Below are 56,076 nucleotides of genomic sequence, written 5' to 3' on the forward strand. Positions count from 1 at the left end.
TCGACCGGACATGCCGCACCGCGGCAGCGGTGCGACCCGGTCGGATGATCGCGACCGGCCGGGTCGGCGAGCCCCTCCGCAGCGTTCCGGCCCCACCACATGGCGCACCGGTGTGTGGGTGCCGGCGCGAAGCGCGCCCTCGGTGAGCAGCGGTCGCCAGCCCTCCACGGTGTGGGTGCGCCACCCGGTGTGCTCGTCGGGCTGGAGGGTGATGGCGGCGAGCTGGGTGTCGGTGAGGGTGCCGCCGTCGAAGATCTCGCATCCGGCCCTCATGGACCGTGTACGAGCTCGAATCGGGGACAAGCGTGTCCTGGCCCTGGTGAAGGCATTCCTGAAGTCCGGCATCCTCGGCGAGGACCGGTCCTTGAGGAAGACCGACACCGGAACCCCGCAAGGGTCGATCCTCTCCCCGTTGCTGAGCAACGTGGCCCTCTCCGTCCTGGACGAGCACATCGCCCACGGACCGGGAGGACCGTCGAGCACCTTCCACGAGCGGCAGAGACGCCGCCGACGCGGACTGCCGAACTACCGGCTCATCCGCTACGCGGACGATTGGTGCCTGGTCGTCTCAGGCACCCAGGCCGACGCGGAAATGCTGAGGGAAGAGGCCGCAGAGGTGCTCTCCACGATGGGCCTGCGCCTGTCACCGGAGAAGACCCTGATCACCCACATCGACAAGGGCCCCGACTTCCTCGGCTGGCGCATCCAGCGCCACCGGAAGCGAGGTACGAGCAAGCACTACATCTACGCTTACCCGTCCCGCAAGGCCCTCGCGGCCGTGATGGCGAAGGTGAAGACACAGTGCCGCAAGACAGGCACCGGCCTGCCGTTCGATGCCCTGATCATCTGTCTCAATCAGATGCTGCGCGGCTGGTGCGCCTACTTCCGGCCGGGCGTGTCCAGCTCGACCTTCCAGTACCTCAGCTCCTATCTCTGGGGCAGAGTGATCGGATGGCTGAGGCGACAGCACGCCCGGATGACCTGGAAGGATCTCCGCCGGCGATTCTGCGGCGGGGGCTGGTGGCCGGCTGGCGAAGGAACGTGAACTGTTCAGCCCTGCGAAGGTACCGACCACGCGATATCGGTACCGGGGGACAGTGATCCCTTCGCCATGGCCGACCACGGGATGAGATAAGTCCACACATGACCAGGGGACTTGTGGAGCGCCCGTTGCGTTGAGAGGCACATGGCGGGTGCGGGAAGCGGTCCGGAGAAACGGCCCGACCGAAAGGCGGGACCGCGCTCCGGACCGACTTCACCGCTCGCCCTGGCGGGACCTGCCGGACGAGCTGGGGCCGTTCCAGACCGCTCACAAACGGCTGTTGCGGTGGGCGGTCGACGGCACGTGGCAGCGGATCTTCGCCGCGGTGCTGGCCGCGGCGGACGCCGAGGACGACATCGACTGGACCGCCTCGGTGGACTCCACCGTGTGCCAGGCCCACCAGCATGCCGCGGGTGCCCGCAAAGGGTGACGGCGGCCTGGGCGAACCCTCCGACCACGCCATCGGGCGCTCGTGTGGAGGCCTGAGCACCAAGATCCATCTGGCCAGTGATGCCCGCGCCCGCCCGCTGGCGCTCGTAGTGACGGCCGGGCAGGCCGGCGACGCGCCCGCGTTCACGACCGTCATGGCCGGGATCCGCGTTCCCCGCACGGGCCCCGGGCGACCGCGAACCAGACCCGACACAGTGATCGCGGATCGCGCGTACTCCGCCCGCGCGATCCGCTCCCACCTGCGCGACCGGCACATCCGTGCGGTCATCCCGCAGCCGGTGGACCAGGTCCGCAACCGACTGCGGCGCGGCTCGCGAGGCGGTCGCCCACCCGGCTTCGACGCCGAGGCCTACAAAGAGCGGAACACGGTCGAGCGGTGCATCGGCCGTCTGAAGCAGTGGCGCGGTCTGGCCATGCGAACCGACAAGCTCGCCGTTGCCTTTCAGGCCGCGCTCCACCTTGCCGCCATCCTCATCTGGGCCCGGCGGTAGGCAGCTGTCAGCGATCGGCAGCCCAGCGCGCGCCGGCAGGCCACGAACCCGTGCCGAGGATGTGTTCTATGAGCTCGAATGCCTCACGGATGGGCACCGTGTCCTGGTCCGGGTACTCGTCGTACTGCCCGTTGGACAGGACGAACCCGCTGCTCGTCCCCTCGGCCCCGGTGTCCGTGGCATGCCCGCCCGGATCGCCCTCCTCTTCGAGCAGAATCACCATCGCACGCTCAGTGTTCGTCACGAATGCCAGCGAGCGTCCAGACGAACTGGCCAGCCACGTCTCACGGAGCCCACTGTCGATCCTCGACCGCAGAACCCCCTGCACGGTCTCGGAGGACACAGGGACAAGGTTGTCGCCATTGATCACCCAGGACTCGATCACGAGCAAGACGATCTCACGGATCGATCCAAGAGACAGGCCCTAACGGCGGGGCACGGGTGAGACGATCTCTTTCGTGTCGTCCGTGTGCTCCGACCACTGACAATGCCCACAGCGGCCTAAACCCGCCCATCTGGACCTACCCGGTCGGGTGGCGACCGGCGGGGCCTGGCGGTGCTGAGATTTCCGGAAGAAAGCGGCTGGCCCCGGGCGGGCGGCGAAGGCCCGGCCGACGCCGGGGTAGCGAAAAGGTTGGTATGCGGGGCCGGCGGAACCAGGTAACGTCTTTGCCATGTTCTTCCAGACGCCGATTTACGAGTGAGCGCGTGACGGGCCCCCGCTGACATCCCTCGACGTCGCCGCCCGTCCCCCACCGATGAATCCGTAGATCACTTCACATCATTAACCGGAGACCCGTGACCGTGAGCAAGAACATCAACAACCCCGTGGGCATGGGCGGCGGCCAGCGCAAGAAGCTGTCCCGCGCCGAACGACAGAACAACGGTCCGCACCGCAACCTCGACCGCCAGGGTGCAGCCGACCAGAAGGCGGAGCTGGTGCGCAAGATGCGCGAGAAGGCAGGCACGACTGAAGGCGCCGGGCAAGCGGGCGACGACACCGCACAGAGCTGACGCACCGCCGCCGCCGGGAGGCACGGGGCACGGCTCGGACCGCGACGCGCGGTCCGAGCCCTGCTGCCATATGTGGGCTCTGCTGCCGTACCGGGCGCGGCCGGTCCCGTTCAGCTCTCGGCCGCGACCCCGGCCGCCACCCCGGTCGCCGCCGCCATCGCCCGCCAGAAGCTGAGTATCCTCAGCCGCCGCGAACCCGAGAACCAGCTCGTCCAGGCCCTCGCCGAACGCCGTTCCCACCACGACAAGGCCATCCGCGCCGGTGTCATCCCGCTGCGCCTTGCTCGCCTGCAGACGGCTGGCGATCATCGGCTGGCCCCCGCCTGCGCGGGGGAGGGCAGCGGATGGTCCTGCCCGGCGCCGGATGTCCCGACCGGGCGGGCGCTCCCTCGGTGCCGTGACTTCGGTCCGGTCCGTGCCGGGCGGGCTGCCTTACGCCTTCGGGATGGTGAAGCCGAAGGGCAGTTGGCGCATGAGGTGGTGGTAGCCAGTGGCGTCGCGGGCCAGGGATTCCAGGTGGAGGACGGCGTGGATCGTCGCGAGCTCGCTGTCGGTGGGGCTCATGGTGTGCCGGCGGGAGCCGGGGACCGGGCGGGAGCCGGCCAGAGCGTTGTGCAGGGCCGCGGCGTCGATTCCGGGCAGGGTGCCGGCTTCGGCGGCGGCGAGGACAGTCTGCAGGGTGTCCATGCTGGTGCCGCGGACCTGGATCCGGGTCGGGCCCGGTGGTGGTTCCGGCTGGGGTTCCGGCTTTGTCTGGAGGGTCCGGAAGGCCAGGGCGGTCCGGCCGAACTGGGTGATCCGTGCAGCCCAGTTCGGCCGGGCGCTGTCGGTGGCGAGGGTGTCGAGGATGTCGTCGTCGGCGAGTTCGCACAGGCCGTGCCCGGCCAGACCGCGCGTGATGCTTTTGGCACGGGACTGCTTCCCGAGCAGCTGTGTTCCGGTCGTCCAGTTGTCCACGTCGTGGCCTGCCAGGTCCTCCAGCACGGCCCACTCGTCCTGACGGAGCGTCACAATTCCCTCCCGCAGAGTTGCGTCCGCGCGTCATCCTGCCAGGAGCTCCGCTGCGTTGTACGGCGAAGTTCACAGGTCACACTGGGCTGGCCGGTGACGGGCGCATTCGTCTGCGATGGCCTTCGAGCGGCCGCGTCGGCACGCGGCGCGGTCCCGGTCCCCCTGCTTCGTCGACCGCGCTCACCCTCATGACCTGGTGCGCGTAGCCGGGGTCACCACTTGCCGGTCCTCGCCCTCGAACTCGGTCTCCATCGGTAGCGCGGACCAGTCCACTTGGCCATCCGACTCCAGCCACCACTGCCGGGCTACCGCGCAGGAGCGCTGCCAGGTGACCGGCCGGCGCGGCGCCCACCACGGGTCGCTCCCCTCCGGCTCAGCCCAGCACTCCGGTCAGCGCTTGACACGGCCGCGGACGGCGAGGGCGGCCAGACCGAGCAGGACGGGTTCGCCGATCCGGGAGGCCGTCTCGATGACGGTGCCGGCCAGGGTGAGGTGCTGCCCGCTGGAGCGGAACACCATCGAGTCGACCACCACCAACGCCGCCTTCTCCGCCCGCTTCGCGGTCACCCGCTTGCTCCACGGCAGGGACAGCACCGGATCCGGGGCCTTCGTCGTCGCCACCACCCCGGCCCCGTACGCGCCCTCCGTCCGTGGGTTCGGCGTGTCGTCCGGGAGCCCGAACAACACCAGCAGCAGCAGGGCCGCACCCATCGCCGCCAACAGCCACGAAAGCGCCCGCGACGCCCGCAGACCGTACCCGGACGCCAGCCAGTACACCCCCAGCAGCCGCCGCTCCGCCCGCGGCCGCAGCACATCACGCCGGCGCATCTCCATCTCGCCGTAGTAGAAATCCGCCGCGCCCGGCTCGTTCCCCGCCTCCTCGAACGCCTTCCGCAACTGCTGATACACCCCCACCAGATCATCCGGACCCGCCCCCAGCCCCGGCTCCCCGTGATGCTGACCCGCCGGCCACCCCCGCCCAGCCACCCCACCCACCTGGGCACGCCAGTGTCGCTCCTCGGCGAGGACCTTGCGCCGCGACCACCTCACGGGCAGCGCACCCCGGCGCCGCCAGCCGGCCGGCGGCGCCGCGAACCGGCACCCGAACCCGATCTGGATCTGGTTCAGGTGGAACGCACCCGTGAACTGGCACCGGCTCAGATCCACATCGGTGAGGACCAGCCGCGCGGCGTCCACCCCGCGGAGGGAGGTCAACCGGATACCGGGATCGGCGCCGTCACCGACGAGGATGCTCTCGTCCAGCGCACTGCCGTCCAACAGGGTGAACGGCACCGGCCAAGCCTGCAGCGACACAGGGGCGGACAACGTCGCACTGCTCAGGAGCACCGTGGCGTACCGAAGACGCAGCACCGCCGACCCCTCGAACACAGCCCGCTCGAACGTGATGTCCGAGGCTGCTCCCTCGATGGTGACCTGTGGCCCCGCGAACCGGGCACTGTCGAAACCGATCCCGCCCACACCGACCATCGGGCCCAGCTGCTGCGACCCCTCGAAAGTGGCCGAGTGGAACCGGGCCTCGCCCTCGAAGGTGGCCGAGTGGAACCGGGCCTCGCCATTGAACGTGGACGAGTCGAACACGGCCTCGCCGGTGAACGTGGCCGAGTCGAACAAGGCGGCGCTGGTGAACGTGGCGGAATGGAACCAGGCCCTGCCGTTGAAGGCGGCCGAGTCGAACACGGCCGTGTCGGTGAAGGCGGCCGAGTCGAACAAGGCGGCGCCGTTGAAGGCGGCCGAGTCGAACCAGGCGTCGCCCTCGAAGGTGGCCGAGTGGAAGCGGGCGTCGCGGGTGAAGGTGGCCGAGTCGAACACGGCCTTGCCGGCGAAGGTGGCCAAGCCGAACCAGGCCGCGCGGGTGAACGTGGCCGAGTCGAACACGGCGTTGCCGGTGAACGTGGCTGAGTCGAACCGGACGTCGCCCTCGAACGTGGCCGAGTCGAACACGGCGGCGCGGGTGAAGGTGGCCGAGTCGAACCGGGCGTTGCCGTTGAAGATGGCCGAGTCGAACCAGGCGGCGCCGGTGAAGGTGACCAGCGTGAAGTCGGTCTCGCCGAAGCGAGGCTTGCCTGACGAGAGGTCCGTGCAGGCAGCGAGGAGGGCGTTCAGCAGATGCTCGTCGATGCTGGTGCCCCGGAAGTCGAGATCACTGCCGGCCGCGAGAGTACCCAGGTAGGCAGCGCAGTCCGCGGACGACATGTGCCGAAGGCACTGCCCACCAGCGACTACCTGTATGCCCCGGCAGCCCACCGGATCATCGGCGGACACACCCTCCCCGCAATGCGGCCAAGCAGGAGCGGCTATGTTGGATCCAACGGTCATGACGACGATCTAACGACCTTCCGACCTGGATGCGCCAGAAATCGGCAGGTTGTGACAGAGCCCAGAATAGGCCACCACCGGACGTACCCCTGAACGCCGCCGGCCGCCCCCGCAAGGCCGTCCGGACCGTCCATACCCCCTCTAGCGGAAGCCGGAAGCATGCCGGAGAAGTCGGACGCCGGGCCCGTCCCTTACCACGCCCAATGGGTGTCGGCGGACCTGGTGGAGTCCATCGTCCTGGGCACCACGAGCGCACGGGACGACCCCCGCTGGAGGGAGTCCGGCGCGGAATCCCGGGATGACTACGACTTCTGGAGCTGGCGCAGTTGCGGTATGGCCTGCCTCAACATGGCGCTGGACCACTGGCTGGGCGTCACGCTGCCGACCGTCGTGCTCGCTAAACGGTGCATGGCCGCCGGAGGGTACGTCCCCAAAGGCGAAGGGTTGGTGGGCCTCATCTACCAGCCCTTCACCGAGTGGGTCTGGGAGGAGTTCCGACTTCCTGCAGAGGTGCACACGGAGCTGTCGGTGGAGAGCCTTCGCCATGCCGTCGTGCAGGGGCATCTCGTCATGGCATCGGTCCACCCCGACATCCGCAGGCCGGCGCGACGGGCACCGGGGCGTGGCGGGCATCTTGTCCTGGTCGTAGGCGCCGACGACACGCACCTCTACCTCAACAACCCGTCCGGCTTCGCTGGCGAGTCACAGAGTTACGCACCCGTTGCGTTCGATGACTTCACACGATTCTTCGCGGGGAGGGGCATCCTCCTCTCCCCGCCCGAAGGGAGCGCGTCGTCGTGAGGCTGGAACGACGATGGGCTGTGCGCCGGCTGCCGCCAGACCGATGCCGACCGGAAGGCGTCGGAGGCCGCCGTGCGGGAGCGGGCCGCCGCCGAAGCCGCGGCTGCCGAGGCGAAGGGCACCCGCTCCTGGTGGTGCCGCCCCTGACCCGGCCGCAGCCCTGGCGCAGGCGCTGACCTGCGCCGGGGAGTTTCGCCACCGCCTGTGACCTGCGCCGGTGAGCTTCGCCTCGGGCGGCTGAGCCCCGCCCCGGGGCCGCCGGCCCCGCACCCGGGGACCGGCCGTCAGAACCACCCGCACCGCGCGCCGTACGGCCGGTGAGTTCTCCGCCGCGTCGGGGAGTTCCGCCCCGTCGCCCCTACCGGCCCCCGCGGCCGGGTCCGGCCGGACCCCGGGCCCTGGTGCGAGGAATGTGTCCGTGCGGGCGGCGGAGTCGGCCGCTTCGCCCAGGGCGCCCTTGAGCCAGGGATTGCCCGGGCCGGCCGGGCCGGTGGTGTTCTTCGTTGCGGACTGGATGGTTCTCGGACACAGCTCGGCCTAGGAGACCAGGTGTTCCGGGCTGGGGAAGCGGCTCATGTCCAGGCCGATCTCGGCGAGGATGATCTGCGCGGTGGCCGCTCGGACTCCGGGGACGGCGTCGAGGCGCACGACCAGCTCGGGCCCGGGGCGTCCGGCGGCGGTCGGCGCGCCGTCGTGCCCGCCGGCGACGGCGGCCGGGCCGGCCAGCTCGCCGAGAGGCGCCGAGACGTGCCGGTCGAGTTCGGAGACCACGCTGGAGAGCTTGATCTGTGCGTCTTCGAGGGCCTTCTCGACGCGGTGTTTGTGGCGGGTGCGGTCCTGCGTGAACGCGATGCGGGTGCGGGTGAGGTCCCGCAGCGGGCGCACCGGATTCGGCGGGACGAACGAGGCGCGGACCTTGCCGCGCTCGGCGAGCTTGGCCAGCCGGACCGCGTCCAGCCTGTCGGTCTTGGGGCGTCCCGGGACGTTGTTCACCTCGCGGGCGTTGACCAGCCGGCACTCCGGGCCGAGGGCCTCCAAAGGGTGGAAGAACGGCTTCCAGTACTTGCCGGTCGCCTTCATCACCACCCGCTGCACGCCTTGGCAGAGCAGCCGGTCGCCCAGCTCCAGGACCGCGTTGGTGGTCGAGGCCACCGTCCAGACCTGTTGCACCCGCCGGCCCTCGCGTTCCTCGTGCGGCAGCGGCGTGCAGACCACTCAGGACGGCTTCGCGAGGTCGATCGCCGCGACCCGGGTCACCGTCCCGTTGGACAGGTCCTCCCTTGTCTCCTCCACGGTCGTCCTCCCTTTCGTACGCGTTGCCGGGACGGGGCCGTCCGGGAGGCGGGAGGGAGGGGGAGAAGCTGAACGGCGTGCTCAAGGTGACAGTGCGTGGTTCCTCGAGTGGCCCCCTCACCAGACTCCTCTGCGGACTCGAGGCCCGGACATCGTGCGGTGTCAGCAGACGGCCCCCGCACCGACCTGTGATGTCACAGCGCCCGTCCGGCCGCGTGCGGGGTGATGCCGCCGATGAGCCGACAAATCCGAAACAGGACAGCCGAAGCGTCAGCCAGTCGATGGGTCAGACCCACCGGTAACATCACCACGAACGTCATCACTGTCAGTCGATGCCTTCGATGATGCGGAAGTCGCGCTCGAAGCCGTCGGGGAGGGCCGCCAGCGCCTTCTGGTACGCCTCGCTCTCGTAGGCCGCGACGGCCTGTTCAAAGCTGTCGAACTCGATCAGAACGACGCGTTGCGTGATTCCGGCCTCGTGGGCGACGACTCGACCGCCACGGGACGGGAGGAGGGACAGGTTGCGCCCGCCCCCAGCCCGGACAGCCAGACCGGCCAGCTTGTCGTAGGCGGCCAGTCTCTCAGGGTCGGAAATGGAGGGGTAGACACTGACCCAGTAGCCCTTGGTCATGGAGACCTCCTGTGTTCGGCCGGACACGTCTGACTTCGAATCGGCACTCAGATCGATCGATCCCGGCATGCGCAGGTTAGGGCTTGATGTGTGGTCGAGGGAAAGACCGGTACGGGATAGACTCAGAACGGATCGTTATCAATCGGCAGGGAGAGCGCGTGGCGCCGGATACGGTGAGCCTGCGGTACTTCCTGGTGCTGGCACAGGAGTTGAACTTCACCCACGCGGCCGCACGGATCGGTATCGCACAGCCCGCACTCAGCGCCCGGATGCGCCGATTGGAGGCGGAACTCGGTACGGCTCTGCTGGTCCGCAACACGCGTAGCGTCATATTGACCACGGCCGGTGCGGCTTTGGCGGAGTCCGCACCGCGCTGGCGGCGCTGGACCGGGCATGGGACACCGCCCGGAGCGCGGCGGCCGGTGAACTGGGCACGCTGCGCATCGGATACAGCCTCAGCACCGGGGCCGAGACGGCACCGGCCCTGGTGGACAGACTGATTCGCGGCACCAGCGGACTCGAGGTCAGCGCGGTCCCGATGACGACACCGGAGATCTCCCCCGCAGTGGCCGACGGCCGCATCGATGCCGGGATCACCCGCGGTGAACAACCGGGCCGTGGCGTGCGCCGGTTCCTGCTGCGGCGTGCGCGCATCGGAGTCCAGCTGGCGCAGCACCATCCGCTGGCCGAACACCCTGAGATCGAGATCGCCGACGCGGCCGCGTATCCGCTGCGACTCCCGGACCGTGCGGCCAACCCCGTGATCCACGATCAGCTGTCCGCACTGTTCCGAGACACCCGACCACGCCCCCGATTCCACACGCCCGCAGTCTCTTTCGACATGTCGCAGCGCGACCTGCGCGACGGGGTCACCCTCGCCCCGGCCGGAGAAGCCGCGGCCACGGCACAACCGGCCGGTCTCACCTGGCGACCGCTGCGGGGCACGCCCAGCCTGACGATCCACCTGGTCCTCCCACGCGAGCAGTCGCCGCTACACCGCCGCATCCGTGCCGTCGCCGAAACCCTGGCGCACGAGCTGCACTGGCTGCCGGACTGACGCGCAAGAGGTCAAGCGAGACGGACGCCTGCGGCGGCGAGGCCGAAGACCCTGCGCCTGGCGGACTTCGCGGTGATGACGACGACGGCGGCGGTCTTGCTGAATGTCCGACACGACCTCGGTACGCCGGCGGATCAGCATCCGAAAGCCTGAGAGCACGAACTTGCCTAACAGATTCCTTGGATATCAGTCAGGCAGGTTTGCTCCGGAGTACTTGCCTGACGTGCCTGGTACCTGCTGGGCACCCTGGATAGCCTGCCGGCAGACGAATCCGTCACGGTGACCCAACACGCTCGACCCGGGACCATCCACCGGCTCAGCTGGAGCGCGATGCCTCCCTCGGCCTCTAACCTGCCGTTTGACCCGCAGGCCAAGTGATGTGGGGTTCTGGCGCGGTGAACTGCACCGTGGAGGAATCGTGATCCTTGATCACGTGATGATGCCGCGGAGGATACGTGTTGCAGGGGGTGGAAAGCGACGCTGCGTCAGCACACTCATCACGAGATTTGGTGCTCGCCTTCGTCAGCGATCTCGGCGCGGCCGGCACCGCGATGCGGGAGGCATTCCCTGCGCTGGAGCGGCTGGCTGACGTGCTGGTGTTCACCCGCTCGGGACGGATCAGCCGCAGGGGTGAGGCCGGCAGGTACTCATACCTGGTTCACGGTGCGGGTTGTCGAATGACGGGTCCGGGCGGGATCGACGTCGACGTGGACTTCGTCGGCGGGGCGGAGGCCTTCGACTTCTGGCGCCTGCGTTGCTACGGACAGAGCCTGCCTACGCCTGTCGACCCCACGGCGGAAGAACTACGGGCGGCGGTCGAGAACCTGAAGGACGTCCTGGCCGAGGTGAGGCCCGGGTGGTTCACGGTGTCCAGCAATCATGACGGACCTGCCGGGGCTGACGTGTCCGGCGCCTGACTCAACCGGCCCTCCCTTTCATTGCCGCTCAGGGCCCGTCCGCGGCCAGCCCCGACCGTCTGGGTTTGGTGCCCCCCTGGTGGTGGGCGGGGCGGGTGCACGCCTCGTCGGTGGCGAGGACTCTGCCGATGTCGTGACGCGTTGCCGAACGGCTGTTTCTCGAACCGAGCGGGCGCCCACGGTCAGGCCGGGAGAGTTTCGGTGCTCGCGCTGGCGTTGGGCTCTGCACGTAGAGGTTCCTGAACCCCCGCCGCACCCGGGCCGGGGTCAGCTTGTTCGACTCGGCCCGCTTCTCCCACGGCCGACGGAGGTCGGCGGCCAACGGGCGCGCGAGGCGGAGCTGCGTGTGGGCGGTGATCACCAGCCGTGTCGTTCTATCAACCATCACCATCAGTCACGCGGGCAGCTTGACATCCTCATTGGGAAGACTCTGTCGGGGAGCTTGGTCGCTTCCGCATCAGCTGACGGCTCGCCAGGAACGTAGGCGCGGGATGCCGTGCTGGTCGAGGTAGTCCTGGAAGATCGTCGGCCGTCGTGGAGGCGGGCTCTCGCCGGGAGACCGCCGGCTGAGGCGTTCGATGTTGACGGCGATAGCGGTGAGTACGTGTTGCAGGTGCGCCTTGGGCTGTCCGCGGTAGCGGCATCGGCGCATGCCGTGGCCGTGGGCGAATTCGCAGATGGTGCCCTCGATGCCGGAGCGGATCGCGTAGCGCTTGTGCCAGGCCGGGTCCTGCTGGTCGGCGCGGTTGCGCAACTGCGGTACGAGCAGCTCACGCGGAGGGAAGCCCACGGTGCGGTGGGAGTCGCGGGATGTGGTGCACTTTGCGCGTGCCGGGCATGGCTGGCACTGGCTCTTGGTGAAGCGGGCGACGATCAGCGGGGCGGCGGTCGGAGAGCAGGTCGGGTAGGGGCCGTGCCAGCCGGCGCTGGTCTGCCCCCGCGGGCAGGTGACCTCCTTCCGGTCGAAGTCGATCCGGAAGTCGTCGCGGGCGAAGCCCTCGCCGCGGCGGTGCTGGTGGGTGGGGTTGCCCGGCAGCGGTCCGACGACGGTGACACGGTGTTCGCGCGCCGCCTGTTCCAGGTGGGGCAGGGAGGTGTAGCCGCCGTCGACCAGGTGCTGGTCGGCCGCAGTTCCCGGCGTTCCAGCCGGGTGTGGATGCCTGTCAGGACCTCGGTGTCTGCGCTGGTCGCGGGCATGGTCGCCACGTCAGTGATCACATTGGGGCTCTCGCCGGAGCAGGTCTCGGTCATGTGCGCGAGGAAGCCCGTCCAGCGGGTGACCTGGCCTCGGCGTGCGTAGCGGGCCGTCGGATCGTAGGGCGAGACGATCCGGTGCGCCGAGGACGGCAGACCGCTGTGGTCGTCATCGTCGCGCCAGCGCAGGCGCCCGGCGCGGTCCCAGTAGTAGTTCTGCACCAGGATCTGCCGTAGGACCTGGACTTGGGGCATGCCGAGCAGGGACGGATGGTTGCGGCTGAGGTGTTCACGCAGGTGGCGGGCATCTTGACCGGTGTTGTTGATCCGGGTCCTGGGCCGGGTGGGGGTCTTGCCCAGTCGGACCGGGCGGCCGTAGCGGCGGCCCCAGTCCTCGCCGACCAGGTCGTCCAGCGCGTGGCCGGCGGTGCGGGCGAGTTCCTCCAGAGCCGCGCGCACGGCCTCGGTGACCAGCTCGAGGCGGGTCAGGTCGCGGACGGTGGCCAGGACGTGGGTGGAATCGGTGCGCCGGGTAGTGCGCTCCCGGACCAGACCGGCCTCCTTCAGACGGGCCAGGGCGAGATCGAGCAGGCGGTCCGCCCGGCCGTCCTGCAGCAGGCGGTCGCGGAAGTCGGTCAGCACGCTGTGGTGGAAGCCGGGATCGTCGAGGTCGAGGCGGAGCAAGTACTTGAAGTCGATGCGGCAGCGCACCGCCTCGGTGGCATCGCGGTCGGACAACCCGAGCAGGAATTGCAGCACGCTCACCGTGGCCAACTGGGCCGACGAGAGCTCAGGGCGCCCGTCGCGCGGGTACCAGTCGGCGAAGTCCTCGTCCCGCCACAGCCCGTCGAGTCGGTCCCGCACCCACATCGCCGTCGTACCGCCGGGATTGCTGGCCCTCGCCATCCGCGCGGTCAACACGGGGACCTCGCCACCCGGACGGGTACGGACCGATATCTGCACTCCTCGGGAGTCTCGCGGGCACCACGTACACACACGAGACTGGCGCACCACCACGATCCCCGGCAGCCGAACACCAAGATCCCCGACAGAGTCAAGCTGAGCTTGTGCTTTATGTTCCTTGGCCGTCATGCGGCGGCAGGGGGATGCTGTAGGCGGCGTCAAGCCTGTTGATGATCTTCCGGAGTTCGCGGGCGCCCCGAGGTGACATCGCGTTCATCACCGTGTCGAGGAGGTCGCGAGCCTCCAAGGGGTTGCCGCAGCAGTACCAGTGCACGTTGCCCAGCTCGTAGTCGTGCCAGTGCTGCCGCTTGGAGCGGCGAACGTGGTCCCGCCACAGGCACACAGCGACGGTGACATCCCCTGGTTGCAGATAGTTCCGGGTGCGTTCGAGGCGGGCTACCTCGGAGAGCGCCCGTGAGGAGACGCCGTCGATCGCGGGTCTCGAAGCCTGCGCCCGATGTGAGGGGAGGCTGGTCCGGACGTCCGTCGGCCGTCTACGCGGCATGGACCTTTCGGTTCGTCATCACGCGCTCCATGGTGCCACGATCACGCGCGCTTCTCGAACGAGTTCACTCATCTGGGAGTTCGCCGGACGTGAACACGGCCTTCGTCTGACCATGTGCTCCGACCAAGGACGCACCTGAACTCGACGAAGGCCGTGGGGATGAGTTTGCTGTACAGCGATGTCCAGCGAGAGCCGTTCGCTGAAGCGTCACACTTCCGGGAGGACTTCTACGGGTGCCTGGCCGCGCGGCGTGACGAACTGTTCGAGCTCGCGGGCGCGCTGCTGTGCGCGGACGGGCCTGTGACGTCGCCGGTGGAGCTCACGGTGGTGCCCGAGCACCGCCGGGGGCACGGCGCGCTGTACGACGCTCTGTCGCCGGCGGACAGTGGCGCGAGGGCGATCCGGACGTTCTGGTCGTCTTCGACGCCGGTTACGACGCCCCGCGCATGGCCCACCTTTTCGACGGACTGCCCGTCGAGATTCTGGGCCGGATGCGCTCGGACCGCGTCATGCGCCGGCCGACACCCACGCAGCTGGAGTACGCCCGGGCCTATCCCCAGGGCGGGCGGCCGCCGAAGCACGGCAAGGAGTTCCGCTTCGCCAAGCCCGAGACCTGGGGCGAACCCGACGCGGTAACCGTCCAGGTCACCGACCGCAATGGCACAGCGCAGGCGATGGCCTGGGACCGTCTCCATCCCCGGCTCACCACTCGCTCCGCGTGGATCGACCACGACGGCGGAGCTGCCCATTATCGAGGGGACGTTGATCCGCTTGGAGGTCGACCGGCTGCCCGGCGGCGGAGACCCGCTGCCGCTGTGGCTGTGGTCCTCCGCCACCGGCATGAGCGCCGCCGACGTCGATCTGCGCTGGCAGGTGTTCCTTCGGAGATTCGACCTGGAGTACACGTTCCGGATGATCAAGCAGACGCTCGGCTGGACCCGGCCGAAGCTCTGCACACCGCAAGCGGCGGACCGGTGGACGTGGCTGGTCGTCGTCGCGCACACCCAGCTCCGCCTCGTCCGGCCGCTCGCCGAGGACGTTCGCGGGCCCTGGGAGAGGCCAGTCGAACCGAACAGGCTTACCCAGGCCCGGGTCCGCCGGGGCTTCAGGAACCTCCGCCCGACCTTGCCGTGCCCGGCCCGTGTGCCCAAACCCACCCGACCTGGCCCCGGCAGGCCGCTCGGCTCGAAGAACCAGCGGCCCGCCACCCGCTACGACGTGGGCAAAACCGTCCGGCGCCCCGACACCATCGTCGAACGCGACCGGATCAGACCATAAAGAACAAGCTGAGTGGCTGTTGCTGTTCCGATCTTGGGCGGTATTGCTCGAGCGGGAGTCTCAATGTCGGGGGACCGCGGTGGTTGCCGGGCATGAGAAGGCGGCGTACGTGGTCGTTTCGGTGCAGGCTGTCATGTGAGGCTCGCCGTGGTCCCCAAGGAGGAATGTCGCCTCTACTCGGGCCGCCGACGCGCGAGATGGACGGTGATGTCGGCGGTGATCTCGACTTTCTCGGGCAGGACCTGGGCGATCGCGTCGTATGCCTGCTGCCGCCTCGGTTGCGGCAGGTGGAGATAGGCCGAGATGGTCGACAGGTGACCAATGTAGTCGGGAGCGCTCATGGTCAGGCGCCGCTCGATGACGGACTGCCGAACGTCAACGAACAGCTGAGACCGTTGCAGCTCCGTGCCCGGCCACTGCATCGCCTCATCCGGAGCAGTCCCGTCGGGAGATGGAACCTCGTCGCTCGCCAGGAACGGCGCCCGTGCCGCATGCACAGCTTCCTCGACAGCTGGATCAGCCAGTTCAAACGGGCCACCGAACGAGGAGAACACACCCTCCGGTTCCAGTAGCGCGGCCACTCTTGACCACCGACCCTCCGGGTGTGTCCAATGCAGGGCTGCCGCCGCATAGACCAACCCGTAGGTCTCACCTGGCCGCAGGTCCTCGAACGCGGCCCGGACGGTCGTCACGCTTGCGGGCACCGTTTTGCGTAGCTCGGTGAGCATGGCCGCGTCGGGCTCCGTGGCCGTGACCGCGACCCCGTGCGCGGCGAACAGACGGGTTGCCTTGCCTGTCCCCGCACCGATCTCCAGGGCAGTCGGGACCGGCCGACCCGCATACGCGAGCACCAGGTCGAAGAGCTCCTCGGGATACCCTGGCCGGAACCGTTCGTAGGCCTCCGCAATCGCGCCGAAGCTCAGTGCACGAGTAGACATGCCGAGCATCCTGGCACGACCGGGACAGACAGCGCTTGGCAATACTCGGTGGGCCCTTGGCCTTCCGATCTTGAGCGGTTCCCACGAACAGAGGTCTCGATCGGGTGAACGTGGCCGGCGCGGGCATGAGAACAGGGACTCTTGGTAGCTCAGAGGGTGTATACGCCAACAAGCTTTCCAGGAGGCCCTGTTGTCGCAGTTGTACGCCCTCGGTCCGGTCGGGTCCAGTCCGGTCACCCTGTCGTGTGACTGTCTCGCGCACCGGTTCGGGAATGCCGCGGACAACGGGACGCGGCAGCCGCGCTACCCCACGGGCATGACGGACGCGGAGTGGGCCGCCGTCCGCCCGCTGCTGCCGATGCCCGGCTGGTTGCAAGGGCGAGGCGGGCAGCCGGAGGCATACTGTCACCGGGCGATGCTGGACGCCATCCGCTACCTGGTCGACAACGGCATCAAGTGGCGGGCCACGCCCGGTGACTTCCCGCCGTGGGACCGCGTCTACGGGTTCTTCCGCCGCTGGCGCGACCACGGTCTGGTCCAGGAGTTCCACGACCGGCTGCGCGGAAAGGTCCGCGAGAGAGCGGGCCGGGACGCCGAGCCGAGCGCGGGAGTGATCGACTCGCAGTCGGTCAAGGCGGACGCCGTCGTCGGCGCGGACAGCCGTGGCTTCGACGGTGGCAAGCTGATCAACGGCCGCAAGCGGCACGTTGTAGTCGACACGCTCGGCCTGCTGCTCGCGGTGGTGGTCACCCCGGCGGACGTCGGCGACCGCGCCGCCGCCGAGATGCTGCTCGCCCAAGTAACCGACGCGCACCACCTGCTGGAGCTTGTCTGGGCCGACGGCGGCTACACCGGCGGACTCATCACCTTCTGCCTCGCCGCCTTGGCGCTGGTGCTGGCCATCGTCAAGCGCAGCGACGATCAGAAGGGGTTCGTGGTGCTGCCCAAGCGGTGGTTCGTCGAGCGGTTCTTCGCCCACCTGATGCGCACCCGCCGCCTGGTGCGCGACTTCGAGCGCCGCACCGGCAGCGCCGAGGCGATGGTCTACTGGTCGATGACCCTGCTCATGACCGGCCGCCTTGCCCGGCCACGCCCTTCGCGAGCGTGAACCGCCGCGGCGCCGGCTCGGCCAGCCAACCGCGGGGGATGTAGGCCGCCGGCTGACCCCCGCGCCTGCAGGGAGGACAAGGCCTTCACCGACCCGGCCAGCGCCCGCGACGGCTGACCCCCGCGGGTGCGGGGAGGAACTGGTTCGGTAGGAGTTCCAGGAGCCTTCAGCGGTGGTCGTTGAGCCAGTCGCCCGGAATCAGGTCACGCATGCGGTCGAGGGCTTCAGGTGTCCGGGCCCGAGCCAGGACGGCGGACCCGTCGTCGTCGCGCAGAAGGACGTCCTGGCCCAGGAACCAGCGATTCCCGTGCTCCTCCTCTCCGATGGGATAGGCCGGGAACGGCAGCTGCGCGCAGTTCTGCTCCAGCAGCTCGATACTCCCGTCATCAGGGTCAAGGAAGTCGCAGGTCTCTCCGTCTGCCTGCAGTGACTCGGACATCACGATCTCGATGAAGCAGGGGGAGAGACGCTCCAGCCAGCCCTCCCACCGCTCGGCGGTCTTGTCGGCCAGGTCGGCCCGGATGAACACGGCAGGGTCGTCGTCCCGGACGTTGTCGAGGAGGATGCCCCAGGAAGCGGCTCCCTGGTTCTCGTGCCGAAAGACCAGGGCCTCCTTCGCATCGTCCACATACAGTTCGGCCGGGCTGAGTAGCACATCGTGGTTGCTGGTGAGATCCCGGCGGCGTCCGAACAGCAGATACGCCTCGCGCAGCGCCGTCGGCAGCCGGACGCCCAGCCTCTCCTCCGCCACGGCCAGATCCGCTTCCGCCCAACCGTCGCCGGTCTTCAGGGCGCTGGTCCAATGGGCCGCGAAGTCCTGAATGAAGCTCCATGTACCGCTGCGGCCTTCGACGCCTCCGGCAAGAGACGCAGCAAGATCGAACTCTTGTGTCATGCCAGGACGATATCCGTCTGGCCGAGCCGATCTCATGGGAGGAAGAGGTCGGGCGCAGCCAGGTGTCCTGGCCTTGCGGCTGACCCCGACCCTGAGGGATGACAGGTACGCCCCGAACCGGACGGCTGACACCCGCGCCCACGGGAAGGTCGGCGTTCCGGGGCGTTGCCACCGAACTGACCCGGGCTGACCCCGCACCTGCCCGGGGAGAAGGTCGGGTCGATGTCGGCCAAGCCGGCGAGCAGCTGCTCGCCGACTGACCCCCGCGCAGGCGGGAGACGATGCGGGGTCACCCCCGCACGGGCGAGGCCGGCTGGAGGCAGAACGGGACGTTCGCGGCGAAGCGCGGGTCACCCTCGCGTGGGCGGGGTCGATGGCGCGGACGCCAGCGCCACCCAGCTCGCCAAGGGGTCACCCCCGCACGGGCGGGGCCGACCGGACAGTGTTGAACCGGGCCTGGCCGACGTAGGGGTCACCCCCACGCAGGCGGGGCCGATCGGATGGCCAGGGGCATAGCGCCGGCGCCGTAGGGGTCACCCCCGCACGGGCGGGGCCGATGACGAGGTTCCGAGGCCGGACGTGCAGCTCTGGGGGTCACCCCCGAACGGGCGGGGCCGGCCGATCGTCTCCACGGGCTGCGTCAGGGCGGCCCACCAGGGTCACCCCCGCGTGGGCGGGGCCAACCACCCCGAACCCGGCGGCGGCAAGACCGTCTGGGGGTCACCCTCGCACAGGCGGGGCCGATGGACCCTACTGGACGAGGGTGTCGGGGGTCACCCCGCGCAGGCGGGGCCAACCGACGCGTGCCCGTCTCGATCCGCGACAGGTAGGGGCCACCCCCGCGCAGGCGGGGCCAACGAGGAGGCTCTCGCTCGCCCCGCCGGGGCCCATGGGGCCACCCCCGCGCAGGCGGAGCCAACACCTGGGTGATCCGGGTCAGCGCGGACGTGCTGGGGCCACCCCCGCGCAGGCGGGGCCAACTGGTCCAGCTCCTCGGGGAGCTCCACCCGCAGCGGGCCACCCCCGCGCAGGCGGGGCCAACCTCCGCGCACTTCGCGGGGCGGATGGCTCGGACGGGCCACCCCCGCGCAGGCGGGGCCAACACTGGCACGCTCCACCCCCCGAGAGAGTGGAAGGGGCCACCCCCGCGCAGGCGGGGCCAACACTTCCTGACCTGCAGTTCTCCACGGCTGCGTACGCCGATTCATTCAGTTCGATTCCTGCAAGGCCCACCAGGCCACCTCCGCTTAGGTGGGGGGACGCCAACGTCTACGAGATGGAGCGTCCACCGCAGGTCACCTCCGCGCGGGCGGGGCCGACGACGGCGTCCCCGGCGAGGTCACCCTCCGGCTGGGGTCACCCCCGCACGGGCGGGGCCGACTTTCAGGACGAGCAGGGCCGACGGGTGTCCGCGAGGTCACCCCCGCGCAGGCGGGGTTGGCTGTTTTGGTGTCAAGGAGCGGGGGCTGATCCTACCGTCGGGGTTGCTGGGTGCGGGGCCTGATTGAGGTTCAGGACCGGATTGTCAGACCCTGGGTTTAGCGTCACCGAGTGGCTACTATCCGTGCCCGAGTAGTGGGGACCGCTCTGTGACGCGACCGTCGTTCGATGTGGTGGCGAGGCCGTGGATCACGGCCCGCGTACGTACCGACCTGGCTCCTGAGCAGGTCGCCGAGCTGCCGGTCCGGTGCCGGCCGGGGGAGGGCGTGGCCCTGGGCTTGGCCGAGGTCCTGACATGGGCTCATCTGCTGGAGCACGTTGACTGCCCTGATCCGGCGTCGGAGTCCGCGCTGCTGCGGGTCCTGATCGCGTTGACGGCGCGGGTGACGGGCCTGGACGTGGCGGAGGGCTGGGACGACACCCGGTGGGACGTTCTGGAGGCCGGCCGTCTGGACCCGGCTCGCGTCACGGCCTACCTCGGTCGGCACGCCGACCGGTTCGACCTGTTCGACGGGCGGCGGCCGTGGTTGCAGGAGCCGCGGCTGGCCGAGGAGTGCACGGGCAGCAGCGGGACCGGGCGGCTGATGATGACGCGTCCGTCGGGCAGGAACCATGTGTGGTGGCCGCTGGAGAAAGGCAGGCTCGGTGGCCCGGTGCCCACCGAGGATGCCGTGCTCGGGCTCCTTACGTGGCTGTTCTCGGGTCCGGCCGGGACGGCGGCGAACCGGCGCCGGTCGGACGGGAAGAACAGTCACTACACGGTGGCCGGCCCGATCCGGGCGCTGGTGTCGTGGTTCCCGGCGGGCCGCAGCCTCGCGGAGACGCTGGTCCTGGGGGTGCCGTCGCCGGACACCTGGCCGACGAACCCCGGCCGGGACGAGGCCCCGTGGGAGGCCGAGGAGCTGCCGGACCCGCGACTGCCCGCGGCCCCGGCGGGGCCGGTGTCGCTGCTGACGGCGCGCGCCTCCCATGCGCTGCTGCTGAAGCCCGACGCCGACGGCGGGCACGTGACGGACACGTGGGTGACGTGGGCGTGGGAGAACGAGCTGCCGGAGGCCGACGACCCGTACGTGATCCGGCGGGACGAGGGCGGTCCGGTGCGGGCGAACTCCGCGCGGGTGGCGTGGCGGGACCTGGACGCGCTGCTGCTGAAGACCGTGCCGGGTAAGACACCACGGCACCGGCCGGCCGCCCTGGCGTCGATCGCGCGTCTGCCGCGGGAGACCGCGGCCGGGCTGCGGCTGCGCGCGTACGGGCTGCACCAGGAGCGCCGGGACCCGGAGACCGCCTGGTTCACGGCTGTCACGCCGCCGGTCCTGGGCTTCCTGGAGGAGCTGGACGAGGACGGTGCGGCCGCGGTCTCGGTTGCCCGGTCGCGGGCCGAGGGTGTCGCTGCGGGCCTCGCGAAGGCGCTGCGGGCGGCGTGGCAGGGGTTCACCGGCGACACGAAGGTGTGTCCGTGGGTGGATTCGGCGCTGCCGGTGTACTGGTCGCAGGCCGAGGCCGAGTTCTGGAAGGCCGTCGTCCCGGACGGCGCGGGGGAGCGGCCGCAGCCCGGGTTCCAGAAGGTCTCCACCCGGGTGTTCGACGCCGTGACGGAGGCGGCCGCGCTCACGCCCCGCGGGATGCAGGCGGTGGAGCAGGCCCGCGCCGCGATGCTCAAACCGCCGAGGGGACCGCGGAAGAAGTCGGCGGCCCTGTCGGATGGCGGGCAGCGGCCCGGCTGAACGGGCTGCGGTCCGGTCCCGCCCGGCGCCCCGGTGGTACGGGTCGGGGCCGGCATGCCGTCCATGCGGCGCGGGTCCGATCCACGCCCTCGGCCGGGCCGGCCGTGCGCCCGGGTCGGCTGGGTGGTGCGAGACCACCCTCGTTCGTGATCTCTGCCCCGCCGCCGGCGGGAGCCCTCCCTCTCAACCCTCATCGAGGAGCCCATGTCCGTCGAATCACCGAACGCCGCGGAGCAGGATCCGCTCGAGCACCAGCGCGCGTTCATGCTGCATGTCCACCAGCAGTGCTCCACGCCCGGCGGCCGTGCCGCGGTCCGCTCCGCGCTGATCGACCCGCACCAGCCGTTCCGGGCCTACGAGTACCTGCTGGCCCGGATCCCGCGGTGGACGAACCGCGCCACCGAGCGCGCCTACGTCCTGACCGCTGGCATGTACGCCGAGCAGGCCCCCAACCCGCGCCTCGACCGGAAGCCGAAACCTCCGGCCGGCCTGACCGCCCCGGTCGAGGGCGACCGCTGGCGCAACCTCGGCTGGTCGCTCGCCCGCGCCGTCCACGGAAAGGTGCTGAGTGAGGACACGGTGAAGGACCGGCTTCTGCTGATGTCCCGCCAGGACGCCGACGCGCTCACCCGCGACCTGCCGCCCCTCGTCGCCCGCCTGCGCGCCGACGACATCCCCGTCGTGTGGCCGCTGCTGCTGCGCGACCTGACCCGCTGGGCCGACCACCCGACCGACACCGCCCGCGCCTGGACCCGGGCCTACTACCAGTACAACCACACCACCAAGACCGCCAAGGAGACCTCCTGATGAAGCGCCGCCTCTACCTCGACCTGCACGTCATCCACTCCTACCCGCTGTCCTGCCTCAACCGCGACGACCTCAACATCCCCAAGACCGCCTTCTACGGCGGCGAGCAGCGCGGCCGGATCTCCTCCCAGTCCGGCAAGCGCCACGTGCGGGTGGAGGTGGAGGACCGGCTGGGGGAGTGGGCGGTGCGCACCAAGCGACTGCCGGAGAGCATCGCCGGCGAGCTGGTGCGCGCCGGGGGCTGGGACGAGGACCTGGCGCAGCGGGCCGGGCGGATGGTGGTCCTGGCGGCGGGCGTGAAGGGCGTGGCCGTGGATGGGGACAACGACACGAACAGCATGCTGCTGCTGCTGAAGGGCGGGATCGTGGAGCTTGCCGGGGTCGCGGTCGAGCAGCGGGAGCTGATCGAGGCCGGTGTCGACAAAAAGGCGGAGGAGGCGGCGCAGGCGAAGCTGGCGAAGGCCGTGGGGGAGCGGGTGCTGGGGATCTTTCGGGGGCTGACGTCGAGTATCGCGGCGTTCGGGCGGATGCTGGCGAACGAGCCGGGGTCGGCGGTGGCCGGTGCGGTGCAGGTCGCGCACCAGCTGACGACCCACGCTCTGGCGGTCCAGCCGGACTATTTCACGGCGGTCGATGACATCACCCATGGTCAGGAGGACGAGTCCGGGTCGGCGCACCTGGGGACGGCGTTCCACACGTCGGGCACGTACTACCGGTACAGCTCGGTGAACCTGCCGGAGCTGGTCGGGAATCTGGGCGACGACCCGGTGGCGGCGCGTGATTTGGCGGTGGAGTTCGCGCGGTCGTTCGCGGTCGTGGTTCCGTCGGCGCGCAAGGGTTCGACGGCGCCGTTCACGCCGCCGTCGCTGGTGCACGCGGTGCTGCGCGGGGACCAGCCGGTCAATCTGGGCGGGGCGTTCGAGAAGCCGGTCGCCGCGGACCGGGGGAGCGGGTTCGTCGAGCCGTCGATCGAGCGCTTGGCCGCGCACGCTGCTGCGGTGAATGCCTTCCTCGGGGCGGGCCACGTCTTCGCTTCCGCGCACACTGTTCTGACCGGCGGTGCGGTTGGCAGCCTCGGCGACAACGCCGGCTCCCTCGACAAGCTCCTGGCCACCGTCGGTACGGCGATCGGTGAGCGCCTGTGAGCGGCGGCCTGCTGCTGCACCTGGCCGCGCCGATGCAGTCCTGGGGCAGCCCATCGCAGTTCGGGACCCGGCTGACCTACCCGTACCCGACGAGGTCGGGTCTGACCGGGCTGTTCGCGTGCGTGCTCGGCCTGCCGCGCGGTTCCGACCTCGGGGAGCTGGCCGTCCTGCGGTACACGGTGCGCATCGACCGGCCTGGCCGGCTCCTTCGGGACTACCAGACCGTCGGGGGCGGGTTTCCGCGGGAGAAGACCGTGATCACGGCGGCGGGCGGCCGCCGTCCTCTCAATGAGGCCACCCTGCAGTCCGAGCGCTGGTACCTGGCCGACGCGGCGTTCACCGTCGCCGTCACCGGCCCGCCCGCCGTCACCGAACGGGTCGCCGACGGACTGCGCAGGCCGGTGTGGCACCCCTACCTGGGGCGCCGCTCCTGCCCTCCCACCAGCCCGATCCTCGTCGCCGCCGTCGACGACCCCGAGGCGGAGCTGCGCCGGCTGCCGCTGCACCGTGAACCCGACCGGTCCGACCCGGGCTCGGGCTTCGCCGAATCGCGGTCGGGCGATGAGGGGCGGGCGGTGGAGGTCGTCTTCGTCCACGACACCGACCCGGGCACCGGCCGGCCGCCCGTCACCCAGGTCCGCGACCAGCTCCCCGCCGCCGGCGGACGCCGCTTCGCCGACCGCCCCCTGTGGGAGACCCGCCACACGTTCACCCACGACCAGCACGCCGGCACGGGCACCGCCTGGATCACCGCCCTCACCGCCTACAACTGGGCCTGACCGCCCCAGGCACCACCGGCCCCGCCCCTCGCGGGGGAACCGACCACCGACTCGGAGAACCACGTGACCCGCCTCACCCTCCTGCGGCTGAACCCCCGTTCCAGGGACGCCGCAGCCGACCTGCGCAACACCAGCCACATGCACCAGCGGATCATGGGCATGTACCCCGATGCGCTCACCAGCGGCGACGCCGCCCGCCGCAGCCTCGGCGTCCTCTACCGCATCGAACGAACCCCCCAGGCCACCACGGTCCTCGTCCAGTCCACCCTGGCCGCCGACCCCACCACCCTCCCCGACCACTACGCGACCGCCCAGCAGCGCGACCTGACGCCGCTGCTGGACTGGCTCGCCGACGGCCGCAAAGTCCGGTACCGCATCGACGGCTCACCCACCCGCTCCGCCCGCGACGGCACCCGCGACGCCGACGGCCGGCTCAACCGCGGCAAGCCCGCGCCCCTTCACGGCAAGGACGCGATCGCCTGGTGGGAACGCAAAGCCCACACCGCCGGCCTCGACCTCCACGACATCCTCGACATCCCCCAGGAACCCGCCACCGGCCACCGCGCCACCGGACCGATCCGACACGCCCTCACCCGCTTCGAAGGCATCGCCACCATCACCGACCACCACACCCTGCGGACCGCCGTCACCGACGGCATCGGCCGCGGCCTCGCCTACGGCGCAGGCCTCCTCAGCATCGCCCCCCCCACCGCGAGTAAAGAACCCGCAGAGCCGCCAGCCCGCCGCAGGTCGCAACGGGCCCGCTCCGCCAGCGCGGAGGCGACCCGGCGCGAACGAGATCGGCGGCCTTCCGCTCGCTGCCCGCTCCGCCTGCGCGGAGGCGACCTGCTGCTGGTAGTGCCACAGCGACTGCACGTCGTATCCGCTCCGCCGAGATGGAGCCACCCGCCGAGTCCGAGGGCGGTGTCCCGCCGTACCTTCCGCCCGTGTGGCGGCTACTTGGAGGTGTTCCGTGATCGATACCAGAGTTGCCGGTAAGCGCCGTGGGCTGACCGGCCCGTACCCGCTGGTGTGCCACCTGGTCGACACCGCGGTGATCGCGGGTGCGTTGTGGGACTCCTACCTGACGTCCTCCCAGCGAAAGCTGATCGCCGCCGGCTGGGGAGTGGACACCGCGCAGGCACGACGGCTGGTGATGCTGGCAGCGGGCCTGCACGACATCGGGAAGATCACCTTCTGCTTCCTGCAGGGGATCAAGGAGACGGCCGGCCTGCTGGCCGATCCGCGGTTCCGGGCGCTGGCGGGCTGGATGCACGAGGAGTGGATCCCGCACCAGGTGGCCAGCCACTGGACACTCCCGCAGATCCTCACGGGACTGGGATGGCCGCCGGTCGAACGGCCGTGGAGGTCCGTGGCGCACCAGCTCGCGCAGATCCTCGGCGGGCACCATGGCGTGTTCGGCGAGGCGCTGTCGCCTGCGGCGATGGCCGATCCGCTGAAGGCGCTGCGCGGCCTGGGCGCGGACGGCTGGGCCGAGCAGCGGGAGGAGCACGTGCGGGCGGTGTTCGGGGTCTGCGGGTCGCCGCAGGCGCCGGAGCGGTTGCTGCCCGCCGGGGCGGCGGTGGTGGTGAGCGGGGTGGTGGTGCTGGCGGACTGGCTGGCCTCCAACACTCGGCAGGTGCAGGGCCGCCTGGACGGGTGGAACGGCGATCTCGCCGCGCACACTGCGAGAATCCGGCAGCGGGCGCCGTGGGTGCTCGCGCACGCCCAGTTGTCGGCGCCTGCGTGGAAGCCGGTCACGACGTTCACCGACCTGTTCCCCGACATCAAGGACCCCTACCCGCTGCAGGCCGATGTCGCGAAGCGGCTCGCGGACCTGGTGGACGGTCCGGGTCTGGTGCTCGTCACCGCGCCGACCGGCGACGGGAAGACCGAGACGGCCCTGTTCGCCGCCCGGGTCCTCGGCGCGGCGGCCGGGGCCGGGGGCCTGGCGGTGCTTCTGCCGACGATGGCGACGACCGATGCGATGTGGCGCCGGGTGAAGAAGTTCACCGCCAGGGCCGCCGAGGTCGGGACACCGGTGACGCTGCTGCACTCGATGGCGTGGCTGAACGAGGACTACGACCCGCAGCGGGACGAGGTGGTGGCGGACGGCTGTGTGTCGACGCTGGCCGCGCAGTGGCTGCGCGGGCCGCACCGGGGGCTGGTCGCCGGGGTCGCGGTCGGTACCTGGGACCAGGCGGCGCTCGCGGCGCTGCCGGTGCGGTTCAATGTGCTGCGGTGGCTCGGTCTGTCGGGCAAGACGCTGGTCATCGACGAGGCGCACAGCTACGACGCCTACGGGCACCGGCTGACCCAGCGGCTGCTGGGATGGTGCGGGCACCTGGGGATCCCGGTGGTCCTGCTGTCGGCGACCCTGACCGGCCGCACCGCCGCCGACCTCGTCGGCGCCTACCGGACCGGCGCCCGGCGGACCGCCACTGGCCACGCAGACCAGGAGCCGATCACCTCCCCCTACCCGGGCTGGGTCCACGTCTCCGCCAGCACCGGGAAGGTCACCCCGCACGGGCCGCTGCCCACCACCCGCGAGCGCGAGGTCGCGGTGGACCTCCACCTCGCCCGTCACACCCACGACCCGGCTGCGTCCGGCGGCCGCGCCGCCCGCGTCCTGGCCGAGCTCGAGCCCGCCGCCAGCGGAACGGGCTGCGCGCTGGTCGTGTGCAACGTGGTCGCCGACGCCCAGGCCACCCGCCGAATGCTCACCCAACGGTGGGGCGAGGACGGCCCTCAGGTCGTGCTCCTGCACGCCCGGCTCCCGTTGTGGCAGCGGATCGAACGCACCGACCTGATCGAGGGCATGGTCGGGTCGAAGGGCACCCGCCCCGCCAGGCCGCTGGTGGTCGTCGCCACCCAGGTCGTCGAGCAGTCCCTCGACTGGGACTTCGACCTGGTCGTCTCCGACCTCGCCCCCATGAGCCTGCTCCTCCAACGCGCCGGCCGCTGCCACCGCCACGACCACCCGAGGCCCGCCTGGGCACCGGTGCCCAGGCTCGTCGTCCTGTCCCCGCCGGGCGGTCTGCCCGCCCCCAGCTGGGGCGACGTCTACGACACCTCCCTGCTCCGCCGGACCTGCGACACGCTCCGCAGGCTGGACGGGCCGATCGCCATTCCGGGCGCCGTGCCCGGCCTGATCGCCGACGTGTACGACGCGGCCTGGGACCCGGCCCGGATGGACGGCGACGACGCGCAGCGCCTGGCGAGGGAGCAGGCTCAGGCCGCGGCTGCCGACATGGTGATGATCCCGCCACCGGCCCGGGTCACGGACCTGTACCCGCTGACGTCGGCCCTGGATCCGGACCTCGCCGTCACCCGACTGGGCGGCGAGTCGCGGCGCATCCTGCCTGTGTGGCCCACCGGCTCTAGCTGGACCTTCGTCACCGCCGACGGCCCGGCCGAACTGCCCGACAAGCCGAGCAAGGAGGACATTCGCACGATCATCCTCTCCACCGTCCAGGTCCGCTCGACCTGGCTTGCCGGCGCCGGACCCGAAACCCTCCCGCCCAGCCCGTGGCAGGACATGCCCGCACTACGCGACATCGCCCTGATCCCCCACGACAAGACGACCGGAGGATGGCGTGCCCCGGATGGACGGACGATCCGCCTGGACCCCGTGGACGGAATCATCCGCGAGTAGCCGTGTTGACACGGAGAAGGCATCGAGGCACCACGATCGGCTACCGGTCCGGCCTGGGCGCGCAGAAACGACCGCGATCAGGTCACCAGCCTGGTCGTCGGCGCCGGTTCGGCCCGTGCGTGCAGGGAACGATCCCTTCCCACGACACCGATGCACACAGCCCCAGCGGCTGGACGCTGCTCACCAGGTTGACCGGCCGGCTCGTCCGGCCGCCCGGTTCAGGGGTGCGGTGTCCAGCCCGGCGGGGTGAGTGCGGTGTCGGTCAGGATCCGCGTGACGGTGTCGTCGAGGGTGTTGTCCTCGCCGACGACGTGTTCGAGGTCGCCGGGCAGGAGGTCCAGTGGCCGGTACCAGCCGGCCATCTGCTCGGCACTCACCTCGGCGGACAGCAGCCGGGTCGTGTGGCGCCGCACCGTCTCGGCGAAGCCGACGTCGAGGTAGTAGAGGAAGCTGCGCCCGCGGTGGCCGGCCACCAGGTCGGTGAGCATCGCACCGTACCGGCCGGCGTCCAGAATGCCCTCGACGACGGTGTGGAAGCCGCTGTCGAGGGCGTGCCGGGCGACCAGGCCGATCAGGCCGATGTTCGCGCCGCCGGCGACGTCCCGCTCGCGCAGCACCTCACGGCGCAGCATGTCCTGTCCGACGATGGCCAGGCCGCGGCCGTAGGCGGAGCGGATCCGGGCGGCGGTGCTGGACTTCCCGGCGCCGCTCGGTCCGCGCACCACCACCAGCACCGTGTCGGTGCTGCCCGTCCCGGCCGCGGCGCGGGGCTTGTCCATGCTGTCGCCCACAAGGGCGACCATACCCATAGCCGGGGGCGGCGACTCGGTCGGGCTGGTCGTTCACCGGGTGGAGCGGGCCGTGTGCCGGGCAGGCGCGCGAGCGGACGATGCAGCCTCCCGGCCCCCTACGCCGGGGCGAGCCCGGGCTCTACCATCGGCTCATGACCGTAGAGCTGACGGCCCGGCTGGACGACGAGCTGGTTCGGACCTTGCACGAGCGGGCCGCGAGCGCCGGCATCGACGTGGACACCCTGATCGGCCGGGTCCTCACCGCCGACCACCTGGCCGCCAGCGGTACCCGTGAGGAGCGGATCGCGCGCGCCACCGCGCTGGCCGCCGCCGCCGTCCACGACTGGAACCGGGCTGGCCGCCCCGAGGACGACGGCGTCGACTTCGACGACCTCTTCACCCGGTGACCGCCCTGCCCTTCCGGGCCCGGCTGTCGACCGAGGCCGCCACCCTGGTGCGCACCGTCCTGACCGACGACCAGGTCAAGCAGCTCCAGGACGCCCTGGAGCGGGCCATGGCCGATCCGTGGTCCTGGCCGCCGAGTGACGGCGAGGACCTGGACGACAGCATCCGCCAGATCGTCCTGCCCGACCTGATCGCCCACTACGTGATCCTGCCGGACCCGCCCGTGCCGCACCTGTGGGTGATCACCCTCACCGTGCTGTAGCCCCGCTCACGGTGGACCGCCGGATCAGCGGCGGCGGGTTCGGCCGGGCTGTGCGGTGGGTGTGCGCGGGGCCGGGAGATTCGGCAGGGCACGCAAGGTCGCTGAGGGCGCGATGGCCCGTGCCTCGCTCGCGGGCGGCACTCCCGTGGCGAGGAAGTCAGGCGGTTTCGGCGAGGAAGGCCCTCACCACCGGAGCGGCCCGGTGCCGATTGAGCTCGGTGCGCAGTTCCGTGAGGGTGTCGCTGCCGCGCGCGGAGCTGACACCGCCCATCAGGTCGACGGAGCGCTGCGCGGTGTCCACCGCCCCGTCCAGGTCGCCGAGGGCGAGGTGCGCCCCGGCCTCCCGGGCCAGGTAGATCGCGGTACCGCGTGGCTCCTTGTGCGGATCGTAGGGGTCGTGGTGGGTGGAGGCGGCCGAAAAGTATGTCAGGGCCCGCTGTGGGTCGCCGAGGCTGAGGGCGGCCGAGGCGGCGGCCTGGAACACCTCGCCCGTGGTGATCCAGTACATCGACTGCAGGTCGTCGTCCGCAGAGGCACCCCGGCCGTATGCGGCGAGTGCGTCGTCGATCGCCCGGTAGGCGGCGGGTTCCTGCGCGATCGAGTGGGCGCGGGCCTTGCGGATGTGCAGCATCGTCAGGACGCGGGCGGAGGCGATGTCCGCGCGGTGGGTCAGGGCGCCGTCGATGAGGTCGAGCGCCCCGCGGGGGTCGGGCCGTTGGTTGGAGTACCGGGCGTTGGCCCAGAAGGCGATTGCGGTCGCTCCGGTCGTACGGTCCCCCGATCCAGCGGCGGCTCGCAGGGAGGTCACGAAGTGCTTCTCGGCCAAGGCGCTGTGGCCGCTGTCGAACGCGCACCAGCCGGCCAGGCGGCTGGCTTCCGCCGCGCAGGCATGCAGGCGCTGTCCGGTCGCCTCGCTGTAGGTGTTGTCCCGCAGCAGGCGGGTGATCAGGCGGCCCTCCGCGCGGGCCGCGTCGTAGACGTGGTCGCTGCCGAGGTCGTCGTCGAGGTGGCGGAGCTCGTTCAGCCGGCTGTCGAACCGGTCGGCGACGGCGGCGCCGATCTGACGACCACCGGCGGAGCGGGCGGAGACGGGTTCGGCGGTGGCCCATTGGGCGAGGACCGCTGCGACGGTGGCGGTCGTGGCGATCAGGAAGTCGCGTCGGTCCAGCTCCACGAGTCCTCCGGCGTCTTCGAGTGCCTGGATGGTGCCCGCCGGAGTCCAGGGCGACTCCCAAAAGGTGCTGTCGTCTTGCAGAGCGAGCAGGAGCCAGCGCGGCCAGGGCCTGGCGTAGACCTCGCGGCTGTGGACGCCCAGGACGTCGGCCATCGACAGTTGGGTCGGGACGGTCGGGGTCTGCGGGTTGTCCGGCCGGGTCCAGCGGCTGATCTTCTCCTTGCGGACCGCCATGGCCCCGAACCCGAGGTCGCGGTGCTTGGCGGCGACGCGGCGAAGACAGACCTCGCTGGTCCATCCGCGCAGGGCCAGTACCTGGTTGAGCGGGTGCCGGTCTTCCACCATCACGCTCATGTTCGACCTCCTGGGACGCGGAGATCCAGTCTGCGCGACGTCGAGGCTGCCGGGAACGGCTCCGGCAGTCGGAAGCAACCGGAGCAACTCGTGGCAACCAGAGGCAACTTGAAGCGCCTTCACGTCGGCGGCGGTGCGCGCTGTGATGGTGACCAGCCCGGCAGCGCGACGCCGGGTGCGCATCGGGAGGAGCGGCGTTCGACCTCCCGACCGTTCCGGGGCCGGCAGCCGGCACGTCGGCACCCAGCCCCGGAGGAGCCGATTCCGATCCGCCTACGTGAAGGGAACCGTCATGGAGCAGAACACCGAGTTCGTCGCCGTCCCCGAGGTCTTCACCGCGCCCGAGGTCGCCGACCTCGGCGCGGTCACCGAGGTCACCCTCGGCAGCGGCGGCTTCAACAACCCGGACCACACCATGTACTACCAGGGCTGATCCTCCTGCGGCGCTGAACGGCGCCACCTCGGGTGAACGCGCGCCCGGGACGGGCCAGCCCCATCGGTCCGGCCTGTTCCGGGCGCGCGCCGCCGTCTTCGTAACGCCCCCCAGCAGGGAGCCCCGATGAGGCACGTCACAGGCACGCTCACCCACGCACTCCAGCCCGCTCCCGGCCCGCGCCCGCGTGGGGCGCGGGTGCTCCACGACGACGGCCTCCTGCGGGCCTGGACCGTCGGGCACCCTCCCGAGGAGGTGCTGCGGGCGCTGTCCGGGGACGGCACCTCGGAGGTGATCCTCGTCGGCGCCTGCCTGCCCACCGCCCGGGAGGCCCAGGACGCGGTGGACGCCGCCTCGCGCGGCCACTGGCACGCGGCCGGCCGGTTGTCCGGCTCCTGCCTGGCGATCGTCCGGACCGGCCGCACGCTGCGGCTCGTGGGGACCCGCGCCGCCAGCGTCGAAGTCCACTGGACCTCCACCACCGACACCTTGGCCTGGTCGACGTCCGCCGCCGCCCTCGCCGCTCTGACCGGCGCCGCCCCGAACCTGCAGCGGCTGCTGGCCTCGATCACCACCTGGGGGGTGGAGCCCGGCGCCGACGGCTGGTTCGACGGCGTCCACCGCGTCCCGCCCGGATCGGCGTTGACCCTCGCCCCCGCCGCCCGGCCCGCGGTGGAGCGGCCCCCCGCCCCGGTGGGGCGTCCGTTCGCCGACGCCGCTGAGGCCCTGCGTCACGAACTGCCGCTGGCCATCGGGCTGCGCGCCCCGGCCGGACGGCCGTGGTCGACCGACCTGTCGGGTGGTGTCGACTCCGGCGCGGTGACCTGCTTGGCCGCCGCCCACGCCGACCTCACCGCCGTCACCTACGTGGACGCCGCGATGGCCGACCAGGACGACACCCGCTACGCCGCCGAGATCGCCGCCGCATACCCGGGCATCACCCGGCACCTGGTCGACGGCCGCCGCACCGGGAGCAGGCACTTCGACGCCCTCACCGACCGGCCCGGACTTCCCGTCACCGACGCCCCCTCCCTCGGGGTGGGCATGCTCGGGATTCTCGCCGCCCAGCTCGCCCCGGCCGTGGCCGCCGGCAGCGCCGGGCACCTCACCGGCTGGGGCGGCGACAATGTCCTGGACGCCTTCGCCTCCCCCGCCGACCGCTACCGGTCCGGCTCCCGTGCGGCGGCCCTGCGCGACGCCCACCGCCTCGCCCGTGAGCGCCGCAGCGCCGCCCACCCGGTGCTGCGCGCCGTCGCGGCCACGGGACGCGGCACCTACCCGAAGGCGCTGGCAGACCTCGCTGAGACGGTGCTCGCCGCCGCCGGTGCTGCCCGAGGCGGCCGACGCGGCCCGCTGGTGCGGCACGACGGGCGCCGCCCGCTGGCTCACCCCGTCCGGCCGGGGTGCGGTGGCCGACCTCATCGGCGCCCGCGCACCCCATGTCAACCCCGACGTCGCCCCGGGCGTCCTGCGCGAACGCCTCGCTCTACGCCGACGTCGGCGACGAGGCCGCCTACGCCACCGCGGCCGACGGCCTGGCCGAGTGGCAGCGCGTGCGCGACCACGCCGTCGAGACCGGGGCCGAGCGCTACGACCCCGACCACGACACCGCCCTCCAGCACGCGCTGTGCCGTGAGCGCCACCGCCGGGACGTCGCTGAATGCGCCCGCGTGGCCGCCCACCAGGCCCGGCAGACCACCGACGCCGCCCACCGCCTCCTGATCCTCCGGCTCGGTGAAGCGGCCGGAGGATCAGGGAGTCGGACAGGCCTCAGTCCGCGGCCTCGCAGGCGAGGTGCGTGATGCGGTGGCGGGTACGAGGCCGGAGCCCGGCGGTGCCGAGCCGCCCCGCGAGGAGCAGGGCCAGAGCCGCGGGCACCAGCGCCCAGGCGGGCAGGTCACCCGGATCGACGTGGCCGGCGAGCAGACCGCTGCCCGCGGCGGCGCCCGCGGCGGAGCCGAGGTACATCGCGGCCATCTGGAACGCGACGACCGGCATCGCCTGCTCGGGCCGGTCCCCGGTCAGGGCCTGCTGCAGGGTGGGGACGCCGGCCCATCCCGCCGCTCCCCAGCACGCCGCTGCGACGAGCCACACGGCCGGGGAGGTGAAGACCCAGAGGGCGGCGAAGCTCCCGAGCAGCGCGGCGGGCAGGACGATGAGCAGCGCACGGGGCCCGTAGGCATCCAGAGACCTGCCGACCAGGGCGGAGCCGGCGACTCCGCCGATGCCCCAGGCCCACACCAGCGCGAAGCCCCAGCCCTGCAGTCCCCGGGCCTCGGCCATGGGCAGCAGGTAGGTGTAGAGCCCGAGGCTGGCCACGCCGAGGAGGAACGCGGCAGCGACCCCAATGAGGGTCCTCGACGACTTCAGCACCGCGAAGGCGGGACCGCGCGAAGCGGGCAGTGGGGGGATCGTGCGCGCGTTGACGGCCAGCGCTCCCATGCCGAGGAGGCCGACGGCGACGACCAGGCCCATCGTCCACCGCCAGTTCAGCTGGTTGCCGATGACCATCCCGACCGGCACTCCGGCGATCGTCCCGGTGGACAGCCCGAAGGTCACCATGGCCATGGCGCGCCCTCGTTCGTGGTCGGCGGCCATCGCGGCGGCGGCCGCGGTCGCCACCGCGGTGAGCACACCGGCACCGGCGCCCGCGATCACCCGCGAGGCGAGGAAGACCTCGATCCCCGGCGCGACCGCGGTGATGAGGTTGCCGAGATTGAACACCCCCAGCGCGATCAGCAGCGCCCTGGCGGTACTCCCACGGACCAGCGTTCCCGACAGCGACGGCCCGGCCAGGGCGTACGCCGCGGTGAAGCCCGTCACGCCCAGGCCGACCGCCGCGACCGTCGTGGCGAGCGAGCCGGCGATCGAGGGCAGCACTCCGGCGAGGACGTAGGCATCGACACCCAGCGCGATCGCGGCCGCGACAAGGGGCCAGACGCGGCGAATCACGCGTCCTCCTCGGCGGGAGTGGCCTCCTGGTACCCGTTGAGGACTGTGCCGATCAGGCCCGGGAAGCGCGTCTCCAGGTCGTCCTGGCGCAGCCGGATCATGCACTTGCGTCCTTCGGCTCGGACGAACACCACCCCGGATTCGCGCAGCAGGCCGGTGTGGTGCGTGAGCGTCGACCGCGGCAGGTCCGGCCCCAGTTCGATGCTGTCCACCTCGCCGCGCTCCGCGAGCACCCGCACCATCGACAGCCGCAGCGGCTCGCTCAGCGCGAAGAGCACCCGCGGGATCGCGATCTCGTCAACCTCGGGATGCTCGTACACCCGTGACGGCGACATCGGTACCACCTTCAATCGTTCGACTATTTCCGCACGATAATAGTGCGGGAATTCTCGAACGATCAAGCCGGCCGCTCACCCCTCCGGGCCGTCGGGGACGAAGCGGCCGGCGTTGGCACGGATCCAACTACGCAGCTGGGCCGGCAGGCCGGCCGTGTTCGCGTGCGGGTGTCCCGGCGGGCCCGCGGCCGGTCCGCAGCGGGTCCGGGGCGGCCTCTGCGGTGACAGCCGGTGCCCGGGTGCCCGCGCGGGGCGGGTTGCCGGGTTGTTCGGGCCGGGCCGGTCGGGCCGCCACTACTTGAAGCCTCTGCGTGGCCGGGCGGGCGTGTTCGTGTCGGGATCCGGCGGGATCGGTCGGCTTTGACGGCGGGTCGGCTTCTAACTCGGAATGTGACCCTCCGGAACTCTTCACCTTCGGAGTGTGAACAATCGGCTGTTCGAGCGACATGATGCCCCCGCCACCACGCTCCGGCCACCGAACACAACGGAGCGTCACACCGGGCCTCCCTACCCCCTGTCCGCAAAGGAACCCAACGCTCCATGCCCACCCCCGCCCCCGTCCCCACGACCCCCCTCGGCAGGCCCTGCCGCCCCGGTCCCGTCCCCGCGGCCCCGGTCGGCTGGTCCTGCCGCCCCGCCGCCGGTCTCCTCCGCAAGGCCGACCGCACCCCGCGCCCGCGCCTGCGTGCCGGTGTTCCGCCGGCGGGGGAGGCGTGATGAGCGAGCCGTCCTTCACCGACGCGGCCGGCACCACCCCGCGCCCCCGCGCCGGCCTGCCGATCGCGTTCCGTGCCTTCCAGGAACTTCACGCCCAGCCGTACTTCGACTTCGCTTGCACCGTCCTTGGCGACCAGACCCTCGCCCAGCACACCGTCAACGACGTCTTCCTCTCCCTCGTCGACCGCTGGGACCGGGTGCTGACCGACCCCAACCCCCACGCCTACGCCTGGGCCGCGCTGCGCTGCGCGGTCGAGGCCCAGCGGGCCCGCGACACGCAGCACCGCCTGCTGATCGAGCGCGTGGTGTTCTCCGCCGTGGCGGTCGGCGTGCGTTGCATATCCGGCGAGGAAAGCGGCCACCATGTCGAACGAGGTCTTGCCTACGACCATGCTTGGACGCTGACTCATGAAGGCGAAGAACTCGCGCTTGCTCATCTCCGACGGTTGCTTCATGTGCGAGAGCCTGTTGATCACCGCGTTTCACCGGCGGGGCGGGGTAGCCGTCCAGCGCCGTCAATCTCCGGTGAGGCTGGTCAAACCTCGTTGAGACGGGTCACCGACCAGCTGTCCTCTGACGGGCGATCGTGACCGATTGCCAAGTGATCTTGATCGGAAGGTGCGCTACCGCCAGTGCCGTCGCGTGAGTGCGGGAGCCGCCGAGCGGCTGCTTGCCGTGCGGGCGGGCTGGCTCTGATCACCATCTCGCGATGTCGGGGCTGACTCTGGGCAGGGCCCAGGGCTCCACCGCGCCCGTGACCAAGTCGGCAAGGAACTGGACGGCTCCGCCGGTGTAATGCCACCAGGCGGAGCTCCGCGAGGCGACCGTGACCGTCCACTCCTGCGGCCCGGCCGGACCGGTGGCCCACAGGAAGAGGTCGCCCTGGTTCGAACCGGCCCAGGGAAGCAGCCCGCCCGGCGCGGGGAAGGGGTGGAACGGCGTGGCGAGGTTCGCCTCTGAGCACAACTCCTCCAGATCCTCCAGCGATCCGCGCGCACCCTCCACCCAGAGCTGCTCGTGGCCGCGCTCCGGACCGCCGAAGCCGAGGAAGTCTCCCAGTCCGAAGGTCGGGTAGAGCTCGCGAAGGAGCTTGAAGTCCTCCGGCAGGGCAGTACCCAGGCCGGCTTCCACGAGCCGCCAGTCGACGTTCCTGGGCTCTGGCAGACGCAGAGCCACCAGACCCGGAACTGCACTCTCCAATGCGGCGACCGCCTCCGCGGGATCGGTCAGTCGGCGAATCGGGGCCTGCGTACCAACGAAGTCATCCATGCGAGCAGGGTGCCAGGGCAGCAGCCGACAACCGCACCGCCCCCAGTGGTCAAGATCGCTTGTCAACCGGTCACGATCACCTGTCAGAGGACACCAGCAGACCACCCGAGGGAGCCATCTCGCCGAAGCCGTGACCGCGCTGCTGGCAGCCCACGACCAGTGGCAGCCCACGACCAGCCCGGCGACGAGGCGCTGGCCCTGCTGGCCGCCGAGAAGGAGGACACGCCCGAGGGGCGCCGGGCCCGGTCGTCTCACTCGGACATCAGGAGCTCGGAGAGGAAGCCGAGGTAGGACATCTGCTCGCGGGCGGCACTCTCGGGGAGTTCGGGGAACTGGGCGCGGATGGTGGGCAGCCGCAGCATCCGGCATGCCTGGTCGATGGCGGCGGTGGCGGCCTGCTCGGTGATTCCTCGCCGGCGGGGGAAGGTCACGGCGTTCTCCTTCACGGGGTCGGGCGATTCGGTCGACGGTGTCGCAGCAACTGGTCGTAGTGGGCCACCGAGGGCAGCGGCCTCGTGTCGGGCGGGAGCTGGGCCAGGCGCCGCTCGGTGAGCGAAGTCACGGTTGCCCGGTCTGCGGCGGGCGGCTGCGGTTCTGCAGGCGTCCTCATGTCGGCCTCGGCGGCTTTGCGTGCCTCCAGCGCGACGGCGTCGGCGGTCAGCGCGCCTGACCGGAGGGCGGCAGCGAGGCCGGCGACGAGATGCTCGTGGGGCAGGTTCCGGCCCAGCAGCAGGACTTCGATCAGCGCGCGGGTGCCCTCGCGCTCGCCGTGGGCCTTGCGGGTGGCCGCCCACCATGCGTCGTGGACTGGAGTGAAGCGGCCGGCTGAGCGGGCCTGGTCGAGTGCGGTCGCCCCGGGCAGGGCACCGGGCTTGCGGACCAGGGCCTCCAGGTAGTGGTCCAGATCGAGGCGGGTGCCGCCCTTGGCGATCAGCCTCTCGTGCCGGGCGACGTCCTCCCGGCCGTCGTAGACGACCAGCTCGGAGGCGTGCAGCATGACCCGGACGGTCCGGCCGATCATCCGCACCGGCACCGAGTAGCGGTTGTTGCGCACCCCGATCTGGCTGTAGCGGTCGACCCGTGGGGTGAACAATCGGCCCGTCTCGAACGGTTCGTCCGGCAAGCGACTCCAGGAGCGGCCGCTCGGCAGCGAAGTACTCGCCGATGGTGCGGGGCCGGGACCGGATCCGGCGGGCCTCGTCCTCCTCGTCCCATCGGTCGATCACCGCGTTGAGCTCGGCCAGCGTCGCGACGTCGGGGACGTTCTCTGAACTTCCCGTAGCCCAACAGCCCGCCCAGCGGCCCTGGACGCCGACATGTCGGCGGGCTCTGACAGCATCACGGTCATGACCGACATTGATGACCTCGTGCAACGCGTCGCCATCCAGGCCGCATCGGACAACGAGGACCTTCCCGCTCCTCTCGGCGATGAGCAGATTGCGGAGGCCGAGGCGCAACTGGGCTCTGCGCTCCATCCCCTGCTTACGCGCCTTTATCGCGAGGTCGCTGACGGCGGCTTCGGCCCCGACTACCGCCTGTTGCCGCTGCTTGGTCCGGGTTCCAGCGTCGTTGGCGACTACCTCGTGCGACGTGAGGTGTCAGTTGGAGTGGAACACCCGGAGTGGCCCGAAGGCGTCGTGCCGATCCTGACCTGGGGCTGTGCCATGTATGCCGGTGTTGACTGTCTCAGTGAGGACGGTCAGGTCCTGCTCTTTGAGCCGAACCCATATAGCGGCGGGTCAAGGGATGAGTGTTGGTTTCTCGACTCCGCCAGCCTGGCAGCGTGGCTGGAGATCTGGCTTGCGGGAACAGGTTGGTTCGAGGAGGACGCCTCCGACAGGGATGACCTGGTCGAACCGAAGCTATGGGAACAGGCCGCAAGCCGCTTGTCCTCCGGCGCCTAGCGAAACGCCAACGCTTCGTCGCGTCGGCGCAGGCACCGCTTGATGCCCGCAGCAGCGTCGGAATAGGTTTGCCGCCGGCAACGGACGATCAAGCGAGGTAGGGCGCGTGGCGGGGTTGGATGATCTTGTGGAGTTGTTCGGCCGGCCCCCGGCTCGTGAGCCGTCTCCGGAAGACTGGGCTGAGGTCGAGGACGGCACGGGCGTCATCTGCGGCGAGCTGGTCGTCTTCCACCCGCGAGGTTCCAGTCCGTTGCTGACGAGGATGCGGAAGATCCACGAGTCGTTCGGCCAGTCGTGGCGACGTGACTCGGACGAGTATCCGTTCCGGTTCCACCCCGACGCGGGTGGCCTGATCTCTTGGGGATATGACTACTCCGGGGACGAGCACTTCTTCTGGCCGTGCGACCCGGAGCCGGACTGCTGGAAGGTGGTCACCAACATCAATGGGACCGAGCCCGAGGTCTTCGACGGACCGTTCACTGACTTCGTTCTCTCCTTTGTGAAGCGACTGCGCGACGTGGACCCGCATCATGGCATCGACCCGGACGCTTTGGAGTTCCTTGAGCCGGAAGATCTGAACGAACTGGTCGAGCGCGGTGAGATCGGTCCGGTCAACCCGAGCTTCGAGCCGTTCTGACCTGGCTGCTCGGCAGGGCCTGTCGCTCCAGATCGAGTGGCGGGACGCTTCATCGATTTGTCGCCTGCCTCGCGATCAGGCAGGAGGTCCACCGGCCTGCGGGTTTCGACGGCCTGACGGGGGTCAGCGACCGTGGGAGAGTAGGAGGCTCCGCCAGTAGGTACGGGATCGGTCTGGGCGTGGGGCACTCTCGGTGACCAGTCCCTGGAGCACAGTAGGGTCCGTGTGGAGGAAGGAGGGACCACATGGAGCGAGCCCGGGTCCTGCTACTGGACGCGGCTCCTGGAGAGTTGCTTGGTCGGGAGCTGGAGCGCCTGCTCGGCCACGGTCTGGCCGTCACACTGAACCTCCGTCGGGTGACCGATCCTGCTGGGGCACGGGCTGTCTGGGACGGTCGGGTGGACTTCACCGACTTCGACGCCTTCGACGAGTCCTCACTGCTCGCTGAGACCGTCCGGGACGGACTCGGCTACCACGCGGTCAAGTCCCGTGCCGGTGTGCCGCTGCGCGCCGCGTTCTTCTCGGTGGCTACCAACGCAGCGTTGGCCAACCGGCTCCGCGTAGTCGGTCGGGCCGGAGCGGGCACCGATCACGTCGAGTTGGCAGCCGCCGCCCGTTGCGGCGTCTCGGTCACCCATACCCCGGGGTCCAACGCGAACGCAGTCGCCGAGTTCGCCCTGGCCCAGCTACTCGCCCTGGCTCGGGACCTCCGAGCGCACAACGAGGCCGCGCACCGTGGCAGCTGGCGCGCACCGGCCGCACCAACGGCGGAACTGTCGGAGCTGACCTTGGGCATCGTCGGGCTGGGTCGGATCGGCCTGGCACTGGCCGGGCGGGCCACCGCCCTGGGCATGGAGGTTCAGGGCCTCTCACGGCGCCCGGCCCAGGTATCAGTGCCGATGGCCCACTCCCTTCCCGCACTGCTGGCGACCAGTGACGTGGTCTCCCTGCATCTGCCGCTCACTGCGCAGACCCGAGCGCTGGTCGGGCGGGCGGAGCTGGCGCTGATGCGTCCGGGGTCGATCCTGCTGAACACCGCCAGGGGCGGAATCGTCGACGAACAGGCGCTGGCCGACGCGCTGCGCGCCCCGGAACATCCGCTCGCGGCAGCCGCCATCGACACCTTCGAACACGAGCACGCTGCCTTCGCCTCGCCGCTCTTCGGCCTGCCGAACGCGCTGCTGACCCCGCATGTCGCCGGGATGACCAGGAGGGCCATGGCCACGGCGGCCCTGCGCTGCGCAGACCATATCGCGGCCCTGCTCGCCAACCATCCAGACGGCGTACCCGTGGTGACGGCGTGAGAGTCACCCGTCGGCGCGATGAGGCCCACCGCCTCACAGTGTCGGGCGGCCGACTGCCCGTCTGCGTCCACCAGCAGGTCATCTGATGCGTGAGGTTCGGGGTCGGTTGTCCCAGCGGTAGAGGGACCGGGCGCGTCGGATCAGGCATCGGACGGTGATGATGTCGGCGGCCAGCGCGAGAAAGAACTCGACGACCGTGCCCCGGCGTTCGGTGCAGCGCCGGAGCCTGCCGAAGTTGTTCATCCAGGAGTTCGTACGCTCCACCACCCAGCGGCCGGCGGTCTCCATGGAGACCGCCGGGGTCAGTCCCGCTGGGCTTCGCGGGAGGCCGAGTGTCCGGACCGCTTGGACTGCCGCTGGGTGATCCGCCTGGTCATCAGCGTGATTGCGGCCCAGGTGATCAGCGATTCGGAGTGCTGGACGAGCCGTTCGTAGTCCCGCGCGTGCCGGCGGGCGTGCATCACCCAGGCATGTGGCTTCGTTCACTTCTAGGGGCAGCGTTTGTTCGCCGGTGTGGGCGGCAGTTGCGGATCTTGAGGTCCGTGGATGTTCACGAGAAGGAGCAGCGCGAGTGACGCGGTGTGTCGCTCGTCGTGCCTGTGGGGCGTCACTGTCCGGTGCGTGATCGGGTGAGTCGGGCTTCGATCTTGGTCAGCATTTGGCTGAGGAGGTGAAGGGCTCGTGCCCGTGTCGGCACTCCGCGCGCTGTTCCCGTCCAGTAGGCGTCAGTGAGCTTCTCGGTCGCTGTGAGGATCCGGTCGTCGTCCTGGGTGGCCAGCACGAGGACGAACCGCACATAGTCGCCGATGTCGGTGCCCTGGGGGTGTTGGTGCGTGAAGGTCTGCAGGCGCGGTGTCAGGGCGGGCAGGGTGCGGTCCGTCGGGAAGACGACGGCGAGGCCGGCGAGGGCCAACCGAACCGCAGGGCATTCAGCCGACCAACGGTTCAGCAGATCCGGAGTGTGGTCCTGGACCGTGCTGCGGGCCCGGGCCTCGCTGTCGGGGTCGGCCTGTTGTGGGGTGGTCGGCCAGGTCTCGGCAAGGTGGCGCTCGGCAATGGTGGCAGCTCTGAACAGCAGGTCGACGGCTTGGAACCGGTGTCGGGCAGGAATCCGGTCGTCGTCGGCGAGGACCGCGAGCAGTATGAGGCCGTCAGCGGTGGCGGGCTGACAGGTGTCCTGGTGGAGGATCTCGTTGTAGAAGTCGCCGAGGAAGCTCCGGTCGTCCCAGGAGGGGTCGGCCTCGGCGTCGAACAGCATCGCCGCTGGGGGCAGCCTGCGGCCCGGCAGACGGTCGGCGATGACGTCCCGGAAGAGCTGCCGGGCCGGCGGACCGGAAGCGATCGCGACGTGCCGGGTCTGCTCGGGTTCGGCGTGCGTGTCCATGGCCGGCGCAGCCTACTGGAGCATCTCGGGCCGACGGCCCATCGCCTGGGCGGGAGTTGGCAGGTCGTCGGCCCGAAGTTTGCAGTGGTCAGCCGGTCTTGGCGGGTGCTTCGGTCCGCGCCCGGGTCGAAGCGAGGCGGTAGGAGTCGGTGCCGGTCTCGATGATGGTGCCGTTGAAGGTCAGGCGGTCCACGATGGCCGAGCAGTGCCTGGAATCCGTCCCGTACCTGGCGCTCGCGGTGGCCCTGGCGTCCGCCGACCCGCACTGACCCCGGGGACCGTCAGGGGCGCCAGGAGAAGCCCGGGTACGGCGGCGCCGTGTCGCGCGGGCGGGGGGCACGCGCCCCGTCGTAGAGAGTGCGCGCCGGGGTGTTCCGCGGTGCCTGCGGCGCCCTCGCGTACGGCGGGCCCGTGCGGGCACCCTCGCCGTCCTGGACCACGGGACTCCGGGCCATCGGCGGCGGCAGCCGGGTCAGGCGCACCGGTTCGATGAAGGCCGCACTCGTTGTCGCCAGCCCGGCGACCGAGACGGCCGGGGCCGCCCTCGCTCTCTGTCCCACCCGCGCCCGCACCTTCTTCCAGGACCCGGTCGTGCGTGCAGCGGTGGCCGTCGTGCCGCTGCGCCGCGCCGCGGGCTGTCCCGCGCGGCCGACGTCGCCGTTGCCGGTTGCGGGGCTGCGCCGTTGTTCATCCTTGGCCTACGTCCTGGGCCTGCCGCCGTCCCGCGTCCGCCCGTTGCTGTTCCTGGCGGCTGGCGGCTGGCGGTTGGCGGTCCTGGATGGTCTGGATGCCGGGTCAGGGGTGCTGGGTGTGGCGGATGGGGGTGGTGAGGAGGAGGAGGTGGCCGTGGGCTGCTGCGGTGGGGAGGTTGTGGGGGCCGGTGAACGGCCCGGTGATCAGCAGGAGTGCGCGGTGGGTGCGGGTGGCGCGGTGCCATTCGCGGCCGGCGGTGAGGTGGCCGTCGTACCAGGGGTGTCCGCCGGGTCGGTGCAGGGTGAGCCGGTGGCCGTCCGGGTGGCCGTCGAGGTGGGCGGTCCAGGCGGGGTCGGGCTGTTCGGGCAGGTGGCGGGTCCAGCCGTCGCCGGGGTGGGGGAGGCGGTCGGGTGCGGCGGGGATGACGAGGGCGGGGCGTAGGTCGGGCAGCAGTTCCGGCCAGGGCACACCGTGCAGGCCGGTGCGGGTCGACTCCACGCGCGACATCCTTTCCCCCACGCCCGTGCCGGCCGTCGTGCGGCCGGGCGGATCACCATCATCGGCCACAACAGGTGCCCGCGAGGGGCGAATCCGCCGACAGACCCGGCCCGCCCGCACATCGCGCCCTGCCTGCCGGCGGCCCCCGGGGCGGGCGCGGCGTGCGGGCGGGCAGTCGACGGCCGCAGGCCGCCTCCCGAGCGGACCCGTCACCCGGGTGGTCGGCGCCGCCGGGCGGCACGGCTGTGCGCGCCATAGCCTCGGCACATGTCCGACGTCACGTCCGCCGGCGCCACGGCCGGCGATCTCCCCGCACCGGCCGAGGGCCTGTTGCTCACGCACTTCCTCACGGTCGGCGACGTCCCTCGCTCACGGGCGTTCTACGCCGACGTTCTGAGCGGGACCGTGGTGCTGGAGGAGAACCCCTGCATCGTCAAGGTCGCCAACAGCTGGATCATCATGAATCCGGGCGGCGGGCCCACCGACGACAAACCCGACGTCGTCCTGCGCACACCGGAGGATCCCAGCACCGTCTCCAGCTTCCTGAACGTACGGGTGGCGGACATCCGCGACTTCTACGCCACGGCGAGCGCCAAAGGGGCCGAGTTCCTCACCCCACCCATCGACCGCCGCGCCGAGCTGCGCTGCTACATGCGCGATCCGGACGGATACCTCATCGAGGTGGGCCAGGCCACGGGGATGCTCAGGGGCATCCTGGCGCGGGCCGACACGGAGTCCTGACGACATTCCTCCTCGGGGGCGCCGGCGGCAGGGCGACGTCACGGCCGGCCCGGCCGCTCCCTCCCGCCACGGGTGATCCCGGTCACGGACATACCGGGAGGACGAGGGGCCTGACCGGGGCGAAACCGGCGGGGTGGTGGGGAGTTTCGGCACCCCCGCTTACCTGCACTGGTGAGTTTCGCCCCGGGGCCAGTGAGTTTCGGGTGTCGTCGCAGGTCAGCGGCCGGTGAGAACGGTCTGCGGTATGCCGCACGGGTGGTGGCGGGGTTCGGTGTGATGGCGGGGTGGGCAGAGCCTGCGACATGAGGACACCCATGACCAGGCGTCGCCGTCGCCGTCGCCGTCCGGCCGCGCCCACCGTGTCCGCGCCTGCTTTCCTGGTCCGTGCCGGATGGTCGCCAGTACCGGCCCGCTCGCGTCCGGTGGGCGGGTGCTGTCGGACCTGGTCGAGGGAGCATCTGACCCTGGGCGGGGTGGTCGTGGGCGCCACCTGGCACGAGCTCGCGTGCCCGGCCCGGGCCGGGCGGTGAGCACCGGCACGATGGCCGGGCCGGTTCGGGTGCGGGTGTGCGCCGGCGAGGGCTTGGCCGTGTTCATGGCCCCGTCTGTGCGCGCAGGGAATAATTCGAGTTCGCGGTCGGGAAATTGAAGTTTCGGAGGACCTGTAATTTCTTCCTGAAAGGTTCCGGTCTGCAACTGGCAGTACCGTGTGCTGTATCGAAGGAGTGGTTTTGTGAGTTCTCAGGTGAAGGCATTCGGGTTCGGCATGCCGTGGGAATCGCTGTACGGCTACAGCCAGGCCGTTCAGGTAGGTGAAACCGTATACGTGTCAGGTCAGTTGTCCCATGACCGGCATGGAGACTTCGTGGGTGCCGGCGACTTTGAACTGCAGGTTCGCACCACGCTGGAGAACCTTGACCTGGTACTGGGGCAGTTCGGGGCTGAACGGAGCCAGATCGTGGAAACCACGGTACTGGTGAGGAATCTGCGGGAGAACTTCGAAGCGGCAGCACGCCTCCACGCCGGCTACTTCGGGGAGCACCGGCCGACCAGCACGGTCATGGGCATATCGGACTTGGCGCTGCCGGACCAGCTCGTGGAAATCGGTGCCCTTGTGCGTCTTGATGTGAAGCCCTAGCCGGCTCGAGGCTCGGCCTGCGAGACGGAGGGGCTCCGGGAACCGGCCGCGCGCGGCCCGTACCCGGCCCCTCTACCGGGACGGGCGCCGCAACACGCCCGGGAGCGGTCAGGCCACCGGATCCTGCGCGGCGCGGCGTCCAGGACGGCGTCCCTCAACCGTCGGGCCGATGAATCTCACCCCCGGATCCCTGTGAGCTCGGGTGGCCGGTGAGAACGGGACCGTCCCCGTTCTCACCGGCCCGGGGCTGGACCGTCCGGGTGGCCGCCGGGCCGGGTGGGCAGAGCCTTCGGCATGGCGGGCACGGCGCGCAGCTGTCGGTACGGTAGGCGCGCCGTTCCCGCACCGCACCGTGCGTACGCCCAGCTGCGCCGCCTCGGGGCGGTCGACGACTGCACGGCCGGCCGGATCGACCGGGCCCGCGGCCGGGCGATCGGCATGCTGGACGACCAGGCCGGGCCGTTCGCCGCAGGCTGGCCCACCTGGGGCACCGGCCCCTACCTGGGGCACCGGCCCCCGCCTGGCCGCTGCCGACCCTGCCGCCCGGCGCCGACGAAGCCACCCCCCGACGGTGCCCTACCGGGCGCGACGCGCAGCGACACGGCTCCCGGCACCGGACTACGCGGCCGCGCCCTGCGCCGGTTCACCGACGTGCTTGAGCCGGCTGCGGGCGGCGACCCGGTCCCCGCCCGACAGCCCGGCCCAGTACTCGTCCGCCCACACCGCGTGGGCGGCCTGCCGCTCGGCCTCCTCCAGGCACGCCGACTCCGCCAGCACCTCCCCGGCGAGACATTCCCGGGCCGCCTCCAGATCACCGCTGAGGGCCGGCAGCGCGGCCAGGTGCGCCCGGCGCTCGGCCTGCACGGCCGCCAGCGCGCGCTGCGGCCTGGTACCAGGCCGCCGCCCGCAGCCCCTACGGCTTCACCTTCACCTCCTCACCGACTGCGCCGCCGACCAGGAGCCCTGTGTGGTGTGGGCAGCGCATGTTCGGTGGGTACCTGGCGACCAGGGGAGGGGCGGGGCGAACTGGTGGGCCGCCGGCACGGGCCCGTACTTCGGTCGATGATGCGACGTGGCAACTGCCTGAGGTGCCGCCGGCGCTAACCCGGCGAACCTTCGCGGTCAGAGCACCGGCCGCGCAGGTGCGGCCCGTAGGCATGCGGCACTGCGCGGCCGGTGCTGGCCATGCTTCCTAATCCGCGGCGCCGGGGAGCCAGCGGGCCGTCTGGCGGAGGGCGGTGGTGACGGCCCAGCACCACAGCAGGATGCCCAGGATGCCGACGGCGAGGCCGGAGGCGGTCAGGAGGGTGTCGGACACGGAGCTGTGGTGCTGGGCGGTGACGGGGGTGGCGAGCCATGCTCCGACCAGGATGCCCAGGCCGTTGGCGATGAGGACCGGAAGCAGGACGCTCCAGGCGGCGCTGCCGACGAGGACGCGGTAGTTGCCGGTCAGGCTGCCGATGGGTGCCATCGTGCGGCTCCAGCGCACGAACTCGGTCAGTCCGCTGACGCCGAAGGAGAGCGCGAGTACGGCGACGCCCGCGATCCCGAGCAGGACGATCCAGCGGCCCTGGTCGGCGGTGAGGTTGGCTCCGACGAGCCAGCCGCCTCCCAGGGGTTCGACGCTGATGCTGCCCGGGAGGGCCCGGTAGGCGACGGTCTTGATCTCCGCGGCGGACAGGGCTTCGTCCGGGGTCTGGGCGAGGACGAGGAGTTGGGACATGCGGTCCCCCGGCGCGGGGGCCAATGGGCCGAGGCTGCTCGCCGTCGTGTTCTGGGGCAGCGCCCCCATCCACGCGGCGATGGCGGCCACACGGGGATCGGAGCCACCGCCGACCGTGATCGGGCCGCTGTCGTTGCAGCGGACCTTGAGTGCCTCCATCGTGGGGCAGTCGGCGTTGAGCTGCATCTGCGGTGGCTGTGACCCCACGACCACCCGCACGAGGAGGGTGTTCTCCGGTAGGGCGTCGGCGAAGTGCTCCAGGGCTGTGCGGTCGGAGGCGGAGAACTGGACTTCCAGGACGCTGCGGACGTGCCGCTCTTCCTGGTGGAAGTCGACCGGGACAACGAGGGCAACGGCACCTTCGCCACCTCCACGGGCACCTCCGCCGCCACCTCGACGCCCCTCCCGCTCGAATCCGGCGTTTGTGCAGGTCAGGCCCCCAGGACAAGGGGGTTGGGCCGTGGCGACAACCGCTTGGCTCTTGCTGTCGAAGGCAGCAAGAGCACGACCTGGAGGCGAGGGTCGACCGCCCCGGTGTCGACCGCTCGGTCCGCGACGCGCTCGGCGACCTGGAGGACGCCGGGAAGGCTCGCGAGGAGCTGCGCCTGCCCGACGGCCGCAAGCTCTGGTGCCTGACCCCGGCCGGCCGCCGGGATGCCGTCGCCCTCCTCCCGGCCGGGACGAAGCTCGCCGCGGCCCGCCCGCGGCGCGGGAATCCGTCCGCCGCCTACTCCGGCAACGGTTTGTGTCGTCGAAGATTGACCGCCAAGGTCAGGACTACCCGGTCTCACCGAACCTGTTGATGGTCCTTCCATGAACCCGCCCGGCGCCCGCCGGGTCAGTCCACCCGGCCCGCCCCGCGAGCCGCCCCACCAGGCACGACGTGCATACTTACCGAACGATCAGCAGGACGTAGAGGTGGTGACGCGGTGAAACTGGCTGAGGCGCTCGCGCAGCGCGCGGCCGCGGTGCGGCAGGTGGAGCAGTTGCGGGCGCGCGTCGTCGGCAGCGCGCGCTACCAGGAGGGCGAGGAGCCGGCCGAGAACGCGGCGGAGGTCCTGGCCCAGGCCGGAGAGGTGCTGGACGAGCTGGAGCGGCTGATCCGTCAGATCAACCGGACCAACTCCACCGCGCGCATCGAGGGCGGCGGCACTCTCACCGACGCCCTCGCCCGCCGGGACGTCCTGCGGCTGCGCCACTCGGTGACCACCGCGGCCGCCGACGCCGCCTCCGGACGCGACCAGCGCGGAGCCGTACGGCAGTTGCGCTCCGAGCTCCGGATCCTTTCCGCGCTGCCGGTCGCCGAGCTCCGCGCCCAGGCGGACGCCCTGGCCAAGGAGCTCCGCGAGGTGGACACCCTGATCCAGCGCACCAACTGGGAGATCGACCTGATCGAGGACTGATCCCACGAGCCGGGTGTGGGAAGCAGGTAGTCGTCACGGAGGCGTGCACACACCGCGGGTCGGCGGTCTATCCGGCCCCTGGCGCGTGAAGAGCAACGCAGGGGTTCGATTCCCCACCAAACAATGCAGCTCAGCATCGCGTACAGGTGACAGAGCACAGCACACGGCTCACCACCGCGTGCAGATCCGGACGACGAGGGCGGGAACGGGGCGCCCCACACCCGGTGCGAGGGCCGTGCACACCACCACGGCCCTCGCACCTACTCCACTCAGAGCCACTCGCGAAGCGCCAGACGGAGCCGTCGTGGCACCCGTCCGCCGGACGGTCCTCCAGGTCGCCGACCCGGGCGGTCAATCTTCAGGGACACAGACCGTGCCGTGGTCAAAGTTCATTGGCACACGGTGAAGGTCCGGTGTCACGGGACAACAGCGAAGCCGGGACGTGCTGGGCCGGTTCCCGATGTCCTGTCGCGGGCGATCTGGTTCCTGTCTCGGATGATCTGGTCCAATTCGCTGGGTGTCCCAGTTGAGCCGGTCCGTGGACAGGTGTCCCGTCTCGATGAAGGTGGCGCAGTCCTGTCCGTCACTGGCGCTGCCGTTCTGTGCGGCGCCTCCCGTCGGCTCTGCCGCAGGATCCGGCGCAACCCGGTCCGTGTGCCGTGCGTGGAGTTGGTGGATGCAGGGGCGTCCGATCGAGTGAACGGAGCGGCACACGGGATGACCGACGAGGAGTACAGCGCGTTCTATCTGTCCTCGTTCTCCACGCTGGTAGGGCAGTTGTACGCCATGACGGGGGATTTCAGCGAGGCACAGGACGCGGTCCAGGAGGCCTTCGTGCGGGGCTGGGGCAGGTGTGCCCGGTTCTCGTCCGACGACGGCCCGCCCGAGGCGTGGATCCGTACGGTCGCCTGGCGGTTGGCGGTCAGCCGGTGGCGGCGGGCCCGTCGCGGCCGGGTGCTGGAGCGAGAGCGCGTTCAGGCGCTGCCGCAGGCGGCGTCCGGGCCGGGCCCGGAGCACACTGCCCTGGTGGTGGCGCTGCGCAGGCTTCCGGCGGTGCAGCGGCAGGCGATCGTGCTCTTCCACCTGTGTGATCTGAGTCTCCAGCAGGTAGCCGAGGAGACCGGGGCGGCGATCGGCACGATCAAGGCCCGCCTCTCCCGGGGGCGCGCCGCGCTCGCGGAGCACCTGCGCGACGAACCGAAGGCGGGAAGCGCCCCGCGAAGCGCGGAAAGGATGGACCACTGTGCCTGAGCTGGAGAACCACTCGCGTTCCGAGCATGATGACAGGCTCTCCTCGGCACTGCGCGGGCTGTACGCGGAGGCGCCTGTGGCGCTGCCGCTGCCGTACGACACGGTGCGCCGCCGGGGTGCGGGCCGGCGGCGCAGGCGGCGGGCGGCGGTGCTGGCGGTGGCCGCAGCGGTGTGCGGGGTGGGGCTGCTGGGCTCGGGTGCCGTTTCGCCGGGGCGTCAGCAGGAGGCCGCCGCACCGGCGATCCCCTGGCCCACGCCTTCGGCGAGTGCGAGCGCCGCGCCGTCGACGGGGGAGGTGGCCGCCTATGTGGACCTCACCGCGCACACGGTCCGGATCCAGTCCGGCACCACAACACTCAAGACCCTGCCGGCGACCGCGGGCCGTGCCGACTTCCCCACTCCGACGGGCACCATGAAGGTCGCGGACAAGCAGGCCTCGCTGCACGTGAGCAGCAGCAGCGGTTGGCTGACGCCGCAGCCGTCCGGTGGGGACGAGTACGACGTGACGCTGCCCTGGTGCGTGCGTCTGGTCGCCGAGGACGGCCGCTCGACGTTCGTCTGCGGCATGGACTGGTACGGAGCCGGCACCTTCGGCCACGAGAACCGCACCTACGGGGCGGTCGGGCTGAGCACCGAGGACGCCCGCTGGTTCTTCGACCATGTGCAGGTCGGCGACCCCGTCAGCGTGGTGGACCCGGATCGGCCCGCGCCCCGGTGACACCGAGCACAACTAGGGCGCGTATTTGGTTGTGATCAATTTGCGTGATTCGCCTGCGTGGGCAGGTTCTGATCCGGTAGACCATGTTGCGTGACGCGAGCGCAACTATCGGATGCCGAGTGGGAGTTCATCGGGCCGTACTTGCCGATCGGCGAGTACGGCCCGTACCCGGAGCGGCTGCGGCAGCAGTTCGAGGGCGTGATCTGGCGCTTCAGGACGAGCGCGCAGTGGCGGGAGATGCCGCAGGAGTTCGGTGCCTGGTCGACCGTCTCGAACCGCTTCCGTCAGTGGCGTGATGCCGGCGTCTTCGAGGCGTTGCTGGAAGGTGTGATCGCCGAGGCCGCGAAGCGCGGTGAGGTGGACTTGTCCCTGGTCTGCGTGGACTCCACGACTGTCCGGGCCCACCACGATGCCGCTGGGATGCACCTCGACCCCGACACGCTGACCGCCCTGGAGAAGGCCGCCGACGAAGCGGAGAACGCCCGGCAAAAGGGGGCGGCCCGGAGGGACAAGCCGGGCAGGACGCCGTCGACGACGCAGAACGGGAAGAACGGCGACGCATCCGACGCCGGCGCGGACTCCGCCTGAAGGAGGCCCTGCTCGGACGCTCCAGGGGCGGGCAGACCGGCAAGGTCCACGTCGCAGGTGATCGCAAGTGCCCGTCCGTTGGCATTCGTCCTGACCGAGGGGCAGGCGGCCGACAGTCCGCAGTTCATCCCCGTGCTGAAGAAGGTCCGTGTCCGTGGGCCTGTCGGCCGCCCCCGCACCCGACCTGACGCGGTCGCCGGGGACAAGGCCTACTCGTCCCGCGGCAACCGCGCCTACCTGCGTGGCCGCCGTATCAAGGCCGTCATCCCGGAGAAGCGGGACCAGGCCGCCCACCGGAAGAAGGAGGGCAGCCGGGGCGGGCGGCCCGTCGGCCACGACGCCGAGCCCTACAAGGAGCGCAACACCGTCGAGCGCCTGATCAACAGGCTCAAGGCCTGGCGAGGCATCGCCACCCGCTGCGACAAGACCCCTGCGAGCTACCTCGCCGGCCGCCACCTTCGCGGCGCGATGATCTGGATCAAGGACCTCACCAGCACCATCCATTGATCACAACCAAATACGCACCCTAGGCGCGCCGATTGCGCCGGGAGTTCCTCGGCGAGACCTTCCCGGGCCGCCTCCAGGCCACCGTTGAAGGCCGGCAGGGCGGAGGCCCTGTGCGACAGGTGCGTCACAGGCCGGCCTGGCCGCTCCCCGCGGCGGTCCCGTCCTGGGAGGATCCTCGCGGGGCATCGGGGAGATGCCTGGGACGTGCCCGACAGGGGTGGGATGCCATGAACGTCCGGCGCAGGGACACGGCTCGGTCCTCCGGTGGTTCCCCGTGGTCCCCGGGTGCGGTCGTCGCCCAGCTGGTGTGCGGTGTGATCGTGCTGGCGGGCCTGGGCCTGGTCGTCCTCGGTTTCCGCTCGTTCGTCCTCACGTACGACGAGGTGACCGCCTACCGGCACGCACCGGTGTGTGGCGCGATGGTGGCGTCCGGCGCGGACTGTCTGCGGCACGAGACCGGTAGGGTGGCGGAGCGGTCCACCCAGGGGAGGCACGAAGGAACGGTCTACCGGCTGGCGGTCGCCGGGGAGACGGGGTCGATCTTCGGTGTGTACGACGTCGACGAGGCGTTCTACGACGACATGCCACTGGGCTCCGCGGTGGAGCTGGCGGTCTTCCGGGGCCGGGTGGTCGAGGTTGCCGCGGCCGGGCACCGGGCCAGGGCCGCGCAGGTGCCGCTGCGGGCGTGCCTGGAACTGACGGTGCTGGGGTTCCTGGGATCGTCACTGGTCATCCACGGCACGAGGCCGGCCCTGACCCGGCTTGGGCTGGGGAAGCCGACCGTGGGCCTCTTCCGGATCACGGTCGGCTCCGCCGTCTTCTTCGCCGTCCCCCCGCTCTTCGGCAGCGTGATGGCGCTGCAGCTCCACGTGCCCCCGGCCGTCGTGCTTCCCCTCGCCGTACTCGGCTGGGCGGGCCTCATGGTCCTCCTGTCCTGGCTGATCCGCCGCGAATGACGACGCTGTGGCCGGGCGCCGCCCCGAACCGCGCACCGGCGGGCCCGGTGCCGCTCCTGCCCGCCGCAGGCGCGGTGGTGTCGTCGGGCCCGGGCGCCGTTGCCTGGTCCGGTCCGAGGATCCTCCGTAGTGCGGCGAGATGTTCCAGGACGTTCCGTGCAGTCCGGGTGGTGCGGGTGGGGCCGGGCGCCGCTGTCGAGCTTCCCCTGCTGGTGTGGGCGCGGCTGTACGAGGCTGAAGGGCTCAAGGAGATCAGGACCGGCCGCGGCGCCGAGCTGTCCCGGCTGCTGCTGGCCGGCTGGAGCCGGGTGCCGCGCGGGGTGGGGGTCGGCGCCGGGTGAGCGGGTGCTGGGCCGTGCGGTCCTCGATTCCCCGTTGGTGTGTGGTTCGGTGTGGCTGCGCTGGTCGGGCCGCGGTGGCGTTCGCACCCTTGTGCCGCGGTGGCCGGCCGGGTCTGCGGCGGGAGCGGGTGCGGTGTCGCCGGGTTGGGCGGCCGGGTGGTCCTGGTCGGCGGCCGGGTGCCGTCGTCGTCGGCTTGGTCGATGTCCTGCTCGGTGCCGTGTCCGCCGTCCCTGGGCTGCGCCGCGGCCGGCAGTCGCGGGCCGGCCGGAGCGATGGCGGGCTCGGACCGTTGCCGCTGCCCGGCCTGGCCGACGACGTCGACGCCCGGTGACCGCACCGGCCCCGACCCGCATGGGCGCAGTGCTCCTCTACGGCGGCCGCCTGGCGCTGATCCGGCGCGACCGGCCCGACGGCATCCAGCATTCGCTGCCCGGCGGCCTTCTTGAGCCGGGCGAAGACCCGGCCGCCGCGCTGCGCCGCGAGCGCCTCGAGGAGCTAGGCCTCGACGCGGACGACCTGGCCGAGGCGTCGGTGCTGTACTTCGTCCAGGAGCAGGAGACCCAGCGGCCCGGCGAGGCCGGGCTCTTCCGTCGGCGGCACCTGGTCTTCACCGCCCGCCTGCCCGACCGCCTTCACCGCACCGTGGCCGCAGTCGAGCAGGACGACCAGGGCCGGGCGCCGGTGGAGTGGATCCCGCTCGCTGACGCCGCCGGCCTCCACCTCTACCCAGTCGTTGGCCCCGCTTTCCACCGGGCCGCCGAATCCGCCACCGGGCCGGTGCTGCTGGCACCGATGACCAGTACCTCCCACCGGTGGCGCTGACTGCGGCGGCGCTCAAGGACATTCTCGGCCAGGTCGCCGTCACGCCCGCCGAGAGGCCGCCACCGTTCACCCGGTGTTCCGATCGCCGCCCGCGCGGCCGCAGACGGTGACGATGGACGGCGTCACGGCGAGCGCGTACACCGTCTGGAGCACGACCGGCACCAACGCCGGCCAGTACCCGAGCAGGGCGAAGAGCGACGGGGTCATGCTGGGAAGCACCGCCACGAGCCCGCCCACATGACGGCCCCGCTGAGCCCGGGGTGACTGGACGAGTAGCAGAACGAGCGTCGGTACCGTCATCCAGACGACCAGGAAGCCGAGTTGGTTCAGGTAGTGCTCGGGCTTCGGCAGCGGGTAGCCGTACTCGTCCTCGCCGCCGGGTGCCCGCAGCGCCGCGACGACGTACAGCAGGAGGACGGGCGTCAGGCAGCAGAGCAGGTAGCGGCCCGCGGCGCGGCCGAGCCACCGCATCTCGGCCCGCCACCGGGCCATCGTCCTGCGGACCACCAGCCGGCTCGCCAGGAAGAGGACGGCCACGGCCCCGGACCCCCACAACGGCGCCAGGAACAGGGGGTCTGTCCGCTCCATCCGCCCCAGACACCAGACCACCACCGCGACCGGCTGCGCCGCCAGCAGCACAGCCATCGTCCAGGTGAACACCCGCCTGACCATCCCGCACCCCCTGTGCTTGAACCCGTAGTTCTTGAACGCGTTCAAAACTAGCACCGGGGGACCCGCGGCACCGACGCGGCCGGCACCACCCCGCGCGCCCACGCCGGCCTGCCGATCGCGTTCCGCGCCTTCCAGGAGCTCCACGCCCAGCCCTACTTCGACTTCGCCCTCACCGTCCTCGGCGACCAGGTCCTCGCCCAGCACACCGTCGACGATGTCTTCCTGTCCCTCGTCGACCGCTGGGACCGCGTGCTGACCGACCCCAACCCCCACGCCTGGGCCGCTCTGCGCTGCGCCGTCGAGGCCCAGCGGGCCCGCGACACCGAGCACCGCCTGCTGATCGAGCGCCTGGTGTTCTCCGCCGTGGTACGCCGCGCGGCGCAGCCGCTGATCGCCGACATCGACGCCGACGCCCTGGCCGACCGCAGCGACGAGGAGGTGGGCGTCTCGGTGGCGGCCGCCGTGCTGGAGCTGTCGGGCGCGAAGTTCGACGTCATCGTTCTGCGCTACCTCAACAAGTACTCCGTGGCGCGCACCGCCCAGGCGATGGGCGTCGACGAGATCACGGTCCGCTCGCTCGTCTCCCAGGCCAAGGCCAAGATCGAAGCCCACCTCGCCCCGCGCCGCCTGCTGCGCCGTGGCCTCGCCAAGCACGACCAGGAGTGGTCCCGGTGATCCAGGACATCGACCGCCTGCTGGAGGGCGCGGGCCCAGGTCCCGCCGCCCGGCCCCGCTATGACCTGGAGGCCGGCCGCCGCTACATCGCCGACCGCCTGGCCGCCCGCCGGGCGATGCCGTCCCCCGCCGCGCCGCCCGGCGGGAGCGCGCCCTTCCCCGCCGTTACCGCCGCGTCGGCCTCCTCGGCCGCGGCCGGGCCGCGGGTTCCGGTGGGGATGCTGATCGACGACGCCGCCCGTGACCTGAAGGCCCTGTCGAAGGGCGTCATCCACGAGCCCGGCGCCGGCATGTCGGTGAACGGTTTGGTGACACGCTGGGAGCCGCACGGCGGCCTGGTCTTCGGCTGCCTCTTCGACCTCACCGGCCGCCCCTACCACGCCCAGTGGTGGTGGCAGTTCGCCGCCGGCGCCGGGGAGTCCCTGGCCGCCTACTGCCTCTACCTCCACCACGTGCGCGCCGGCGAACTGTGCGACGCCGAGCACTGGTTCCACCAGGCCGCCCGCCTCGGCGAAGACACAGCTCCGCAGCCCCTGCAGCCCACCGCCCCCAACGTTCCCGGCTACCCGCACCTGGCCGTGCTCCTCGCGCCCCCGATCCCCGACACCACCGCTCTGCCGAGCCCTGGCCCCGCCCTGCGCGTGGCCCTCGCCGGCCTGGCCGGCGCGGTCGACGAGATGTGCGGGCCGTTCAGCCTGCCCACCGGCGACATCGCCCACCAGCTCCAGGAACTCGCCGCCCACTGACCCGCCGCCCCTGGCCGGGTCCGCCGCCGCGCGGGCCCGGCCCCGCACCGAACCCGGGAGACCCCCTGATGCCCACCCGCGACCCCGCGATCCTCGCCCTGGCCACCTCCACCGCCGGCTACCTGCTGACCCTCACCGCCCTCGCGATCACCGCGACCCTCGCCCCCACCCCCGCCCGCCGCCGCGAGGCCCGCACCGTCCTCGCCCTCCTCCTCAACCGCAAGCCCTGACCGGCCGCCGAAACCCGCAGCGGCTGCCATACCGCACCGCTGCGCACCCCGGCTGACCGCGGGCGAGCGCGAAGCAGCCCGGTGGCCGACCGGCCCGGGGCGCGGGGACGGGGCGGGTGGTGCGGGCCGGGGGAAGGTCACGTCCCGGCCCGGCGGGCGGCCCGGGGGAGGGTTCGAAGCCGAGCGGGTAACAGGCCCCGCCGAGGGCCCCGGCGCGGGTTTCGCGCGGGACGGACACCACCGCAGATGCCGCCCGCCCACCGAGCCCGTCCACCGCCGCCGGGGCCGCCAGGCCACGGCCCCCTGCGCGGCCGCCAGGCCGCCCGCGCGAAGAGCACGGCGCCCCGCGCCGCGCCCGCCCCGATCACCGTTGTGCTGCGCCCGCCTACCGCCGCCGGGGCCGCCAGGCCACGGCCCCCCCGCGCGGCCGCTAGGCCGCCCGCGTGAAGCGCGGGGTGTCCGTGTGGCGCGGTCTGCTTTCCCGGGGTGTGCTGCGCCGTGTCCCGCTTGCTGTGTCCGGTTCTGGCCGGGGTACGGGGGCGAGGTGCGGCGGGGGTTTTCTCCGCGTGGATGGGTGTAGCAAGTTAATGCAAACTTTACATTACGCGGGAAATTGTGTTCCGGGGTGCGGAGATTTTCGGGGGTGGACCGCGTGGTGGACGCGGTGGCCCCGGGGTGTGTGGCGGGCGGGTTTTCCGGTGTCGTCGGGTGCGGGGTGCGGCGGGCCGGCTGCGTGGTGGTGCGGGGGTGTTCGGCCGCCGCGTGTCCCGGTCCCGGCGGTGCGGCGGGGCGGGGGAGGAAACAGGGCTGACGGCTGTCAGGGGAGCGGGATATCCCTCGGAGGAAGCCAGCCACTACGACCCCCCGGGAGAGGCCCGTGAGCACCAGTCAGCGCCTCGATCAGCCCGACGGCAACGACGGCCAGGGCGACGCCGTCGAACCGGCCGAGCCGTCCCGGCCGGGACGGCTCGGCC

52 protein-coding genes, 9 pseudogenes and 1 CRISPR repeat array are annotated in these 56,076 nt (G+C 71.3%); of the genes and pseudogenes, 35 read left to right on the forward strand and 26 right to left on the reverse strand.

Annotation, left to right across the window (positions count from 1 at the left end):
• Positions 1–273 (reverse strand): annotated as a pseudogene (locus tag ACFC0B_RS38505) (hypothetical protein); the annotation flags it as partial.
• Here ACFC0B_RS38505 and ACFC0B_RS38510 point away from each other — a divergent pair.
• Positions 272–1,045: a group II intron maturase-specific domain-containing protein gene (locus ACFC0B_RS38510; protein WP_376097421.1), complete on the forward strand. Its 774-nt coding sequence runs from the start codon at positions 272–274 to the stop codon at positions 1,043–1,045. The pseudogene ACFC0B_RS38505 and the gene ACFC0B_RS38510 sit on opposite strands and share 2 nt — an antisense overlap.
• A gap of 217 nt (positions 1,046–1,262) precedes the next feature.
• A pseudogene (locus ACFC0B_RS38515) lies at positions 1,263–1,983 on the forward strand (IS5 family transposase); the annotation flags it as partial.
• 7 nt (positions 1,984–1,990) lie between these two features.
• Here ACFC0B_RS38515 and ACFC0B_RS38520 read toward each other — a convergent pair.
• Entirely contained in the window at positions 1,991–2,368 is a 378-nt protein-coding gene (locus ACFC0B_RS38520) for a hypothetical protein (protein WP_376097424.1), read from the reverse strand.
• Between the two features lie 413 nt (positions 2,369–2,781).
• Between ACFC0B_RS38520 and ACFC0B_RS38525 the strand changes: the two genes are divergently transcribed.
• Positions 2,782–2,997, forward strand: a complete 216-nt coding sequence (locus tag ACFC0B_RS38525) for a DUF6243 family protein (protein WP_376097427.1) — start codon at positions 2,782–2,784, stop codon at positions 2,995–2,997.
• 432 nt (positions 2,998–3,429) lie between these two features.
• Here ACFC0B_RS38525 and ACFC0B_RS38530 read toward each other — a convergent pair whose 3' ends face one another.
• Positions 3,430–4,008, reverse strand: coding sequence for a hypothetical protein (locus ACFC0B_RS38530; protein ID WP_376097430.1), 579 nt, complete (start codon positions 4,006–4,008; stop codon positions 3,430–3,432).
• A gap of 390 nt (positions 4,009–4,398) precedes the next feature.
• Entirely contained in the window at positions 4,399–6,222 is a 1,824-nt protein-coding gene (locus tag ACFC0B_RS38535) for a pentapeptide repeat-containing protein (protein WP_376097433.1), read from the reverse strand.
• A gap of 282 nt (positions 6,223–6,504) precedes the next feature.
• On the opposite strand from ACFC0B_RS38535, the gene ACFC0B_RS38540 reads away from it, so the two are divergent.
• Positions 6,505–7,146, forward strand: a complete 642-nt coding sequence (locus ACFC0B_RS38540) for a C39 family peptidase (RefSeq protein ID WP_376097436.1) — start codon at positions 6,505–6,507, stop codon at positions 7,144–7,146.
• Positions 7,147–7,683: 537 nt separating this feature from the next.
• Here ACFC0B_RS38540 and ACFC0B_RS38545 read toward each other — a convergent pair.
• Together ACFC0B_RS38545 and ACFC0B_RS38550 are read right to left on the reverse strand one after the other, a co-directional pair.
• The gene (locus ACFC0B_RS38545; protein ID WP_376097439.1) at positions 7,684–8,361 is read right to left on the reverse strand and encodes a transposase; all 678 of its coding nucleotides are present in this window, start codon (positions 8,359–8,361) and stop codon (positions 7,684–7,686) included.
• A gap of 403 nt (positions 8,362–8,764) precedes the next feature.
• A complete protein-coding gene (locus ACFC0B_RS38550) occupies positions 8,765–9,070 on the reverse strand; it encodes a DUF1330 domain-containing protein (RefSeq protein ID WP_376097442.1) in 306 nt (101 codons plus the stop codon).
• Between the two features lie 86 nt (positions 9,071–9,156).
• Between ACFC0B_RS38550 and ACFC0B_RS38555 the strand changes: the two genes are divergently transcribed.
• The 3 genes from ACFC0B_RS38555 to ACFC0B_RS38565 all read left to right on the forward strand — a co-directional run bounded on the left by ACFC0B_RS38555 (position 9,157) and on the right by ACFC0B_RS38565 (position 11,044).
• Positions 9,157–9,570, forward strand: a complete 414-nt coding sequence (locus ACFC0B_RS38555) for a LysR family transcriptional regulator (protein ID WP_376097445.1) — start codon at positions 9,157–9,159, stop codon at positions 9,568–9,570.
• Positions 9,513–10,127, forward strand: a complete 615-nt coding sequence (locus ACFC0B_RS38560; RefSeq protein ID WP_376097568.1) for a LysR substrate-binding domain-containing protein — start codon at positions 9,513–9,515, stop codon at positions 10,125–10,127. The genes ACFC0B_RS38555 and ACFC0B_RS38560 overlap by 58 nt, the downstream gene beginning before the upstream one ends.
• Positions 10,128–10,636: 509 nt before the next feature.
• Complete coding sequence (locus ACFC0B_RS38565) at positions 10,637–11,044, forward strand: DUF6896 domain-containing protein (protein WP_376097448.1); 408 nt, start codon at positions 10,637–10,639, stop codon at positions 11,042–11,044.
• Between the two features lie 28 nt (positions 11,045–11,072).
• Here ACFC0B_RS38565 and ACFC0B_RS38570 read toward each other — a convergent pair.
• The 3 genes and pseudogenes from ACFC0B_RS38570 to ACFC0B_RS38580 all read right to left on the reverse strand — a co-directional run.
• A pseudogene (locus tag ACFC0B_RS38570) lies at positions 11,073–11,423 on the reverse strand (transposase); the annotation flags it as partial.
• 78 nt (positions 11,424–11,501) lie between these two features.
• Positions 11,502–12,017 (reverse strand): transposase, encoded by a 516-nt coding sequence (locus ACFC0B_RS38575; protein ID WP_376097571.1) that lies wholly within the window; start codon positions 12,015–12,017, stop codon positions 11,502–11,504.
• Positions 11,918–13,144, reverse strand: a complete 1,227-nt coding sequence (locus ACFC0B_RS38580) for a transposase (protein ID WP_376097451.1) — start codon at positions 13,142–13,144, stop codon at positions 11,918–11,920. Before ACFC0B_RS38580 ends, ACFC0B_RS38575 begins: the two co-directional genes overlap by 100 nt.
• Before the next feature lie 721 nt (positions 13,145–13,865).
• On the opposite strand from ACFC0B_RS38580, the pseudogene ACFC0B_RS38585 reads away from it, so the two are divergent.
• A pseudogene (locus tag ACFC0B_RS38585) lies at positions 13,866–14,984 on the forward strand (transposase).
• 173 nt (positions 14,985–15,157) lie between these two features.
• Here ACFC0B_RS38585 and ACFC0B_RS38590 read toward each other — a convergent pair.
• Positions 15,158–15,922, reverse strand: a complete 765-nt coding sequence (locus tag ACFC0B_RS38590; RefSeq protein WP_376097454.1) for a class I SAM-dependent methyltransferase — start codon at positions 15,920–15,922, stop codon at positions 15,158–15,160.
• A gap of 316 nt (positions 15,923–16,238) precedes the next feature.
• Between ACFC0B_RS38590 and ACFC0B_RS38595 the strand changes: the two genes are divergently transcribed.
• A complete protein-coding gene (locus ACFC0B_RS38595; RefSeq protein ID WP_376097457.1) occupies positions 16,239–17,030 on the forward strand; it encodes an IS5 family transposase in 792 nt (263 codons plus the stop codon).
• 166 nt (positions 17,031–17,196) lie between these two features.
• Here the strand turns inward: ACFC0B_RS38595 and ACFC0B_RS38600 are convergent, their stop codons facing one another.
• Positions 17,197–17,925, reverse strand: a complete 729-nt coding sequence (locus tag ACFC0B_RS38600) for an SMI1/KNR4 family protein (RefSeq protein WP_376097460.1) — start codon at positions 17,923–17,925, stop codon at positions 17,197–17,199.
• 286 nt (positions 17,926–18,211) lie between these two features.
• A CRISPR array of direct repeats spans positions 18,212–19,088; the repeat unit is 28 nt; unit sequence GGGCCACCCCCGCGCAGGCGGGGCCAAC.
• A 426-nt stretch (positions 19,089–19,514) separates the two neighbouring features.
• Here ACFC0B_RS38600 and casA point away from each other — a divergent pair.
• From casA to cas3, 6 genes are all read left to right on the forward strand, one after another.
• Positions 19,515–21,092, forward strand: coding sequence for a type I-E CRISPR-associated protein Cse1/CasA (gene casA, locus ACFC0B_RS38605; RefSeq protein ID WP_376097463.1), 1,578 nt, complete (start codon positions 19,515–19,517; stop codon positions 21,090–21,092).
• A 204-nt stretch (positions 21,093–21,296) separates the two neighbouring features.
• Positions 21,297–21,899, forward strand: a complete 603-nt coding sequence (gene casB / locus ACFC0B_RS38610) for a type I-E CRISPR-associated protein Cse2/CasB (protein ID WP_376097466.1) — start codon at positions 21,297–21,299, stop codon at positions 21,897–21,899.
• Positions 21,899–23,044 (forward strand): type I-E CRISPR-associated protein Cas7/Cse4/CasC, encoded by a 1,146-nt coding sequence (gene cas7e / locus ACFC0B_RS38615; RefSeq protein ID WP_376097469.1) that lies wholly within the window; start codon positions 21,899–21,901, stop codon positions 23,042–23,044. The genes casB and cas7e overlap by 1 nt, the downstream gene beginning before the upstream one ends.
• A complete protein-coding gene (cas5e, locus tag ACFC0B_RS38620) occupies positions 23,041–23,823 on the forward strand; it encodes a type I-E CRISPR-associated protein Cas5/CasD (RefSeq protein WP_376097472.1) in 783 nt (260 codons plus the stop codon). Before cas7e ends, cas5e begins: the two co-directional genes overlap by 4 nt.
• Before the next feature lie 63 nt (positions 23,824–23,886).
• Complete coding sequence (cas6e, locus tag ACFC0B_RS38625; protein WP_376097475.1) at positions 23,887–24,822, forward strand: type I-E CRISPR-associated protein Cas6/Cse3/CasE; 936 nt, start codon at positions 23,887–23,889, stop codon at positions 24,820–24,822.
• The gene (gene cas3, locus ACFC0B_RS38630; protein ID WP_376097477.1) at positions 24,797–27,478 is read left to right on the forward strand and encodes a CRISPR-associated helicase Cas3'; all 2,682 of its coding nucleotides are present in this window, start codon (positions 24,797–24,799) and stop codon (positions 27,476–27,478) included. Before cas6e ends, cas3 begins: the two co-directional genes overlap by 26 nt.
• A gap of 218 nt (positions 27,479–27,696) precedes the next feature.
• Here cas3 and ACFC0B_RS38635 read toward each other — a convergent pair whose 3' ends face one another.
• The gene (locus ACFC0B_RS38635) at positions 27,697–28,269 is read right to left on the reverse strand and encodes a kinase (RefSeq protein WP_376097480.1); all 573 of its coding nucleotides are present in this window, start codon (positions 28,267–28,269) and stop codon (positions 27,697–27,699) included.
• Between the two features lie 152 nt (positions 28,270–28,421).
• Between ACFC0B_RS38635 and ACFC0B_RS38640 the strand changes: the two genes are divergently transcribed.
• Together ACFC0B_RS38640 and ACFC0B_RS38645 are read left to right on the forward strand one after the other, a co-directional pair.
• Complete coding sequence (locus ACFC0B_RS38640) at positions 28,422–28,676, forward strand: hypothetical protein (protein WP_376097483.1); 255 nt, start codon at positions 28,422–28,424, stop codon at positions 28,674–28,676.
• The gene (locus ACFC0B_RS38645) at positions 28,673–28,936 is read left to right on the forward strand and encodes a hypothetical protein (protein ID WP_376097486.1); all 264 of its coding nucleotides are present in this window, start codon (positions 28,673–28,675) and stop codon (positions 28,934–28,936) included. The genes ACFC0B_RS38640 and ACFC0B_RS38645 overlap by 4 nt, the downstream gene beginning before the upstream one ends.
• 157 nt (positions 28,937–29,093) lie before the next feature.
• On the opposite strand, the gene ACFC0B_RS38650 is transcribed toward ACFC0B_RS38645, so the two are convergent.
• Complete coding sequence (locus ACFC0B_RS38650) at positions 29,094–30,464, reverse strand: transcriptional regulator (protein ID WP_376097489.1); 1,371 nt, start codon at positions 30,462–30,464, stop codon at positions 29,094–29,096.
• Positions 30,465–30,756: 292 nt separating this feature from the next.
• Here ACFC0B_RS38650 and ACFC0B_RS38655 point away from each other — a divergent pair, with 292 nt between their 5' ends.
• Both ACFC0B_RS38655 and ACFC0B_RS38660 read left to right on the forward strand, forming a co-directional pair.
• Positions 30,757–30,897, forward strand: a complete 141-nt coding sequence (locus ACFC0B_RS38655) for a hypothetical protein (RefSeq protein ID WP_376097492.1) — start codon at positions 30,757–30,759, stop codon at positions 30,895–30,897.
• Positions 30,898–31,023: 126 nt separating this feature from the next.
• Positions 31,024–32,619 carry an asparagine synthase-related protein gene (locus tag ACFC0B_RS38660; protein ID WP_376097495.1) on the forward strand — a complete coding sequence of 532 codons (1,596 nt, stop codon included), beginning with the start codon at positions 31,024–31,026 and terminating at the stop codon, positions 32,617–32,619.
• A 48-nt stretch (positions 32,620–32,667) separates the two neighbouring features.
• On the opposite strand, the gene ACFC0B_RS38665 is transcribed toward ACFC0B_RS38660, so the two are convergent.
• The gene (locus ACFC0B_RS38665) at positions 32,668–33,849 is read right to left on the reverse strand and encodes an MFS transporter (protein ID WP_376097498.1); all 1,182 of its coding nucleotides are present in this window, start codon (positions 33,847–33,849) and stop codon (positions 32,668–32,670) included.
• Positions 33,846–34,184, reverse strand: a complete 339-nt coding sequence (locus ACFC0B_RS38670) for an ArsR/SmtB family transcription factor (protein WP_376097501.1) — start codon at positions 34,182–34,184, stop codon at positions 33,846–33,848. The genes ACFC0B_RS38665 and ACFC0B_RS38670 overlap by 4 nt, the downstream gene beginning before the upstream one ends.
• A gap of 716 nt (positions 34,185–34,900) precedes the next feature.
• On the opposite strand from ACFC0B_RS38670, the gene ACFC0B_RS38675 reads away from it, so the two are divergent.
• Positions 34,901–35,491: a hypothetical protein gene (locus ACFC0B_RS38675; protein WP_376097504.1), complete on the forward strand. Its 591-nt coding sequence runs from the start codon at positions 34,901–34,903 to the stop codon at positions 35,489–35,491.
• A 106-nt stretch (positions 35,492–35,597) separates the two neighbouring features.
• Here ACFC0B_RS38675 and ACFC0B_RS38680 read toward each other — a convergent pair whose 3' ends face one another.
• The 3 genes and pseudogenes from ACFC0B_RS38680 to ACFC0B_RS38690 all read right to left on the reverse strand — a co-directional run bounded on the left by ACFC0B_RS38680 (position 35,598) and on the right by ACFC0B_RS38690 (position 37,263).
• A complete protein-coding gene (locus tag ACFC0B_RS38680; protein WP_376097507.1) occupies positions 35,598–36,170 on the reverse strand; it encodes an SMI1/KNR4 family protein in 573 nt (190 codons plus the stop codon).
• Between the two features lie 254 nt (positions 36,171–36,424).
• Positions 36,425–36,601 (reverse strand): annotated as a pseudogene (locus ACFC0B_RS38685) (AAA family ATPase); the annotation flags it as partial.
• 11 nt (positions 36,602–36,612) lie between these two features.
• On the reverse strand, positions 36,613–37,263 hold the full coding sequence (locus ACFC0B_RS38690) for a hypothetical protein (protein WP_376097510.1): 651 nt from the start codon (positions 37,261–37,263) through the stop codon (positions 36,613–36,615).
• A gap of 253 nt (positions 37,264–37,516) precedes the next feature.
• On the opposite strand from ACFC0B_RS38690, the gene ACFC0B_RS38695 reads away from it, so the two are divergent.
• The 3 genes from ACFC0B_RS38695 (at position 37,517) to ACFC0B_RS38705 (ending at position 40,015) form a co-directional block, all read left to right on the forward strand.
• Complete coding sequence (locus ACFC0B_RS38695) at positions 37,517–38,074, forward strand: SMI1/KNR4 family protein (protein WP_376097513.1); 558 nt, start codon at positions 37,517–37,519, stop codon at positions 38,072–38,074.
• Positions 38,075–38,180: 106 nt separating this feature from the next.
• Positions 38,181–38,711 (forward strand): hypothetical protein, encoded by a 531-nt coding sequence (locus ACFC0B_RS38700; protein WP_376097516.1) that lies wholly within the window; start codon positions 38,181–38,183, stop codon positions 38,709–38,711.
• Between the two features lie 245 nt (positions 38,712–38,956).
• Positions 38,957–40,015, forward strand: coding sequence for an NAD(P)-dependent oxidoreductase (locus tag ACFC0B_RS38705; RefSeq protein WP_376097519.1), 1,059 nt, complete (start codon positions 38,957–38,959; stop codon positions 40,013–40,015).
• A 78-nt stretch (positions 40,016–40,093) separates the two neighbouring features.
• On the opposite strand, the pseudogene ACFC0B_RS38710 reads toward ACFC0B_RS38705, so the two are convergent.
• From ACFC0B_RS38710 to ACFC0B_RS38730, 5 genes and pseudogenes are all read right to left on the reverse strand, one after another.
• A pseudogene (locus ACFC0B_RS38710) lies at positions 40,094–40,291 on the reverse strand (transposase); the annotation flags it as partial.
• Between the two features lie 82 nt (positions 40,292–40,373).
• A pseudogene (locus ACFC0B_RS38715) lies at positions 40,374–40,485 on the reverse strand (IS5/IS1182 family transposase); the annotation flags it as partial.
• Between the two features lie 137 nt (positions 40,486–40,622).
• Positions 40,623–41,399, reverse strand: coding sequence for a hypothetical protein (locus ACFC0B_RS38720; protein WP_376097522.1), 777 nt, complete (start codon positions 41,397–41,399; stop codon positions 40,623–40,625).
• A gap of 88 nt (positions 41,400–41,487) precedes the next feature.
• Positions 41,488–41,619 (reverse strand): annotated as a pseudogene (locus tag ACFC0B_RS38725) (AAA family ATPase); the annotation flags it as partial.
• Between the two features lie 575 nt (positions 41,620–42,194).
• On the reverse strand, positions 42,195–42,599 hold the full coding sequence (locus ACFC0B_RS38730) for a hypothetical protein (RefSeq protein ID WP_376097525.1): 405 nt from the start codon (positions 42,597–42,599) through the stop codon (positions 42,195–42,197).
• A 258-nt stretch (positions 42,600–42,857) separates the two neighbouring features.
• Between ACFC0B_RS38730 and ACFC0B_RS38735 the strand changes: the two genes are divergently transcribed.
• Entirely contained in the window at positions 42,858–43,331 is a 474-nt protein-coding gene (locus ACFC0B_RS38735; RefSeq protein ID WP_376097528.1) for a VOC family protein, read from the forward strand.
• A 733-nt stretch (positions 43,332–44,064) separates the two neighbouring features.
• Positions 44,065–44,469 carry a RidA family protein gene (locus ACFC0B_RS38740; RefSeq protein ID WP_376097531.1) on the forward strand — a complete coding sequence of 135 codons (405 nt, stop codon included), beginning with the start codon at positions 44,065–44,067 and terminating at the stop codon, positions 44,467–44,469.
• A 618-nt stretch (positions 44,470–45,087) separates the two neighbouring features.
• On the opposite strand, the gene ACFC0B_RS38745 is transcribed toward ACFC0B_RS38740, so the two are convergent.
• Positions 45,088–45,246: a hypothetical protein gene (locus ACFC0B_RS38745; RefSeq protein ID WP_376097534.1), complete on the reverse strand. Its 159-nt coding sequence runs from the start codon at positions 45,244–45,246 to the stop codon at positions 45,088–45,090.
• Between the two features lie 415 nt (positions 45,247–45,661).
• On the reverse strand, positions 45,662–46,378 hold the full coding sequence (locus ACFC0B_RS38750; RefSeq protein WP_376097536.1) for a hypothetical protein: 717 nt from the start codon (positions 46,376–46,378) through the stop codon (positions 45,662–45,664).
• A gap of 743 nt (positions 46,379–47,121) precedes the next feature.
• On the opposite strand from ACFC0B_RS38750, the gene ACFC0B_RS38755 reads away from it, so the two are divergent.
• From ACFC0B_RS38755 to ACFC0B_RS38785, 7 genes and pseudogenes are all read left to right on the forward strand, one after another.
• Positions 47,122–47,595: a DIP1984 family protein gene (locus ACFC0B_RS38755; RefSeq protein ID WP_376097539.1), complete on the forward strand. Its 474-nt coding sequence runs from the start codon at positions 47,122–47,124 to the stop codon at positions 47,593–47,595.
• Positions 47,596–48,312: 717 nt separating this feature from the next.
• The gene (locus tag ACFC0B_RS38760) at positions 48,313–48,846 is read left to right on the forward strand and encodes a SigE family RNA polymerase sigma factor (protein WP_376097542.1); all 534 of its coding nucleotides are present in this window, start codon (positions 48,313–48,315) and stop codon (positions 48,844–48,846) included.
• Positions 48,839–49,564 (forward strand): L,D-transpeptidase, encoded by a 726-nt coding sequence (locus tag ACFC0B_RS38765; protein ID WP_376097545.1) that lies wholly within the window; start codon positions 48,839–48,841, stop codon positions 49,562–49,564. The genes ACFC0B_RS38760 and ACFC0B_RS38765 overlap by 8 nt, the downstream gene beginning before the upstream one ends.
• A 90-nt stretch (positions 49,565–49,654) precedes the next feature.
• Positions 49,655–50,659 (forward strand): annotated as a pseudogene (locus ACFC0B_RS38770) (IS5 family transposase).
• Positions 50,660–50,886: 227 nt separating this feature from the next.
• A complete protein-coding gene (locus ACFC0B_RS38775) occupies positions 50,887–51,615 on the forward strand; it encodes a hypothetical protein (protein ID WP_376097547.1) in 729 nt (242 codons plus the stop codon).
• A 170-nt stretch (positions 51,616–51,785) separates the two neighbouring features.
• Complete coding sequence (locus ACFC0B_RS38780) at positions 51,786–51,956, forward strand: hypothetical protein (protein WP_376097550.1); 171 nt, start codon at positions 51,786–51,788, stop codon at positions 51,954–51,956.
• A gap of 352 nt (positions 51,957–52,308) precedes the next feature.
• Entirely contained in the window at positions 52,309–52,779 is a 471-nt protein-coding gene (locus tag ACFC0B_RS38785; protein WP_376097553.1) for an NUDIX domain-containing protein, read from the forward strand.
• A 66-nt stretch (positions 52,780–52,845) separates the two neighbouring features.
• On the opposite strand, the gene ACFC0B_RS38790 is transcribed toward ACFC0B_RS38785, so the two are convergent.
• On the reverse strand, positions 52,846–53,655 hold the full coding sequence (locus tag ACFC0B_RS38790) for a hypothetical protein (protein WP_376097556.1): 810 nt from the start codon (positions 53,653–53,655) through the stop codon (positions 52,846–52,848).
• Positions 53,656–53,700: 45 nt separating this feature from the next.
• Between ACFC0B_RS38790 and ACFC0B_RS38795 the strand changes: the two genes are divergently transcribed.
• From ACFC0B_RS38795 to ACFC0B_RS38805, 3 genes are all read left to right on the forward strand, one after another.
• A complete protein-coding gene (locus tag ACFC0B_RS38795) occupies positions 53,701–54,126 on the forward strand; it encodes a sigma factor-like helix-turn-helix DNA-binding protein (RefSeq protein WP_376097559.1) in 426 nt (141 codons plus the stop codon).
• A complete protein-coding gene (locus ACFC0B_RS38800; RefSeq protein ID WP_376097562.1) occupies positions 54,123–54,872 on the forward strand; it encodes a hypothetical protein in 750 nt (249 codons plus the stop codon). Before ACFC0B_RS38795 ends, ACFC0B_RS38800 begins: the two co-directional genes overlap by 4 nt.
• A 68-nt stretch (positions 54,873–54,940) precedes the next feature.
• Entirely contained in the window at positions 54,941–55,102 is a 162-nt protein-coding gene (locus tag ACFC0B_RS38805) for a hypothetical protein (protein WP_376097565.1), read from the forward strand.
• Positions 55,103–56,076 lie beyond the last annotated feature (974 nt).

Origin of the sequence: Kitasatospora sp. NPDC056184, from assembly GCF_042268405.1 — a bacterium.
GTDB lineage: Bacteria > Actinomycetota > Actinomycetes > Streptomycetales > Streptomycetaceae > Kitasatospora.

Coding starts and splice junctions, on each gene's coding strand:
- ACFC0B_RS38510 (WP_376097421.1), top strand. CDS start 272: ATGGACCGTGTACGAGCTCGAATCGGGGACAAGCGTGTCCTGGCCCTG.
- ACFC0B_RS38535 (WP_376097433.1), bottom strand. CDS start 6,222: ATGTCGTCCGCGGACTGCGCTGCCTACCTGGGTACTCTCGCGGCCGGC.
- ACFC0B_RS38540 (WP_376097436.1), top strand. CDS start 6,505: ATGCCGGAGAAGTCGGACGCCGGGCCCGTCCCTTACCACGCCCAATGG.
- ACFC0B_RS38550 (WP_376097442.1), bottom strand. CDS start 9,070: ATGACCAAGGGCTACTGGGTCAGTGTCTACCCCTCCATTTCCGACCCT.
- ACFC0B_RS38555 (WP_376097445.1), top strand. CDS start 9,157: ATGTGTGGTCGAGGGAAAGACCGGTACGGGATAGACTCAGAACGGATC.
- ACFC0B_RS38580 (WP_376097451.1), bottom strand. CDS start 13,144: ATGGCGAGGGCCAGCAATCCCGGCGGTACGACGGCGATGTGGGTGCGG.
- ACFC0B_RS38590 (WP_376097454.1), bottom strand. CDS start 15,922: ATGTCTACTCGTGCACTGAGCTTCGGCGCGATTGCGGAGGCCTACGAA.
- ACFC0B_RS38595 (WP_376097457.1), top strand. CDS start 16,239: ATGACGGACGCGGAGTGGGCCGCCGTCCGCCCGCTGCTGCCGATGCCC.
- ACFC0B_RS38600 (WP_376097460.1), bottom strand. CDS start 17,925: ATGACACAAGAGTTCGATCTTGCTGCGTCTCTTGCCGGAGGCGTCGAA.
- casB (WP_376097466.1), top strand. CDS start 21,297: ATGTCCGTCGAATCACCGAACGCCGCGGAGCAGGATCCGCTCGAGCAC.
- cas7e (WP_376097469.1), top strand. CDS start 21,899: ATGAAGCGCCGCCTCTACCTCGACCTGCACGTCATCCACTCCTACCCG.
- ACFC0B_RS38640 (WP_376097483.1), top strand. CDS start 28,422: ATGACCGTAGAGCTGACGGCCCGGCTGGACGACGAGCTGGTTCGGACC.
- ACFC0B_RS38650 (WP_376097489.1), bottom strand. CDS start 30,464: ATGAGCGTGATGGTGGAAGACCGGCACCCGCTCAACCAGGTACTGGCC.
- ACFC0B_RS38655 (WP_376097492.1), top strand. CDS start 30,757: ATGGAGCAGAACACCGAGTTCGTCGCCGTCCCCGAGGTCTTCACCGCG.
- ACFC0B_RS38660 (WP_376097495.1), top strand. CDS start 31,024: ATGAGGCACGTCACAGGCACGCTCACCCACGCACTCCAGCCCGCTCCC.
- ACFC0B_RS38670 (WP_376097501.1), bottom strand. CDS start 34,184: ATGTCGCCGTCACGGGTGTACGAGCATCCCGAGGTTGACGAGATCGCG.
- ACFC0B_RS38675 (WP_376097504.1), top strand. CDS start 34,901: ATGAGCGAGCCGTCCTTCACCGACGCGGCCGGCACCACCCCGCGCCCC.
- ACFC0B_RS38680 (WP_376097507.1), bottom strand. CDS start 36,170: ATGGATGACTTCGTTGGTACGCAGGCCCCGATTCGCCGACTGACCGAT.
- ACFC0B_RS38695 (WP_376097513.1), top strand. CDS start 37,517: ATGACCGACATTGATGACCTCGTGCAACGCGTCGCCATCCAGGCCGCA.
- ACFC0B_RS38705 (WP_376097519.1), top strand. CDS start 38,957: ATGGAGCGAGCCCGGGTCCTGCTACTGGACGCGGCTCCTGGAGAGTTG.
- ACFC0B_RS38720 (WP_376097522.1), bottom strand. CDS start 41,399: ATGGACACGCACGCCGAACCCGAGCAGACCCGGCACGTCGCGATCGCT.
- ACFC0B_RS38730 (WP_376097525.1), bottom strand. CDS start 42,599: ATGTCGCGCGTGGAGTCGACCCGCACCGGCCTGCACGGTGTGCCCTGG.
- ACFC0B_RS38735 (WP_376097528.1), top strand. CDS start 42,858: ATGTCCGACGTCACGTCCGCCGGCGCCACGGCCGGCGATCTCCCCGCA.
- ACFC0B_RS38750 (WP_376097536.1), bottom strand. CDS start 46,378: ATGCAGCTCAACGCCGACTGCCCCACGATGGAGGCACTCAAGGTCCGC.
- ACFC0B_RS38760 (WP_376097542.1), top strand. CDS start 48,313: ATGACCGACGAGGAGTACAGCGCGTTCTATCTGTCCTCGTTCTCCACG.
- ACFC0B_RS38775 (WP_376097547.1), top strand. CDS start 50,887: ATGAACGTCCGGCGCAGGGACACGGCTCGGTCCTCCGGTGGTTCCCCG.
- ACFC0B_RS38785 (WP_376097553.1), top strand. CDS start 52,309: ATGGGCGCAGTGCTCCTCTACGGCGGCCGCCTGGCGCTGATCCGGCGC.
- ACFC0B_RS38805 (WP_376097565.1), top strand. CDS start 54,941: ATGCCCACCCGCGACCCCGCGATCCTCGCCCTGGCCACCTCCACCGCC.